A 57,671-nucleotide genomic window follows, 5' to 3' on the forward strand; every position below is an offset into this window, starting at 1 on the left:
GATTACATCGAAATGTTTTATAACAGTAAGCGTCGGCATGGTTCGAGCGATAAGATGCCACCGACAGAATATGAAAACCGATATTACCGACGACTCGAAAGTGTCTAGATTATCCGTGGCAACTCACAGTGAACTACACGCCATCGTCCTGAAACCATGCCCACAGACTTCCGTTTTGGTGTCATAGCCCATAACTCGCAAAGCCTTGTTCACCGTGTTCTCACTCATGGGTTTACGCGGATCATGATCACCAACAAAGATCAGCTCTCGATTTCCATTCATGCTTTTAATCTTTTCCAGAATAGTTAAGGCTTGCCGCGACAAAGGAACAAGATGAGGAGTCCGCATCTTTGAACCACGCTGAGAATGTTTAACACCTTCCAGTGGTTCATGCTCACCTAGAATCGTCCACATGGCCGTTTCAAAATCCACTTCTGACCAACGGGCAAAACGCAGTTCGCTTGAACGGATGAAAACTAACAACGTGAGTTCAACAGCCAGTCGAGTTAACGGCCTGCCAGAGTAATGATCAATGCGGTGTAGTAATTCAGGGATGCGGTTAAGCTCCAGAGCCGCACGATGCTGTCTTTTCGCCGTAGCAACCGCACCAGCAATCTCTTGCGCGGGGTTGTAATCGATTAAGCCACTCTGCACAGCAAAGCGCATAATCGCGGTAGTACGCTGCTGTAAACGGGCGGCGACTTCGAGACGCCCTGATGACTCTACGGCTTTGATGGGTACAAGTAGGTCTCGCGTTTTCAGTTCTGCAATGTTCCGCTTACCGATGGCAGAAAAGAGATTATCTTCGAGGCTTTTCAAAACACGAGCGCTATGCGATGCAGACCATTTCTGATTGCTGGCATGCCAGTCTCTGGCGACCACTTCAAACGTTATCGCCTCTTGCTCTTGCTCTACCTTAACGGCTTTCCTGTTCTCACTTGGATCGACACCATTAGCTAACAGCTTACGGGCTTCATCCCGGCGTGCCCTGGCATCCGCCAACGATACCTCAGGGTATTTCCCCAACGCCAGCATCTTTTCTTTGCCGCCAAAGCGATAACGCAGTCGCCAATATTTGGAACCGTTAGGGTGAACCAGCAAAACCATGCCTTCACCGTCAGCTAGTTTATAGGCTTTTGCTTCAGGCTTAGCCGAACGAACCTTCACATCACTCAGAGCCATGATGAGTATCCTTTCAAGGGTTCTGTGTGGGTACAAACATAATCGAACCGGGATATACCCGCAGTTGTACCCGCATCAGTAAGTTGATGTTGATTGAATCAGGCTGACTTAGGTAGAGTGAAAAAGCGAGGAAAGCCTTGCGGATACTGGATTTCAGGCACAAAAAAAGACGTCCGTTGACGTCTATTGATGTTCCGATGGTGCGGAGGCAGGACTCGCACACACATTTAACCTATTGTAAAAATTGAAATTTAATTATAATTAATTCAATTATGCCCCTTTTTGTGCCCCCACCATTCTCTGTTCACATTTTGATTTTTGTTGATTATTTATCCAAAAATCATCAGAGAAATAGTCAATCTAGTTAGGTTCCGTTAAACGGATCCAAACCGGGACTTGACTCTACAAAAAATACTTTTTTTTCGCAAAACCATGCACACTATTCACCCTGTCATTTTTAACTTATATATCAATTGGTTATGTGTTAACAGCTAGGTGAAGAGTGAACAGCTATCTCTACATTTGTGCGTTTCCAATAAGAAGCCCGGCATCAGCCGGGTTAGTTAATCGTTATTTTAATATTGGCTCATCACACTTGGGCAGCCAGTCTGCATTACTCTCCTCTTTCAAAGTGAGGTTAGTTTGCATTCCCTGATTAGTTCGCCGTTTCTCATAATGTAGCCCGTACTCCTTCAGCATGACTGGCAACCCTTTGCCAAACATCGTAAGACTCAGGGTGTTTTTATAGCCATTAGCCTCCATGTATACGAGGTAGGCATGGTAAAGGTATGTACGTGGCTGGCGTGGGACAATATTGGCGTTCCCCATAAACATACCGTTGGTGTCAGGTAATGCCTCAAGGTAGCCACAAAAATCAAATGCTGGATCAGCATCACGCTTGATGGTGAGAGCCTCATCAGAATTCTGCTGCGACTGAAGCAATGTTCTGGCGCTCATCGGATCGCTGAAACGCTGCATGAGCTGACGAACAATCACAGCCAGTTCTCGTGCAATTTTATCTTTCAACTGCGGATCGCGTTCTTCCGGTGCTATCTGCTCAGGAAAATGCAGAATAACTCTCCTGCGGGACACACCACCACTGCGATCAGTGAAGCGCATAGGATTATTATTTACGGCCAAGATAACCGCCGGAATATGTGTTGAATAAGCATTCTGATATTTGGGGTCCACAGATACTGCATCGCCACCAGTTATAGCCTTAAGCCCGGCGCCGTCGCCGCTCCACTTCTCCTGATCAGGCAGGCGAATAAGAGAAAAACCTATCAGAGCCGCACGTTCTCGCGGGGACTCCAGCGTTTCAATGGTCGCAGAGGTGGCGTTATCCTCTCCAGCAAGCATGGTCGCAATTTCAGCCAGAATACTTTTGCCACTTCCACCAGGGCCAGTCACTTCCAGAAAGAGCTGCCAGTCATAGCGGTTCGCCAGCACCATAAATAACGCTGCAAGAATAATGTCGCGTTTTGCTGGCTTGTGTCCGGCGGCCCGGTCCAGCCAACGCCAGAATGCCGGGGCATGAGTTTCAAGCGTTTCCCCCTTTACCGGTGGCGTGAAATCGACTTCACACAGGGTACGCAGCCAGTTCTCTTTACAGTGCGGACTAAAAAGCCCTGTTCGCGTATCGAGAACGCCATTACGAAAACCAATCAGATGACGTGACGGATTTTGCTGCTGCGGAACAATTAACTTTAATGTTTCCACCAGTGAGGCAATTTTTCCTGAGGAAAACGGTGCCCCGAGGCGCTGGAAAAGGGCTGCGACATCTCGGGCAAAATCTGACTGAGAAATAACTTTCCACGCTCCAGACTCGTAGCGGGATAAAAGCTGCCCGTTCGGATCAACCGCCAGTGCATCCCTGTAATGCTCCCGAACCCTCTGAGCTTTTTCGCTGACACTCATCGCTGTGAATTCTGCTTCACTCATTGTGTCGAAAGGACTGGCGTTATGTGGCTTCAAAGCCTCAAGAATTGCCTTCCGGGTGGATTCCTCTCCGTATTGGGTAAGCGCATCATTCCAGTCACCAAAAACCGGTGGCAGCACAATGTCACACTGACTCGCTTTTGCAGCAGTTTCAGCCCTGTTCTGGCCTGAACCATTCAGATCGCGGTCCGCTGCAATAATTAACTGATATCCCGGATACTTATTATGGGCAACGCTGCTCAGAGAAAGAAAGTTGACCGACGAAAATGCCACCATGACGGCTTCTCCTGTCAAATAATGAATGGTAAGCGCCGTGGCGTAACCTTCCGCAATCCAAATCCTTCTTACAGAACTCCCGCCCCCTTCTATCAGATGATAGGCCTCCTTAACCTGACCTCCTTTAAGAAAACACTTGCTACCATTGCCACTGATAAGCTGAATATTCACCAGCTCCCCGTCAGCGTTATAGAGTGGGACGATCAAATCACCGGGGCGGAACATCACACCACCGGCCTTATGAGCTGAAGTCAGCTCATGGCAAATATGCTCCGGGAAACCTTTATGTGTAAGATAAGTGTTTCCGGCAGATTCACGCGAGGCTTGCAGCAGTCGCGCGGCAAGTGCTGCCGCTGCATCTTTCCCGCTATCGGTATCGGCGGTTAACGTCCTGACCTCGGAATTAACTATAGACAGATCATGTGTCAGTCCATGTATCCTGTCAGCTGCTTCACTGATATCCACATTCAGTGCCCTGGTGACAAGCGCTAAACCATCCCCGGCTCCGCACTGATTGCATAACCATGTTCCGCGTTCTTCCTGATCGTCGAAGCGAAAACGATCTTTACCGCCACAGACCGGGCAAGGCTGATGGCGATTTTTCAATATATTCACGCCCAGCGCTGGCAGAATCTGAGCCCAGTGACCGCGGGCAGCCTTCACGGCCTGACTGACTTTCATTCCTGACATGACGCAGTTCTCCCTCAGTGTAAAACCGGCTTTTTGATGTGACGGACGCATAACTCATCCATTACGGCTATTCCGAGCTGGGAGAGTGCGGGACAGGACATTAGAGGGCCGTATTCCATCAGGTCTGAAAGCAGGGCGCAGGCGATTTCCATGCCTTTTGTTTGCCCGTGCTGTCGCAGATAAAATCCTTCAAGCTCACGGGCAATAGCGGTTTCAATTTCATCCAGAGTGAGCTGCAGATGGCGGTTTTGCTGATAGCAGGCACTCAACCAGGCGCAGGCTACCGCGCGGCGATACAACGCTACCCGAAGTGAAAGGGAAAGAGTGCGTGATTTCATTGCACCACCTCCATGTTCATGAGGTCATCCTGGCAACGCTGTACCACGCCATCAAGCTGCTCTGTCATCAGATAAATCAGGGAAACCAGTTGTTCACATTGAGCACTGGCAGGTTTTTCGTAGCAATCCTGAAGAACAGCCATTCCAGTGACAAACTCTCCCACGTTACGAAGATGCTTCAGGCGGAGAATATCGTCATAAGAGATTGCGGCGTGATTCATTAGATCACCTCCCGGACAGGCAGGCGAGCAGCAAGACAAAGCACATACTCATGGACTAGTGAAAGACGTGCATGATGCTCATTGCTGGCGATGATACGCAGCATACTGATACGTGGTTTACGTTCTGCACGACGAACGGCGGCAAAAACAAATATAAATTGAGGATGTGACGGGGCGAGGATCGTAGCCATAAGGGCAACCTCCAATAAGTAGCGGTAAATGCCACCACCGGAGTTCCTACGCTCATGGGTGGTGACCCGAACGGGGGTAGGAATACCGGCCTTATTGGAAACCGGCCAGCCCGAAGGCTGCCCCGCCCGGACCACCATTATCTGAAAGGGGCTAAGGTATAAGCACCGCAGCCCGAAAAATGGGTGTGCCTGAGCAACGACGTAAAAAAAGACGCACGGCGCGTCTGGTGTCGCCAATAAGTAACTCGGGTTCCTACGCCCGGCAGCCGATTTTGCGGCAGCGGGAAAACTATACCTGGAAAAGATATCAGGACGCAAGCCAGAAAAAAGGAGATGAGACTGCAAAGCAAGTTTCACGCATGGCCTCCTTGCTCGCGGGCAGCAATTCGCGCCGCCATCCATGCACTGACCTCCGACTGTACCCAGGCCACATTTTTTCCACCCAGGGATATCTGCTGCGGGAAGGCATCGCGGCTGATAAGGTCGTAGATGGTTGAACGGGATAGCCCGCAAAGGTGCATCACTTCAGGTAATCGTATGAAGCGCTCCTGCTGAGCCGGAACCGGGAGCACCGGAGCAGCTGGTGCCGGGGTGGAAACGGAAATACTATTCATCTGGCTACCTCTCTAATATGTTTACAACAGTCCGGGCAATTCCATGCGGATTCAGGTAGATCCTTATTATGTTTATATAAGCGGCTCGCGCATGCTTTATTTATTTTGTGTGAAATGTTGATTTCTCAAAAAATAAAACAGCTAAAAACCGTATGAAACGAACAAAAACAAACAATTCCTTTATGGAATATAATAAGGAGCATCAATAATAAAAAAGTCTATTACACTAGGCAGGATCACAGCTCAAATCTGAACCAGCCCATATCATTCAGGGCGTTACATCATAAGCACTAAGACAACACCTGATTAATAAAAGAGCCAAAACGGCTAAAAATAAACAGCTCACCATATGTATCAATAAATCCGATGATTAAAGAAATTAAATTACCATCTTACTTCCGCATGTATCCGGATGTGTTTAATGAACATCAGACAAATTCATTTTTATGAATATTTTCCTGAAATACAACTGAGTGCAGGGAGGTTGAATGTTTAATTATTAAACAGACATAAGACATCTTTTATTCTTTACATAGAATATGTATTGAATACTGGTGAATATTGGTGAGGAGAAAAGATCCAGTAATAAACTGAAATAAATATCGCGACTTATATGAAAAAGAAATATATGTTTAATTTTATCTCTGTGAACAGTCATGAACAGTAGATGATCACTTTAATTAAAACACTACACCACTTAACCACATGTATTTACTATATTTTTATTGAAGTGAACAGTAGTGAATAGTATGTATTAAAGGAAGCGTGTAGATCAGACATGACACCTTTCTCTGGCTAGCCAGAACAAGGTCATTGTTCAGTCACTGACACAATCCTCCTCGGTAGTGCGCTTGTATGGACCCCGGCACAATTGACACAGCAACAAAACACTACCGGAGCAGTCATGACTACTGTTAACCAGATCCCTGATGCAAACATTACACCCTCCCTCCCACCGAAAATTCGCGAAGCGGTGGATAAAGTTAAGGCAGCAAAAGCTGTCTGGCAGGAAGAACGGCGAAAACAAACTGAAGCTGCTGCAATGATTGAAACTATCCGTAAACGTCAGGAAGATACAAAAACGGAAACGCAGGCGCTTAATGATGAATGGCGAAACCTGTTTCGTGAGAATCAGGGAAATATGACGCCACGCATGAAAAAACTGCGGGCAGAAATCGCCCTCGGACGCGAAACACTGGATGAGTTCGAAGATTTGCTGGCAGCTCAGGCGGCAGAAAATGAATTCCTGCCCTGGAAAACTGCGGATGCTGCAAACCACTACATCAGCGAACATAATCGCCTGATTGAAACTCATGCAGTGTGGCTCTGGAATGAGTTTATGAAGGAACACGGTCAGAAACTTATTCAGATCCTTGGACTGCTGAAAATGACTCTGGGCCGAAGCGCTTCTGCTGTTATCGGTGTAGTTCATACCGTAAACGACCCCGAAAGTGTGCTGAAGCAATTTATCAGCGAGCAACTCACCACTCCGGCACTGTCCTGTAACGTATCTTCAACCGATGATATTACCCTGCCGGGGATCAGCATTTATGCGGACGATAAAGCCATCCAGGATGCCAGACAATCCCCCAGCCCTGCAGCGCGTTCACGGATGCTTAAACAGCGTGACATGGTTAAAGGGGGCGAGAAGAAATGAATGCCGGAACCATTACTCAGGAAGCACTCAACGATTACCGCTCGGCGATAAAAAGCTGGCTGACACTACGTAATACGCAAAGTACCTACCAGCTTCGTCTGGCGGCTCTGCTGGATACTGAAGAAAAACCGGCAGCATATGCCAGCCAGCTTGAGGATCTTCGTGAGCGTCTTGCAGTCCTCGAATGGCAGATTAACTGTGCTGCACGGGATGGTCTTTATGCTCATCAGATTGTGCTGGAGAGTTGTGTTACAAGCGCAACGGAAAACTTCATGAGCGAGCATGGTGATGCACTCACTGACGCTCTGGCTCCTTTTCTTTGCGCTCCATACGGGCTTGAGGCGGCAATGAAAATATTACGAACCGCTGTAGCCCGACAAACGGAAATGCGTACTCCGGTAATTTCAGCAGCATATAAGAGCATTATCGACGAAACCGGATTAACGGTGGATGCATCAATGCGCGCTGATGCTTCAGCCAGTTTCACCCCGGCACAACATAAAGTTTTCCTGGCCCGCCTTAACCGACTTAATGAAAAAGGAGTGTGCTGATATGGCCCTGAAGTGTCCTGAATGTGGCGCGGTCGCTCACGCCAGAACCAGCGCCTATGAAGCTCCGTCGGTTAAACGCTCATGGTATCAGTGCCAGAATCTGGAATGTTCCTGCACATTTACCGCACTGGAAAGCGTGGATACGATAATTATGAAGCCTCGGTGCAATGAACAGGAATCAGACAAAGCAAAAATACCGGAAAAACAACAGCAAACTCTCAATCGCTATGGCTCCGCGTCAAAGCTGTCAAACCGTCAGCAAATTCCTGTCTGATTAGCAAAATACGACCACGAAGTCCCGGTCCAGTACCGGGATTTTTTACGCCTTTTCCCTGGCTGGCCTGAGAGCGTATGAGTGCATATCTATGGCGCATGAAAACGCATGAGTCTCATGCGCCATTTTTGACGCGAAAGCCCTTGTGTGGTGGCTTCTGAGACGATTTACGGGGTGCATGAAAACCAGTCTGTTAAGCGAAGCGGGCAGGCGGGCGGGGCTGCTCGCGCTAAGGGAGAAAATAGCAAACTCAGCCGCGCAGGCGGTGACAATGATTGACGAGATACTGGCTGGCAGTTGCTGAAATCTCCGCAATGATTCAAGAACTGCAGTGTATCGATGCAGCACACGTAAACTGAGCGGCGCTACGGGTAATATTTATAGATTTGTCATCCTTAGTGAGCATGGTTCTCACTCTTGTAACCTCTACCTGTACAAGATATCGTAAGACCTCAGATCAAACATGCACGTGTATTAAAGGTGGGCAAGCGTGGCGGGAAGATAATTGTGCGCACTGTAGTCAAAGATAGTGATTGTGATTACTTTTTCTTCCAGCCGTGGTGTAGTAAATTATTGGGAACAAACTCTTAATGACATCAATGGATAATGATTATGACTACAAATCCGGACGGATACATCTCATTTTTAAAACCCGGTAGTAACGACTGGAAAGCATTAGATAGTAAATCGTTTATTTATTGGCGAGACTACATAACGAATGAAAGTTTAGAAGAGTCAGGAGATTCTATTTCTCCAGCACAATCTCTTACTGATGGTGAAAAGAAGGAGTTGAAAGACAATCAGGCATATATAAACGAACTATTACTAAAATCATTACAATTCCCAAATCTTGCATTCTTCGCTGGGAGTGGTACTTCGCTTGGGGACGTTGGAGGACCAAGCATGTGGGATCTCTGGAAGTGTGCAATGTGGAGTGAATCTTCTATAAACGAGGATGGTCAATTAAAACCTGATGCTCAAATTGTTTGTGATAAAGTAAAATATAAAGAGCGAGAGTATCCTAACATAGAGCACTTTCTTTCTAATTGTGAAGCATATTTAGCATTTCATGATGATGAAGAAGTGTTGAATTTTTTAAATAAAGTTAAAACAATTATTTTAGACAAATGTCGCTCATTTATTGATGATGGCAACTGTGATCTTTCAGCTTACATCAATTTATTACAAAAAATGGGGAGGAGGAGAGTCAGAGATCCTAGACTAAAAGTTTTCACAACTAACTATGATTTAGCCTTTGAAACAGCTGCTTCTGAATTAGGAATGATGGTAGTTGATGGTCTTTCATATACAGGAGTTCGCAGATTCGATGGTAAATATTTTAACTACGATGTTGTTAAAAGAGATGAAAACGAGCATGAGTTTGTAGAGGGTGTATTCCAGTTATTTAAACTCCACGGTTCTGTAAGTTGGATAAGAAAGGATGGGCAAATATATGAATCCAGCCAACCAACAGCAACAAACGCATGTCTAATATATCCAGCGAAAGGTAAATATCAGCAAGCCTTTATTCAACCTCACTTAGAATTACTTTCAAGATTGTTAGATTTCTTGAGAAAAAGAAATAACTGTTTAGTTATATCTGGATTTGGTTTCAATGATGACCATCTTTCTGAACCAATTTACTCAGCAATAAAATCCAATCCAAGCATGAGGTTGATTATAGTAGATTTCAAATGTGCAACTCATATTCGGAATAAAGGGGGGGACGGTTCTAGTAAATATTGGGATTTACTAAAACAACTCTCACTATCAGGTTATGACATTCACTTCATAAATGCATCTTTCAGTGATTTTGTTAAATTAGTTCCCAATCTTAAAGCATTAACCCCAGCAGAACAGTTGGCTAAGGTAATAAAACAAGTAGGAGTTAACAATCAATTATGATTAATACAACACTACAGCTTGGTATTTTGAGGGGCGACCTTAAGGTTGGAGTAGTCTCATCAATTTTTGCTCAAACAGTTAGAGCAAATTTAATCTATGCAGGGGAACTCAGCGGAACATATATAGAAGGTTGTAGATATGGAAAAGGAGAAGTTGGTGAAATATTATTAATAGAAGGACAACAATCTATTGTTCTTGGCCGTTTAATAGAGGTTAAATTACCAGAGCGAGATAGAGGTGAAATATCTGTCGGGTCTCAAGGAAACTTCAAAGTTGATGCTATCGGCATTATACAACTTCTTGGAACTATTGATCCTTCAAATTTTAGAATTGATTCAGGAATCAAATCATATCCTCGATTAGGAGATCGAGTTTATTCTGCTCCCTTAGATTTTATTTCTTTAATACCAGAATTAATTAATAAAGGAATTAAAGATAACGAGGAAGAAAGAATAGGTATTGTATTAGGCATTATATCTGGAGGGGCAACAAGTATAGTAACTGTTGAACCTGATAAACTCTTCGGTCGTCATTGTGCTATCTTAGGTGCTACAGGCGGTGGAAAAAGTTGGACAACTTCCAAGTTAATTGAAGAGTGTTCGAATTACGAAAACTCTAAAACTATAATAATTGATGCAACCAGTGAGTATAGATCGTTTAAATCTGATTATTGTCTACATTACCATTTAGGTGCCCCAATAAATAAAAACATAAATTCTTTAGAATTTAGAATTCCACCTACCGACTTTGTTGAGTCAGACTTTATTGCCATGTTCGATCCTTCTGGAAAAGTACAGGGTCCTAAGCTAAAAGAAGCGATAAAAAGCCTTAGATTAGTAGCTTTAGAACCTAGGATAGCAACCGATGGTATTTTAAAAAAAATCAATCAACCTAAAACAGATTATCGACGCGCAATGAATACTGGAGACAACTCTAAACTTGTTGATAATCCATCACAACCATTTGATATAACAAAACTTATAAAACAGATTGTACAAGAGTGTTGTTACGATAATGGAGATAATGCTTGGGGAAACGCTGCAACTCAAGACTTAAGCTATTGCTCATCTTTGTTAACCAGAATTCAAGCAGTAACGTATGCCAACTCGTTAAGGTCTGTTTTTAATAGTAACGAGGATATATCCACACTAGGTGAAATATTAGAAACTTTTTTACAATCTGATAAACGAGTCCTAAGGTTATGCCTAAGTGATGTTAGCTATGAGTTTTATGCTAGAGAAATTTTAGCCAATGTAATCGGCAGAAAACTTTTAACTTTAGCTAGGCTTGAAAAATTCAGAACAAGACCTCTGTTAGTTATTGTTGATGAAGCCCATAACTTCCTTGGCAAACGGGTTGGTTCTGAAGATCATGCAATTAAACTTGACGCTTTTGAGATGATTGCAAAAGAAGGCAGGAAATATGGCCTTAATATATGCTTAACAACTCAAAGACCCAGAGATATCACTGAAGGTGTGCTTAGTCAAATTGGAACCTTATTGGTTCATCGCTTAACAAACGACCGAGATCGAGAAGTCGTTGAGCGTGCATGCGGTGAAATTGATAAATCTGCAGCATCTTTTCTACCAAGTCTCAAACAAGGTGAAGTTGCTCTTGTAGGGGTTGACTTCCCTATTCCTATGACCATCCAGATAGATAAGCCAATATATCCACCAGAATCTGATTCTCCAGGCTATTGCAATATATGGAAAAAATAATTAGTAGGGTCTTTGACCCTACTTTAAAATTTTTAAAGCTAGATAGTTTTTTTTGCAAAGTCGTAGGGGGTTATATATTCCTGAGTGTTAGCATCAAGATAATCGGCCCACCACTGAACCATTAAACGACGCTCATCCAAATGCTCTGAAGTATGAATATAAGCAGCCCTAACGCTATTACGCTCAGAGTGGCTTAGCTGACGTTCTATCGCGTCATCACTCCACAACCCTGATTCGCCCAAAGCACCGCGCGCCATAGTTCTGAATCCATGCCCGCAAACTTCGGTTTTTGTGTCATACCCCATTGTGCGCAAAGCACTGTTAACCGTGTTTTCACTCATAACTTTAGTTGCGTCATGATCTCCCGGAAACAGTAGCTCTTTATCACCACTAATCTGCTTAAGCTGCTCTAACAAAATCATCGCCTGCCGATTAAGCGGAACGATATGCTCCTCTTTCATCTTCATCCCACGGTACGAGTAACGGACACCTTTAATTTCTTCTCGTTTTGCCGGTATACGCCAAAGAGATTTATCGAAGTCGAATTCATCCCAGCGAGCGAAACGCAACTCACTGGAACGCACAAAAGTTAGTAAGGAAAGCTCGACTGCAATCCGTGTCATTAAACGGCCACGATATGCAGCAAGACGTGCAAGAAACTCAGGGAAACGGTTAGAGGGTAAAGCTGGATAGTGTCGTGCTTTGGTTGTCGATAACGCACCGGCCATGTCACTTGCTGGATTTGAGTCGATGTAATCGTTCTGTACCGCATACCGCATAATGGCCGTGACGCGCTGTTGTAGGCGCTGAGCGACGTCGTGTTTACCACTGGCATCAACTTTTTTAATCGGGGCTAATAGGTGGCTGGTTTTGAGCTGGCGAATGTCGGACGAACCGATATGAGGGAAGATATAAAGCTCAAGATAGCGAAGAACGCGCGATCGATGGTCTTCACTCCATCGCTTGTTACTGGCATGCCATTCACGAGCAATGGTTTCGAAAGTATATGCCCCTGAATTCTCGGCCTGAGCTTCTTTCTGTTCGGCTTTTGGATCAATGCCCTGCACTAAAAGCTTTTTAGCTTCGTCGCGCTTTGCTCTTGCCTGAGCAAGCGTCACAGTAGGCCAAACACCAAAAGCGAGGCGATCCTCTTTTTTGTCTGAGGGGCGTCTGTATTTCATGCGCCAGTATTTAGAACCCTTGGCCGAAACCTCAAGATACAGACCTCCGCCATCGGCCATTTTATAGGTTTTGTCTTTTGGCTTTGCGGTCTCGACCTGTCTGGCGTTGAGCTTCATTTGGGGGCACATTCCTAATCGAAGTTAAGATGCCCCCAATTATGCCCCCAATGACATCCGGATTTCAACGGACTATCTCGGACGACTCAGGACGTAAAAATCGCTGCAAGCATTGATTTTAAAAGGATAATTGGACTTTTTCGGATGGTCTTGGAAGTACTAATGGTGCCGAAGGCCGGACTCGAACCGGCACGTATTTCTACGGTTGATTTTGAATCAACTGCGTCTACCGATTTCGCCACTTCGGCACTGAAGAGGTATGCGGAAAACGTTGTGGATTATACCTGTCATACGCCGCCATGCAAGCACGAGCATACACCTGTATCGCTAAGTGCTGAAAATTTCAGCAGCGTTGAGTATTAAATAGAATAATCAGGCTACTTCCGGCCTTCTCCAGCAGATTAACGTCGGGCGTCCCTTGCCTCCATGCTCTACACTTTTCAGTTCAACACCACATTAAGGGAAACACAATGACGATAATAAAAAGCTACGCCGCCAAAGAGGCGGGCGGCGAGCTCGAACTCTATGAATATGACGCGGGAGAACTCCAACCGGAAGATGTCGAGGTACGGGTCGACTACTGCGGGATCTGCCATTCCGATCTGTCGATGATCGACAATGAATGGGGGTTCTCTCAATACCCTCTGGTTGCCGGACATGAGGTCATCGGTCGGGTGGCCGCACTCGGCAGCGCGGCACAGGATAAGGGGCTAAAAGTCGGCCAGCGCGTTGGAATCGGCTGGACGGCGCGCAGCTGCGGACACTGCGATGCCTGTATCAGCGGCAATCAAATTAACTGCCAGGAAGGCGCAGTGCCCACTATCCTCAATCGTGGCGGTTTTGCCGAGAAGCTTCGCGCAGGCTGGCAGTGGGTAATTCCTCTTCCGGAGAATATAGATATGGCGTCCGCAGGCCCGCTGTTATGTGGCGGCATTACGGTCTTTAAACCGCTATTGATGCACCATATTACTGCTACCAGCCGCGTTGGCGTCATCGGTATCGGCGGGCTGGGGCATATCGCCATAAAGCTGTTACACGCAATGGGCTGCGAAGTCACCGCGTTCAGCTCAAATCCATCGAAAGAGCAGGAAGTGCTGGCGATGGGGGCCAATAACGTGGTGAACAGCCGCGATCCGGAAGCGTTAAAAGCACTGGCGGGCCAGTTCGATCTCATTATTAACACGGTCAACGTCGATCTCGACTGGCAACCCTACTTCGAAGCGCTGACCTATGGCGGCAACTTCCATACCGTTGGGGCCGTATTGAAGCCGCTGCCCGTACCGGCGTTTACATTAATTGCCGGCGATCGCAGTATCTCAGGCTCGGCAACCGGAACGCCATATGAACTTCGCAAACTGATGAAATTCGCCGGTCGCAGCAAAGTCGCGCCCACCACGGAACTGTTCGCAATGTCACAAATCAACGAGGCTATTCAGCACGTTCGCGACGGCAAAGCCCGCTATCGTGTAGTGCTAAAAGCTGACTTCTGACCGCCTGACTCAGCGCTTTGACAATGATCAGGAAGCGCTGAGTGCCTGACGAAAAGCCTGTACAGCCAGTCGGCACTGCTCCGTCACGTGCTCGATGTCATGATTAACATCGATACGCGCAATATCATGTTCATCGGCACACGGTCGCTCCAGCGCGTCAAACTGACTTTGCAGCAGGTCTGGCGGCATAAAATGCCCGGCACGACGCTGCATTCGCTGCAGAATGGTAGCGTAATCGCCGTCCAGCCACAGGAAATGTACGTTAGGGCTGCTCTTACGTAAAATATCGCGGTACTGTTTTTTTAATGATGAGCAGACAATAAATCCCGTCTCATTTTTTTTATAAAGACTGTATGAAGCGTCATTTAATCGTTCCAGCCAGGGTAAGCGGTCTTCATCAGTTAACGGTATTCCCTGAGACATTTTATCAATGTTTTTCGCCGGATGGAGATCATCGCCGTCAATAAACTTCGCAGAAAATAATGTTGCAATTTTGCTGCCTATTAAAGACTTACCACTACCTGAAACACCCATTAAAATATAGCTTTCCCCGGCCATTTAAATACCTCTGAGTCATATTCCACTCCACAATATTACGCCTCTACGTTCGACAATTTCACGTTTTTTAATTTCCATAGAGAAGAACTCTAAGGCACATCACGTTATGCGTAACATTGTAGTGTAACAATTTTCCAGCGTGACATAAGTCACAAATAGTGACAAATAAAACCGCTTAAATGCGTTCAGGGTAACTACCTGACCAGTGAGGAATTTATGGAAGTAAAAACTCAATCCTGCGTTGTTGCGGGTAAGCGTGCTGTTGCCGTTACGGAACAAAATATTGAATGGAATAATAAAGGAACACTCGTACAAATTACCCGAGGCGGCATTTGTGGGTCTGACTTACATTATTATCAGGAAGGCAAAGTCGGCAATTTTACAGTAAAAGCGCCAATGATTTTAGGTCATGAAGTGATTGGCAAAATCGTTCATAGCGACTCAGATTTATTACGTGAAGGACAACCGGTAGCAATTAATCCATCGAAGCCTTGCGGTCATTGCAAATACTGTCTGCAGCATGAAGAAAACCACTGTACTGAAATGCGTTTCTTTGGCAGCGCCATGTATTTTCCGCATGTCGATGGCGGTTTTACCCGATTTAAAGCTGTCGATACCGCTCAGTGCATTCCCTGGCCGGAACAGGCGGACGAAAAAGCCATGGCCTTTGCCGAGCCGCTGGCGGTTGCCATTCATGCGGCTCATGAGGCGGGCGATCTGCAGGGCAAACGCGTCTTTATCTCCGGCGTTGGCCCTATCGGCTGCCTGATTGTTAGCGCGGTAAAAACGCTGGGCGCGGCGGAAGTGGTATGTGCCGATATCAGTACCCGTTCTCTCTCGCTGGCCCGGCAGATGGGCGCGGATACGCTGGTGAACCCACAGCATGATTCTCTCGATGACTGGAAAGCAGAAAAAGGGTATTTCGATATCAGTTTTGAAGTCTCTGGGCATCCTTCCTCTATCTCAACGTGTCTGGAAGTCACACGGGCCAAAGGCATGATGGTGCAGGTTGGCATGGGCGGCGCAGTCCCCAACTTCCCGATGATGATGCTAATAAGCAAAGAGATCTCGCTGAAAGGCTCTTTCCGCTTTACTACCGAATTTAATACTGCGGTTTCCTGGCTTGCCAACCGCGTTATCAATCCGCTGCCGTTACTGAGCGCGGAATATCCATTTACCGACCTGGAAGCAGCGCTGATCTTTGCCGGAGACAAAACACAGGCGGCAAAAGTTCAGCTCGTTTTCTGAGAAAGTAAAATAAGGGACACTATCATGAACGATCTTTTTTCACTGGCAGGTAAAAATATCCTTATCACCGGAGCCGCTCAGGGAATTGGTTATTTGCTGGCGACCGGTCTTGGTCGCTATGGCGCGCGCATTATTGTTAACGATATCACCCCGGAGCGCGCCGAAACAGCCGTGACGAAACTTCAGCAGGAAGGGATAAAAGCTATTGCCGCTCCCTTTAATGTCACTCATAAACAGGATATTGAAGCTGCGGTTGAACATATCGAAAAAGATATCGGCGTCATTGACGTCCTGATAAATAACGCCGGTATCCAGCGCCGTCATCCGTTTACTGAGTTTCCCGAACAGGAGTGGAATGACGTCATCGCCGTAAATCAAACCGCGGTTTTTCTCGTCTCTCAGGCCGTTACGCGCCGTATGGTGGCGCGTCAGGCAGGAAAAGTGATCAACATCTGTTCGATGCAAAGCGAGCTGGGCCGCGACACGATTACGCCATACGCCGCGTCGAAGGGTGCCGTGAAGATGCTGACTCGCGGCATGTGCGTGGAGCTGGCGCGTCATAATATCCAGGTCAACGGTATTGCGCCGGGATACTTCAAAACGGAGATGACCAAAGCGCTGGTTGAAGATGAAGCCTTCACCTCCTGGCTATGCAAACGTACGCCTGCCGCACGCTGGGGCGATCCCCAGGAGCTTATTGGCGCAGCGGTGTTTCTCTCGTCAAAAGCTTCCGACTTTGTTAACGGACATCTGCTGTTTGTCGATGGCGGTATGCTGGTTGCCGTCTGAGCAGGAAAATACGACGCAGCGCGTAAGCGCTGCTATTTTGGCGCTAATAAGAGAGACGAATATGCCATTAATAATTATTGCGGCAGGCGTTGCGCTGCTGTTGGTCTTAATGATTGGCTTTAAAGTTAACGGCTTTATCGCCCTTGTTCTGGTTGCCGCCGTAGTGGGATTTGCTGAAGGGATGGGCGCGCAAGACGTCCTGCACTCCATACAAAACGGAATTGGCGGTACTCTGGGCGGACTCGCCATGATCCTCGGTTTTGGCGCGATGCTGGGAAGATTAATTTCCGATACCGGCGCCGCGCAGCGCATTGCGACGACGCTCATTAATACGTTCGGCAAAAAACGCGTGCAATGGGCGCTGGTGATCACCGGGCTTATCGTCGGCCTGGCAATGTTTTTTGAAGTCGGATTCGTACTGCTGTTGCCGCTCGTTTTTACGATTGTGGCCTCATCGGGACTGCCATTGCTGTATGTCGGGGTTCCAATGGTCGCCGCCTTATCCGTTACGCACTGCTTCCTGCCGCCGCATCCCGGCCCTACCGCTATTGCGACAATTTTTGAGGCAAATCTCGGTACGACCCTGCTGTATGGGTTAATCATTACCATACCGACCGTGATTGTTGCCGGCCCTCTGTTTTCAAAATTGCTGGCGCGCTTTGAGAAAGCGCCGCCTGAAGGATTATTTAATCCTCATCTATTCAGTGAAGAAGAGATGCCGTCATTCTGGAACAGTATTTTTGCCGCCGTGATCCCGGTCATTCTGATGGCCATCGCAGCGGTATGTGAAATCACGCTGCCAAAAACGAATGCCGTGCGGGTTTTCTTCGAATTTATCGGTAATCCAGCAGTGGCGTTGTTTATTGCCATTATCATCGCCATTTTTACGCTGGGCCGACGCAACGGACGTACGGTTGAGCAGGTGATGGATATCGTCGGCGAGTCCATTGGCGCTATTGCGATGATTGTTTTTATCATCGCGGGCGGCGGCGCGTTTAAGCAAGTGCTGGTGGATAGCGGCGTGGGTCAATATATCTCGCAATTAATGACCGGCACCTCGCTATCTCCGTTATTAATGTGCTGGACGGTAGCCGCCGTGCTGCGTATTGCGTTAGGTTCCGCGACCGTGGCTGCGATAACCACAGCGGGCGTCGTATTGCCGATTATTAACGTAACCCACGCCGATCCGGCGTTAATGGTACTGGCGACAGGCGCGGGAAGCGTTATTGCATCACATGTTAACGATCCCGGTTTTTGGCTGTTTAAAGGGTATTTTAATCTTAGCGTCGGGGAAACCCTACGCACCTGGACCGTTATGGAAACATTGATTTCTGTCATGGGGTTGCTGGGCGTACTGGCGCTGAATGCGGTTCTGCATTAATTCATCATCCGCAGCCCAATTAACCATGGGGGCGACGTTCCCGCCCCCGGTACTGGAGAAAACATGAGGAATCACAGAATTTCTTTGCAGGATATCGCTACGCTTGCTGGCGTGACAAAAATGACGGTGAGCCGTTACATCCGCTCGCCGAAAAAAGTCGCCAGGGAAACCGGCGAGCGTATTGCGCAGATCATGGAGGAAATTAACTACATACCAAATCGCGCGCCAGCTATGCTGTTAAACGCGCAAAGTTACACTCTGGGCGTGCTGATCCCCTCTTTCCAGAACCAGTTGTTTGCCGACATTCTTGCCGGGATTGAATCCGTAACGTCGGGTCATAACTACCAAACTCTCATTGCGAATTACAATTACAATCGCGATTCGGAAGAAGAGTCCGTTATCAATTTACTGTCTTACAATATCGACGGCATTATTCTTTCAGAAAAATATCATACCCTCAGAACCGTCAAATTCCTGCGCTCAGCTACCCTTCCGATTGTAGAACTCATGGACATCCAGGGTGATCGCTTAGATATGGAGGTGGGGTTTGATAACCGTCAGGCCGCCTTTGATATGGTCAGCACCATGCTGGATAAACGCCAGCGGCGAAAAATCCTCTATCTGGGTTCAAAAGACGATATCCGAGATGAGCAGCGTTATCACGGCTACTGCGATGCGATGACGCGCCGGGGGCTGGCGCCGTTGCGCATCAATCCACGCGCTATCTCCTCTATCCATCTGGGGATACAGCTAATGCGTGATGCGCTTACTGCGCACCCGGACGTGGATGGCGTCTTTTGTACAAATGACGATATCGCAATGGGCGCTCTACTGTGGTGCCGCGAGCGTCAACTGGCCGTACCGGAGCAGATCTCCATCGCCGGCTTCCACGGTCTGGAGATGGGCAGACAAATGATACCGAGCCTCGCCAGCGTAATTACCCCTCGTTTTGAGATCGGGCGCAGAGCCGCGCAGATGTTGCTCAACAAAATTAAAAATAACGATCTCAACCATAATACGATTGATTTGGGTTATCAGATTTAACACGGCAGCACGTTATAAATTTTTTGATCTACTTTTTCCCGCAGCTTGCCTGAGCTTAACGCGTAGCCAAAAGCGCCACGCGTCAGGTTACGCACTACATCATTCGAGGAATACCAGGCGGTCTGCCGGATGGCGGCGGAAAGGACTTATCAGGCCTACGGGTCATGGTAGGCCTGATAAGCGCAGCGCCATCAGGCCTACGATTACTGTGATTACGACTTACGCAGCATTAGCCACAGGCTAATCAGGAAGAAAGACGCGCTCGGCAGCAGCGCGCCGACAATCGGCGGAATGCCATATACCAGCGTCAGCGGGCCAAAAATCTGGTCGAGGACGTAGAAGACGAAGCCGAAGCTAATCCCCGTCACCACGCGCACGCCCATCGGCACACTACGCAGCGGGCCAAAGATAAACGACAGCGCCATCAGCATCATCACCGCCACGGAGAGCGGCTGGAAGATTTTACTCCACATATTGAGCTGATAACGTCCGGCGTCCTGTCCGCTCGACTTCAGATATTTAACGTAGTTATGCAGACCGCTGATGGAAAGCGCATCCGGGTCCAGCGCCACCACGCCTAACTTATCCGGCGTCAGATTCGTTTTCCAGGTGCCGCTCACCGTCTGCGAACCGGTGATCTGTTTCGGGTTTTGCAGATCGGACTCATCCACCTGCGACAAACGCCAGACCTTATGCTCCGGATCGAATTTTGCCGAAGCGGCGTAACGCACCGACTGCAAACGACGCTGATCGTTGAAAGCGTAAATACTAATACCGGCCAGCTCCTCGTCGCCCTTCACCCGTTCAATATAGACAAAGTTATTCCCGTCTTTCGCCCACAGACCTTGCTGGGTGGAAAGCAGCGAACCGCCATACATCGCCTGCGCACGATAGTTACGCGCCATCTGCTCGCCCTGCGGGGCGACCCATTCGCCGATCGCCATGGTTAACAGCACCAGGGGGATAGCCGTTTTCATCACCGACAGCGCCACCTGCATACGGGTGAAACCCGATGCCTGCATCACCACCAGTTCGCTACGCTGCGCCAGCATCCCCAGTCCCAGCAGCGCGCCAAGCAGCGCCGCCATAGGAAAGAAGATCTGGATATCCTTAGGTACGCTGAGCAGGGTGTACATACCCGCGCCCAGCGCGTCGTAGTTACCCTGCCCCGCTTTTTTCAGCTGATCGACAAACTTGATGATCCCGGAGAGCGACACCAGCATGAACAACGTCATCATGATGGTGGTAAAAATGGTTTTACCGATATAGCGGTCAAGTACACCAAATGGCTGCATTATACCGCTCCTTTACGCAGAAAACGGGCACGCAGGCGGCGGACCGGCACCGTATCCCACAGGTTTAAACCAATCGCCAACGCCAGATAGATCAGGTTGACCGCCCACATCCAGATAACCGGGTCCAGTTTGCCTTTACCGCCATTCGATTTAATGGAGGTCTGGATCAGGAAGAACAGCAGATAAAGCAGCATGGCGGGCAACATAGACAAGACGCGCCCCTGACGTGGATTCACCACGCTGAGCGGCACGACCATCAGCGCCATCATAAATACGGTAAAGACTAACGTGATACGCCAGTGCAGCTCGGCGCGAGCGCGATCGTTGTCGGTATTCCACAGCGTGCGCATGTCCATCTGGTCGGTATCGTTCGGGTCCAGCGCCACGGCCTGATGGCCAATAATCGCCTGATAGTTCTGGAAGTCGGTGATGCGAAAATCGCGTAGCAACGCCGTCCCTTCAAAACGCGTCCCTTTGTTTAAGGTGACAACCTGGGAACCATCGCGCAACTGAGTAAGGTGTCCGGAATCGGCCACTACCACAGAAGGACGAGCATTGCCCTTAGGACGAATTTGCGCCAGGAAAACATCGTGGAAGTCGCTGCCGTCAACGCTTTCGATAAACAGCACCGAGCTGCCGTTGGTCGCCTGCTGGAATTGCCCCTGCGCCAACGCCGCCATACCGGGGTTCGCTTTCGCCTCCGCCAGCACTTCATCCTGGTGTTTTGACGACCAGGGGCCGGCCCACATCACGTTAACCGCCGCAAGGATACCGGTAAATAACGCCAGTACCATGGCGGCCTTTACCAGCACGGCTTTGCTCAACCCACAGGCGTGCATGACCGTAATTTCACTTTCGGTATACAGTTTGCCCAGCGTCATCAGCAGCCCCAGGAACAGGCTTAAAGGCAGGATGAGCTGCGCCATTTCCGGTACGCCCAGCCCCAGAAGCGAGAGCACCAGATTTGCGGGAATATCGCCGTCAACCGCCGCGCCGAGAATCCTCACTAACTTTTGACAAAAGAAGATCAAAAGTAAGATGAAGAGTATCGCCAGCTGGCTTTTGAGCGTCTCCCGCACCAGATATCTTATGATTATCACTTTAAATACGCCCGTAAAAACCCATTTTTTTGCTGGAATTTAGCTTGTTTCATGGCTTAAACGTCATTTATTCTCTTGAGTCGTCGAAATCATCGCTAAGATCATTATACTCAGCGGATTCACCTCTCAGAACTTGTTCTGACGTGCCAATGCCGTAATAACGTTAAGATTAACACGAAGTCACCGCAACAGCGGACATGAGTTACGAAAGCTTTCAATTTCTATACTCTAATGGATTTCGAGTTGCAGGCAGGCGGCAGGACTGTGGAGCCCCGGAGCTTACATCAGGTAAGTGACAGGGGTGAGCAGGCGCAGCCAACGCATCTGCAACTTGAAAGACGACGAGTATAGCTGTAGCCACCACTGTTGTCTTTAAGATTCAGGAGCATAGTGCATGGAGTTCAGTGTAAAAAGCGGTAGCCCGGAGAAACAGCGGAGTGCCTGCATTGTCGTGGGCGTCTTTGAACCGCGTCGCCTTTCTCCGATTGCAGAACAGCTCGACAAAATTAGCGACGGATACATCAGCGCATTGCTGCGTCGCGGCGAACTGGAAGGAAAACCGGGGCAGACTCTGTTGCTGCACCATGTTCCTAACGTTCTTTCCGAGCGAATCCTCCTCATTGGTTGCGGCAAAGAGCGCGAGCTTGATGAACGTCAGTATAAGCAGGTTATTCAGAAAACGATAAATACTCTGAATGATACCGGCTCAATGGAAGCCGTCTGCTTCCTGACCGAACTGCACGTCAAAGGCCGCAACAACTACTGGAAAGTGCGTCAGGCCGTCGAAACGGCCAAAGAGACGCTTTATAGCTTTGATCAACTCAAGACCAACAAGAGCGAGCCGCGCCGCCCGCTACGTAAGATGGTCTTTAATGTGCCGACCCGCCGTGAGCTCACCAGCGGCGAACGCGCCATTCAGCACGGTCTGGCCATCGCCGCCGGGATTAAGGCTGCGAAAGATCTCGGCAACATGCCGCCCAATATCTGTAACGCCGCCTACCTGGCGTCACAGGCGCGCCAGTTGGCCGACAGCTACAGCAAAAATGTCATCACCCGCGTGATCGGCGAACAGCAAATGCGCGAACTGGGTATGAACGCTTATCTGGCGGTCGGCCACGGTTCGCAGAATGAATCGCTGATGTCGGTGATTGAGTACAAGGGCAATCCGTCCGAAGACGCGCGTCCGATCGTGCTGGTGGGTAAGGGCCTGACCTTCGACTCCGGCGGCATCTCCATCAAGCCATCTGAAGGGATGGACGAGATGAAGTACGACATGTGCGGCGCGGCGGCGGTTTACGGCGTGATGCGTATGGTCGCCGAGCTTCAGCTTCCGATTAACGTTATCGGCGTACTGGCGGGCTGTGAAAACATGCCGGGCGGACGCGCGTATCGTCCGGGCGACGTACTGACCACCATGTCTGGTCAAACGGTTGAAGTGCTGAATACCGATGCCGAAGGCCGTCTGGTTTTGTGCGACGTGCTGACCTACGTTGAGCGCTTCGAACCGGAAGCCGTCATTGACGTCGCGACGCTAACTGGCGCCTGCGTGATTGCGCTGGGCCATCACATTACCGGTCTGATGTCGAACCACAACCCGCTGGCACATGAACTGATCGGCGCGTCCGAACAAGCGGGCGACCGCGCGTGGCGTCTGCCGCTGGGCGATGAGTTCCAGGAACAACTGGAGTCCAACTTTGCGGATATGGCGAACATTGGTGGTCGTCCTGGCGGCGCTATCACCGCGGGCTGCTTCCTGTCGCGCTTTACCCGTAAGTACAACTGGGCGCACCTGGATATCGCTGGTACCGCCTGGCGTTCCGGCAAAGCGAAAGGCGCGACGGGTCGTCCGGTAGCGCTGCTGTCGCAGTTCCTGCTCAATCGTGCGGGCTTTAACGGCGAAGAGTAAGTTTGAGATTACCCCGTAGGCCTGATAAGGCGCATTAGCGCCGCCATCAGGCGTTTTGCCGGATGGCGCCACGCTTATCCGGCCTACGGGGTGCATCATGGCAACGCATTTAAATCCACCACAAGAAGCCTCATATATGAAGAATGCGACGTTCTATCTTCTGGACAATGACACCACCGTCAACGGTTTAAGCGCCGTTGAACAACTGGTGTGTGAAATTGCCGCAGAACGTTGGCGCGCTGGCAAGCGCGTGCTGATCGCCTGCGAAGATGAGAAGCAGGCCATTCGGCTGGATGAAGCGCTGTGGGCAAGACCGGCGGAAAGTTTTGTCCCGCACAATCTGGCAGGCGAAGGCCCACGCGGCGGCGCGCCGGTTGAAATCGCCTGGCCGCAAAAACGCAACAGCAGCCCGCGCGATATTTTAATCAGCCTGCGTACAAGCTTTGCAGATTTTGCCACCGCTTTCACAGAAGTGGTAGACTTCGTCCCTTACGAAGAAACTTTGAAACAACTGGCGCGCGAACGCTACAAAGCCTACCGCGTGGCTGGTTTTAACCTGAATACGGCAACCTGGAAATAATGGAAAAGACATATAACCCCCAAGATATCGAACAGCCGCTTTACGAGCACTGGGAAAAGCAGGGCTATTTCAAGCCTAACGGCGACGAAAGCAAAGAGTCCTTCTGCATCATGATCCCGCCGCCGAACGTCACCGGCAGTTTGCATATGGGACATGCTTTCCAGCAAACCATCATGGACACCATGATTCGTTACCAGCGTATGCAGGGTAAAAACACCCTGTGGCAGGTCGGCACCGACCACGCCGGGATCGCCACCCAGATGGTGGTTGAGCGCAAGATTGCCGCTGAAGAAGGTAAAACCCGTCACGACTACGGCCGCGATGCGTTTATCGACAAAATCTGGCAGTGGAAAGCGGAATCCGGCGGCACCATTACCCGTCAGATGCGCCGTCTCGGCAACTCCGTTGACTGGGAGCGCGAGCGCTTCACCATGGACGAAGGCCTTTCCAATGCCGTGAAAGAAGTCTTTGTTCGCCTGTACAAAGAAGACCTGATTTACCGTGGCAAACGCCTGGTGAACTGGGACCCGAAGCTGCGCACCGCCATCTCTGACCTGGAAGTGGAAAACCGCGAGTCCAAAGGCTCCATGTGGCACATCCGCTATCCGCTTGCCGACGGCGCGAAAACCGCAGACGGTAAAAATTACCTGGTTGTCGCCACCACCCGTCCGGAAACCGTACTGGGCGATACCGGCGTGGCCGTGAACCCGGAAGATCCGCGTTATAAAGATTTGATTGGCAAATTCGTTATTCTGCCGCTGGTTAACCGCCGCATTCCGATTGTGGGCGACGAACACGCCGATATGGAAAAAGGCACCGGCTGCGTGAAGATCACCCCGGCGCACGACTTTAACGACTATGAAGTCGGGAAACGTCACGCCCTGCCGATGATCAACATCCTGACCTTTGATGGCGACATTCGCGAAAGCGCGGAAGTGTTCGATACCAAAGGTGAAGAGTCTGACGTTTATTCCAGCGAGATTCCGGCTGAGTTCCAGAAGCTGGAACGCTTTGCTGCCCGTAAGGCCATCGTTGCTGCCGTTGACGCGCTCGGCCTGCTGGAAGAAATTAAACCGCACGATCTGACCGTCCCTTACGGCGACCGTGGCGGTGTAGTTATCGAACCGATGCTCACCGACCAGTGGTATGTGCGTGCAGACGTGCTGGCGAAACCGGCGGTTGAAGCGGTTGAGAACGGCGACATTCAGTTCGTGCCGAAGCAGTACGAAAACATGTACTTCTCCTGGATGCGCGATATTCAGGACTGGTGTATCTCTCGTCAGCTGTGGTGGGGTCACCGTATCCCGGCATGGTATGACAACGACGGCAACGTCTACGTTGGCCGTACCGAAGACGAAGTGCGTCAGGAAAATAACCTCGGCGCCGACGTTCAGCTTCGTCAGGACGAAGACGTTCTTGATACCTGGTTCTCCTCCGCGCTGTGGACTTTCTCTACCCTCGGCTGGCCGGAAAACACCGACGCGCTGCGTCAGTTCCACCCGACCAGCGTGATGGTTTCCGGCTTCGACATCATCTTCTTCTGGATTGCCCGCATGATCATGATGACCATGCACTTCATCAAAGATGAAAACGGCAAGCCGCAGGTGCCGTTCCATACCGTCTACATGACCGGTCTGATTCGCGACGACGAAGGCCAGAAGATGTCCAAATCCAAGGGTAACGTTATCGACCCGCTGGATATGGTGGACGGCATCTCCCTGCCGGAACTGCTGGAAAAACGCACCGGCAACATGATGCAGCCGCAGATGGCGGAGAAAATCCGCAAGCGTACCGAGAAGCAGTTCCCGAACGGCATTGAGCCGCACGGCACCGACGCCCTGCGCTTTACCCTGGCGGCGCTAGCCTCGACCGGCCGCGATATCAACTGGGATATGAAGCGTCTGGAAGGTTATCGTAACTTCTGTAACAAGCTGTGGAACGCCAGCCGCTTTGTGCTGATGAACACCGAAGAGCAGGATTGCGGCTTCAACGGCGGCGAAATGACGCTGTCGCTGGCGGACCGCTGGATCCTGGCGGAATTCAACCAGACCGTTAAAGCCTACCGCGACGCGCTGGACAGCTTCCGCTTCGATATCGCCGCGGGCATTCTGTATGAATTCACCTGGAACCAGTTCTGCGACTGGTATCTGGAGCTGACCAAGCCGGTAATGACCGGGGGTTCCGAGTCTGAACTGCGCGGCACCCGCCATACGCTGGTCACCGTACTGGAAGGTCTGCTGCGCCTGGCGCACCCGATCATCCCGTTCATCACCGAAACCATCTGGCAGCGCGTGAAGGTCATTTGCGGTATTACCGCCGACACCATCATGCTGCAGCCGTTCCCGGAATATAACGCCGCACAGGTGGATGAAGCCGCGTTGGCCGATACCGAGTGGCTGAAGCAGGCGATCGTCGCAGTACGTAACATTCGTGCGGAAATGAACATCGCCCCGGGCAAACCGCTGGAACTGCTGCTGCGCGGCTGTAGTGAAGAAGCCGTTCGTCGTGTTAACGACAACCGTAGCTTCCTGCAAACCCTGGCGCGTCTGGAAAGCATCACCGTGCTGCCAGCCGATGACAAAGGCCCGGTTTCCGTGACCAAAATCATCGACGGCGCCGAACTGCTGATCCCGATGGCAGGCCTCATCAACAAAGACGATGAGCTGGCGCGTCTGGCGAAAGAAGTGGCGAAAATCGAAGGCGAGATTGCCCGTATCGAAGGCAAACTGTCCAACGAAGGTTTCGTCGCCCGTGCGCCGGAAGCGGTGATTGCCAAAGAGCGTGAGAAGCTGGACGGTTACGCAGAAGCCAAAGCGAAACTGATTGAGCAGCAGGCGGTTATTAGCGCGCTGTAATCTGAAAGCCTGATGGCGCTTCGCTTACCAGGCCTACACGTTCGCTTATTGACATGGCGCGATCGGTAGGCCGGATAAGGCATTCACGCCGCCATCCGACAACATGAATTATGGGCCGACGTAAACGTCGGCCTTTTTACATCAGATAAACGGGAAGTAAGGCATGATGCCACGAGAAATCCACATTAGCAGGCTGTTTTCCAGCGGCTTCTCATCATTGGTTAACTCAAGCGAATCCAGATCGCCCTGGACCTGTGTATTCTGCGCCAGCCAGCTCACCAGCCAAATTTTCAACCACGGATAAGCCAGCCCTAAGGTCACGCCGGAAATCACAAACACCACCAGTAACCGCCACAGCATACCGTGTGCAGTGACAGAGGAATGAAAACGAATCGAATCGTTCGCCAGTGACAAATTGTTTAAAAACAGGTTGCGTAACGCCACATATAAGTAACTGGTTACCACAATAATCGCGAGAAAATAGAGGAAATAACATGCCATTATCTGGCCATAATATTGCAGAATAAGCGCCCCTCCTGCCTGCGCATTCCCCATCATACTCAAAAGAATCATGTCGGTGAACACCGGCGCGATTAGATAACCAATCACGACAGCAAAAGGGAAAAGGGTCAACATTGCCAACACGCACCCTCTGATGCACGTTTTAACATTAACCTGAATCGAGAAACGATGAATGCCAAAGTTTGCGCCATTGCCAAACAAGGTCATCCATTTGCTGTAGGTAATACCGTTAATGACCCCTATCCCAATAATAGCCAGCAAACCGAGAAAAACGATATTGAACACTAAACCGCCGACGGCGATGGTTACCAGTGAGATAATATAAAGAACAATATAAAGCGCCACCATCAGGAGTACCGGGAGAGCGAACATGTACCACCAGGCGCGCCGCATGGAACACTGAAATCCAAAATGTACGCCATTAAGCGAAGTCATCATCGCCTGATACTGTAATCCTTTCACCGCCATAAAAGGAATAATCGCAATTAATAAGCCGAATAGCGTAAAACCGAGACCGGGATGACCGTGTTCAATAAGAGAGAGGCTAACAATATAAATAATAAAAACTAACAACACACTAATAAATAATGCGCCGCCCGTGGCTTTGTAAGCAAAAGGCTGATTGTTTAGCGTCATATTAGTATAAATATAACGTCGACATTTCACCATCACCCACGGCGCATAGATTCCCAACGTGATACACGTCAACAAGAAATTCACAAGGCAAATAACAAAATACTTTCCGCCCTTGCCTGTAAACACCAACGTGTGATTATGGTTATCTTTACTACTGATAACGTTATTCATGAATCATATCCCTGAATTACAATCTATTAGAATTAATAATAAAAACCAGTAAATTGTTACTGATTTGACTACGATACTATTTTTGTTTAATTTTTCCGCCTTTTATTTTGTCTGATTCAGGATCTCCTTGCGCGTAACTCAAGACGGTGGTATTAAAGTAATCTATAAATAAATTTTAAAAATTGAGCCATATTATGAATAATGTCGCCTCGCCAACGCTCACGGTGCGCCGAATCACTACCGCCGACAATGCCGCTATTGCCCGTGTCATCCGTCAGGTTTCAGCGGAATACGGACTTACCGCCGATAAAGGTTATACCGTTGCCGACCCCAATCTGGATGAACTGTATCAGGTTTATAGCCAACCGGGCGCGGCCTACTGGGTGGTAGAGCAAAACGGTTGTGTGGTGGGCGGCGGCGGCGTGGCGCCGTTATCCTGTAGCGAACCAGACATTTGTGAACTGCAAAAAATGTATTTTTTACCGGTGATTCGTGGTCAGGGGCTGGCGAAAAAGCTGGCGCTGATGGCGCTGGATCATGCCCGTGAACAGGGTTTTAAACGCTGCTATCTGGAAACAACGGCTTTTTTACGCGAGGCGATTGCGCTATACGAACGTTTAGGATTTGAACATATTAGCGAACCGCTCGGCTGCACCGGACATGTCGATTGCGAAGTGAGGATGTTAAAGGATCTCTGAAAACCAGGCGTTTATTTATCCTCGCCAGGTATTATTTTTGCTGATATAAGTAATCCCGGAAACATCCTGTTATCCGGGAATCACTTATTATTCAAGGAAGTTATAAATGAAACGCCTATTATCAGCAATTGTTTTCCCCGCTATGTTTATTAGTATCTCTAATGTATATGCATTAGATATACAGCCCGGCGAATGGAAAATGGAAAATATAGAAATGCGCACCATCAATCCAGATACAAAAGAAGTATTAATGGATGAAAAAAAATTCGGGCATAGCGACGCTTATGTGTTATACCCCTAAAATGTCTGAAGATTCTAAAAAAATGGTGAAGGGGTTTTCTACCAGTGCAGGCGGTTGCACGACAACATTTGTAGAAAGTACGGATACCAAACTGATCAATGAGACTGTCTGTAATAATCCTGATGTCAAATCGCACTCTATTGTAGAAACGACGAAAATAAGCGATACAGAATTTGCGATGACCATGAAATCGGATGTCGATGCAGGAGGTAATAAAACAACCTCCATCAACAAAATTAAACAAACCTTTGTTGGCAAGACCTGCTCTGAAGCGTCAAAAGGCGTGAAACAGTAACTATTTCAACACAAGAACCCGTAGTGATGATGCAAAAATGGCATTGTTCACGGTCACCTTTCGGGAATATAACACTGAGTGAGTTCTTTTTGCCTGCCGCAGGGCAGGCTTTACTCAGGACAGAATATCATGAAAATGACTTTTCCTGCTCGCCAGCAGTTTGATGCCGGGCGGATGACCACGCAGGTGGCGACAGCGTAAAAGATAAAAACGCTAATCTTTAATTTTACCCTTTATCCGGCGGCTGGCACGCCGCTATGAAAACGAAACTCGCGGTCTGGCGACAAGATAAGGTCAGCTTCCACCTCGCCAAAATAGCGCACGCGCGCAGAAATGTCCTCGGCGGAAATCTGCTGCGCCAGCGCCAGGTAATCCTGATAATGCCGCGCTTCGGAGCGCAGAAGCGAGAGATAAAACGTCTGTAAATCCTCATCCAGCCAGGGCGCCAGAGCGGCAAAACGTTCGCAGGAGCGGGCTTCGATATACGCCCCGCAAATCAGCTTATCAATTAAGGTGAGCGGTTCGTGCGTGCGTACCGCTTTCAACATTCCTTTCGCGTAGCGGCTGGCGGTGATTTTCACATAAGGAATGTTTCTGGCCTGCATGACCTCGCGTACCTGCCAAAAATGGTGCAACTCCTCTTTAATCAATAACACCATACGGTCGATAAGCTGACGACCCCAGGGGTCATCAGTTTGCGGCATGGCGCTTTTGCTAATCTGTCTATGCAGGGCAACAAAATCCGGCTCCGGCCCCTGACGAAACGCGAACGCCTCGTAAGGTTGCAGCCAGGCGAGCAGCGCGTCGGCGCCCGATTTATCGGCGACATATTTACGCACCAACAGCAACGCGGTTTGCGCAGCCTTCAGTTCGCAGATCAAGTGATCGGTAAGCAGAAGAGGAAGATTTTGCGGATCGCGGGCCTGGACAATCCACGCCTGCGGCGTCGGGCAATGCAGGAAATTAAGCACCGGAGAGAGTATTTGCGGGTAATTCATACGTAACCTGTAAAAAAATACGACAGCAGACGCTGCCGTACCGTCATACTATGCAGCTTTAGTGACGCACGCCGTCGTCATCTTCATCGACATAATCGTCGTCATCACCCTCTTCGCCATTAGGGTCTTCAAAATAGGTTCCCCAGCCGTCGTATTCAACATCATATTTTTCCGCCAGGTTCATCAGTTGCTCAACCTGAGCGTCGATGAGTTCGGCGTTCAACGCGCACTCGCTGAGGATGTCGCAACAAATAACCGTATCGCCCTCTTCCACTTCCAGCTCTTCCGGCTCCGTCACTTCATAGCCGAGTTTAAAGGCTTCTACCGCGGCTTTTTCCAACGTTTCGAAATCGTCAGCGGAAAGGTGATGCTCGATAGTGTACAGCGCATCCGGATCGCTGCCGTCCTCAAGTAACTCTTCAATAATTAACCGCGTTTCTTCACGCTGCTCTTCCAGTAATTCCGGGTTTGCCATAGCTCGTTCCTCATAGATATCCTGCCGATACTCTTATTGTCACATACCGCCGACGTTGCCTCCACCTTATCGAGAAAAGTTTTATCAAACAGGGTTGCAAACGAATAATCATCCATATAAAGTGAATTTTAATTCAATAAGAGGCCTAAGCCATGTGAGGGAAGTATGTCTACGTTTTACCAAAAACCTTTTTTAAAGTTACTTGATTTCACCGCCAGCGAACTCACTGCTTTGTTGCAGCTTGCCGCCAAACTGAAAGCCGATAAGAAAAACGGTAAAGAAGAACAAAAGCTGGTGGGTAAGAATATTGCGCTCATCTTCGAAAAAGACTCGACCCGGACACGATGCTCTTTCGAAGTTGCCGCATACGATCAGGGGGCGCGCGTGACGTACCTGGGTTCCAGCGGGAGCCAGATCGGCCATAAAGAGTCCATCAAAGATACTGCCCGCGTCCTGGGCCGGATGTTTGACGGTATTCAGTATCGAGGATATGGCCAGGAGATCGTCGAAACGCTGGCTGAATATTCCGGTGTGCCGGTATGGAACGGTTTAACCGATGAGTATCACCCAACGCAATTACTGGCGGATCTGCTCACCATGCAGGAACATCTGCCGGGTAAAGCCTTTAACGAGATGACGTTGGTCTATGCCGGAGACGCGCGTAATAACATGGGTAACTCCATGCTGGAAGCCGCCGCGTTAACAGGATTGGATCTCCGTCTGGTCGCGCCAAAAGCCTGCTGGCCGCAAGCCGCGTTAGTGGCGGAGTGCAGCGCCATGGCGAAAAAGAACGGCGGCGCCATCACCCTGACCGAAGATATCGCCTCAGGCGTAAAAGGCGCGGATTTTATCTATACCGATGTTTGGGTCTCTATGGGCGAACCCAAAGAGAAATGGGCGGAGCGTATTGCCCTGCTGCGTGATTATCAGGTCAACAGCCAGATGATGGCGTTAACCGGCAATCCGCAGGTTAAGTTCCTGCATTGTCTGCCTGCGTTCCATGATGACGAAACCACGCTCGGCAAAAAAATGGCCGAAGAGTACGGTTTACATGGCGGGATGGAGGTGACCGACGAGGTTTTTGAGTCTGCGGCCAGCATTGTCTTTGATGAAGCGGAAAACCGAATGCATACCATCAAAGCAGTAATGGTAGCGACGCTGTCTAAATAATGTCGTGATGATGCCGGATGGCGGTTGGCCTACAAGATCGCAACGTGCAGGCGCCGCCATCCGGCACAAAATATTACGCCATCAGCATTTTCACAACCGCTTTACGTACCCGCGCCGGTTCTCCCACCGCGCACAGGGGCTTATGCACTTCGCCGGGATAAAACACCACAAAGTCGCCTTCGTTCAGGACGACGGTTTTCTCGTCGACGCTCGTCGGTAAAAATGCAATGTCTTTATCCGCCAGCCAGTCCGTGTGCGGCGTTCCCGCAGGCTGGGTGCTGAATGCCATCCCTTCCTGACCTTGTAGCACAATCTGAATATCAAGATAACGGGCGTGATACTCTGCGCTGCGCGATTCGCCCGGCTCCGTCATATTTTCAGAAATCATATAAAACAGCCTATCGCCGTCAATGTCATACTTACCTGGCGCGGTCGTTGCCGTGACATGCGCATTGACGTGCTCAATCGCCTGCCGTAACGCCGTCGGCAGCCAGGCCTCCAGATGTTCAATATTGCCAATAATCATCGCATCCCCTTAGTTAAAACAGCGTTTTATTTTTCTCTTTATACGAGAAAAATGGCTGCCATACTACCCTTACTCTCATCGATTTTGCGCCAGCGCATGTTTATCGCCAGCGGTGTTTATATATTGTTAATAGTTCGCCCAACTTTATGAAGTACCTATGCATAAACCCCAGCGGCGCCAAATTGCCATCACTAACAACGCTTTGATATTAAAGGCGTTAACATAAAAACGTTTTAGCGATCACAATTCGCTCTCCCTGCATAAATGACTTCTCTATCCATAGTTATTTTTAAATTATTTAAATATCCCCGATAATAAAACCCCCCTCACGCATAGTTATGCAACCATTAAAAATAATTATTTTATTTTCAATGAGTTAAGATTTAAATATCATTCAATACAACAAACAAATAATTAACAATAAAAAAATAACAAACCATATAGCTGCGTAGTAATTCATTTAATGCCTTATTGTTTTTTGAATTTCTCTGACCCGGCTCATATATTAAGTAAGAAAAATAGCACTCCTTGATTGATGTGAATCTCATCACATTAACAACCCAAATAAAATTCAATCATTGCTCCCGAATTTAACTGAAACGCCGCGACTGCAAGCACGCTAAATATTTGCAGCCACTCCTTCTTTATTCTTGAAATTATGTAAAAGGTATAATGATGGAAAAGCATTTTGTCGGTTCTGAAATCGGTCAATTACGCAGCGTAATGTTGCATCGGCCCAATCTCAGCCTAAAAAGACTTACCCCTTCAAATTGTCAGGAATTACTTTTTGACGATGTATTATCCGTAGAGCGCGCTGGCGAAGAGCATGACATTTTTGCCAACACGCTGCGCCAGCAAGGGATAGAAGTGTTGCTGTTAACCGACCTGCTCACCCAAACGCTGGATGTGGCTGACGCTAAAGCCTGGCTACTGGACACGCAAATTTCCGATTATCGCCTTGGGCCCACCTTTGCCGCAGATATTCGCGCCTGGCTGGCGGATATGCCGCACCGTGAACTGGCTCGCCATTTAAGCGGCGGTTTAACTTACGGCGAAATCCCCGCCTCCATAAAAAATATGGTGGTCGATACTCACGATATTAATGACTTTATTATGAAGCCATTACCGAATCACCTATTTACCCGTGACACGTCCTGCTGGATATATAACGGCGTCTCAATTAACCCCATGGCGAAACCTGCACGCCAACGTGAAACAAATAATTTACGTGCTATTTATCGCTGGCATCCTCAATTCGCAGGCGGTGATTTCATTAAATATTTCGGCGACGAGGACATTAATTACGACCACGCCACTTTAGAGGGCGGCGATGTGCTGGTGATTGGCCGCGGCGCGGTGTTGATCGGTATGTCTGAACGTACTACGCCGCAGGGCGTCGAGTTCCTGGCGCAGGCATTGTTTAAACATCGTCAGGCGGAACGCGTCATTGCCGTTGAACTGCCAAAACATCGCTCCTGTATGCACCTTGACACCGTCATGACCCACATTGATATCGACACCTTCTCCGTCTATCCGGAAGTCGTTCGCCCGGACGTTCAGTGCTGGACGCTGACGCCAGACGGACGCGGCGGTCTGAAACGAACCCAGGAGAGCACGCTGGTTCATGCTCTTGAAACAGCGCTTGGCATCGATCAGGTGCGCTTAATCACCACTGGCGGCGACGCATTTGAAGCTGAGCGCGAACAGTGGAATGACGCCAATAACGTGCTCACCCTGCGTCCCGGCGTGGTGGTGGGCTATGAGCGCAACATCTGGACCAACGAAAAATACGACAAAGCCGGCATTACCGTCCTTCCCATTCCCGGCGATGAACTGGGTCGCGGGCGCGGGGGCGCACGCTGCATGAGCTGTCCACTGGAACGCGATGGTATTTAAAGGAGACGTTATGGAAAACAAACGCACACTGGTCGTCGCGCTGGGCGGCAATGCGCTGCTCAAACGCGGCGAACCGCTGGAGGCTGATATTCAGCGTAAAAATATCGAACTGGCGGCCAGAACCATCGCCCAGCTTACGCGGCAATGGCGCGTGGTGTTAGTGCACGGCAACGGCCCACAGGTAGGACTGCTGGCGCTACAAAATAGCGCCTACGCTAACGTTACGCCCTACCCGCTCGATATTCTCGGTGCGGAAAGCCAGGGCATGATTGGCTACATGCTGCAACAGGCGCTGAAGAATCATCTGCCGGAGCGTGAAATCAGCGTCCTGCTCACCCAGGTCGAAGTCGATGCCAACGACCCGGCATTCCTCAATCCAACCAAATATATCGGACCGATTTACGACGAAGCGCAAGCCCGTGCGTTACAGGCAGAAAAGGGCTGGGTATTCAAAGCCGACGGTAACGCCTTCCGCCGCGTTGTGCCCTCCCCGCAGCCGAAACGCATTGTGGAAAACGATGCCATCCGCGCGCTGATTAGCCGCGATCACCTGGTTATCTGTAACGGCGGCGGCGGCGTGCCGGTCGTGGAAAAAGCCGATGGCTACCACGGTATCGAGGCGGTGATCGACAAAGATCTGTCCGCCGCCCTGCTTGCCAGCCAAATTCACGCCGACGCGCTGCTCATTCTGACCGATGCCGACGCGGTGTATCTCGACTGGGGCAAGCCCACCCAACGCCCGCTGGCGCAGGTTACGCCGGAGCTGCTTCGTGAAATGCAGTTCGACGCCGGTTCGATGGGCCCGAAAGTGACCGCCTGCGCTGAGTTTGTCAGCCATTGCCGCGGCATTGCCGGAATCGGCTCGCTGGCGGATGGGCAAGCCATTCTCGCGGGCGAGAAAGGTACTTTGATTCGGTGTGAAACCGCCGACGTTGACGCATAAGGCTTTTTACCGGATGGCGGCTTCCGCCTTATTCGGCCTACAGAGCGCGCATAACCGTGGGCCGGATAAGCGCAGCGCCATCAGGCAATTCATTTTAACAAGGATATTGTAATGGTTATTTCACTGAAAAATCGTAACTTTTTGAAGCTGCTTGACTACACCCCGGCGGAAATCCAACACCTCATCGATCTGGCTATTGAGCTGAAAGCCGCAAAAAAAGCCGGATGCGAAAAGCAAACACTGATCGGCAAAAACATCGCGCTGATTTTTGAAAAAACCTCTACCCGCACCCGATGCGCGTTTGAAGTCGCCGCGTTCGACCAGGGCGCGCAGGTGACTTATCTCGGCCCAAGCGGCTCGCAGATCGGCCATAAAGAGTCCATGAAAGATACTGCTCGCGTCCTGGGGCGGATGTATGACGGCATCGAATATCGCGGTTTTGGTCAACACATTGTGGAAGAACTAGGGGAATACGCGGGCGTTCCCGTCTGGAACGGCCTGACCGATGAATTTCACCCCACACAGATCCTGGCCGATCTGATGACCATGCTGGAACACGCGCCGGGTAAAACGCTGCCGGAACTGAGCTTCGCCTACCTGGGCGACGCGCGCAACAACATGGGCAACTCGCTGATGGTGGGCGCGGCGAAGATGGGCATGGATATCCGCCTGATAGCGCCAAAGTCCTTCTGGCCTGATGCCGCGCTGGTCGCGCAGTGCCGGGAAATCGCCAGCGTTACCGGCGCTCGTATCACCTTAACGGAGAGCGTTGAAGATGGCGTTCACGGTGTGGATTTCCTCTATACCGACGTCTGGGTCTCGATGGGAGAGCCCAAAGAAGCCTGGGCGGAGCGCGTCAGTCTGATGACGCCATATCAGGTCAACCAGCAGGTGGTAAACGCTACCGGTAATCCTGATGTGAAGTTTATGCACTGCCTGCCCGCCTTCCATAACGAGCACACCAAAGTGGGACGCGAAATCGAAATGGCTTACGGCCTGAAAGGACTGGAGGTCACGGAAGAGGTGTTCGAGTCCGCAGGCTCGATAGTCTTCGATGAAGCGGAAAACCGGATGCACACCATCAAAGCAGTCATGGTGGCGACGCTCGGCGACTAATCCCACAGGATATGCGCCCTCGCGGCGCATATCCGTGATATCAGGAGAGAACATCATGGGTAAATTTAAATTTCCCACCGCTTATACCATCCTGTTTATTCTTATTGCCCTGGTCGCGGTGATGACCTGGATTGTGCCGGCGGGAAAATACCAAATGGCGATGAACGCCACGCTGGGAAAAGAGGTGCCGGTGGCGGGAACGTATGCCCCTGTGGACGCGCATCCGCAAGGGATTACCGCTGTTTTACTGGCGCCGATTGACGGCCTCTATAACCACGAAACCTACACCGCTGGCGCCATTGACGTCGCGCTGTTTGTCTTGATTATCGGCGGCTTTCTGGGAGTGGTGAATAAAACGGGGGCGATTGATGCCGGTATTGAACGGGTAACAGCCAAACTCAACGGCAAAGATGAGTGGATGATCCCCATTCTGATGGCGCTGTTCGCCGCAGGCGGCACTATCTATGGCATGGCGGAGGAGTCGTTGCCCTTCTACACGCTGCTGGTGCCGGTTATGATGGCGGCCCGCTTCGATCCGTTAGTGGCCGCGGCAACCGTACTGCTCGGCGCGGGGATAGGCACGCTCGGTTCGACCATTAACCCTTTCGCCACGGTCATTGCCGCCAACGCCGCCGGCATCCCTTTTACTCAGGGAATGCTGATGCGCGTACTGCTGTTAATTGTCGGCTACGTACTGTGCGTGTTTTGGGTAATGCGCTATGCGCGCAAAGTCCGCGCCCATCCTGAGCTTTCTATCGTGGCGGATAAAATGGCGGAAAATCGCGCCCATTTTCTCGGCAATCGCGCCAATACTCTGCTGGACTTTACGGCTACCCGGAAATGGGTGCTGCTGATCTTCGCCGCCTCTTTCGCGGTGATGATTTACGGCGTGGCGGTTCTCGGCTGGTGGATGGCGGAAATCTCCGGCGTTTTTCTGGCGGCGGCGATTATCGTTGGCGTGATAACGCGGATGGGTGAGGAAGCGTTCACCAGTACCTTTATTGACGGCGCGCGGGATTTGCTCGGCGTGGCGCTAATTATTGGTATCGCGCGCGGCATTGTGGTGGTCATGGATAACGGTATGATTACCCACACCATTTTGCACAGCGCGGAAAGTCTGGTTTCCGGCCTCTCTACCACTATTTTCATAAACGTAACCTACTGGCTGGAAGTATTGCTCTCCTTCCTGGTGCCCTCCTCTTCCGGTCTTGCCGTATTGACAATGCCCATTATGGCGCCGTTAGCGGATTTTGCCCACGTACAGCGGGATTTGGTCGTAACCGCCTACCAGTCGGCCTCCGGGATTGTGAATCTGGTTACTCCCACCTCCGCCGTGGTCATGGGCGGTCTGGCAATCGCGCGGGTTCCCTATGTCCGCTATCTGAAATGGGTCGCGCCGCTGTTGCTGATCCTGACATTGCTGAATATGGCGGTACTGAGCATCGGAGCGATGATGTAACGAGCCAGATGGCGACGCGTCTTATCCGACAGGACTGATAAGCACAGCGCCATCAGGCACGCCGTCACCTTTTTTGATCGGCTTCTCATTTTCCTGCAAAACCGCCCGATTGATCCGCAATCGATGTGACAAATGTGATGAATTTCGCCAGTCCGTTGATATTAATAATAAAGATAAGGTGCATTTATGAAGGAATACGATGATTACTCCGCCAAAGAACAACAGCAACTGGCGGTTTGTCAGCGCCTGATTAGTGAAAAAAGTTACCTGTCCCAGGAGGAGATTCGCCGCGATTTACAAAATGAGGGATTTGAAGGTATCAGCCAGTCTACGGTTTCGCGCCTGCTCAAGCTGCTGGGCGCAATAAAAATCAGAAATACGAAGGGACAAAAGATTTATTCCGTAAATCCCCAGCGGCGACCTTCGCCGGATGCCGGACGTTCAATAGCCGAAATGGTCGTGAGCGTTGAACATAATAGCGAATTTATCCTTATCCATACGGCGGCAGGTTATGGTCGCGCCGTCGCGAGAATTCTGGATTACCACGCATTGCCGGAAATTCTCGGCGTCGTTGCCGGTAGCAGTATTGTCTGGGTCGCACCGCGGGTCGTTCAGCGTACGGCGCTGGTACACAAACAAATTAATTATTTGCTTAAAATGAATTTAAATTCATAAGAACCGTTTGCGATGAGTAAATCATGCATTAATTCGCTTGATCCCAAAACAGAGCTGAGTATAATCGCGGACAATTTGCCGGGAGGAAGCATGGTTCAGTGTGTACGACATTCTGTCTTACCGCGTCTGGAAAAAGACGCAGGCCTGCCGTTTTTCTTTCCGTTGAAAACCAATACCAAGCCCCTCAATTGAGGGGCTTTTTTTTGCCCAGGCGTCAGGAGATAAACATGGCTAACCCGCTATATCAAAAACATATCATTTCCATAAACGACCTCAGCCGCGACGATCTTAATCTGGTACTGGCGACGGCGGCGAAATTAAAAGCCAACCCGCAGCCGGAGCTTTTGAAACATAAAGTGATCGCCAGCTGCTTTTTCGAAGCCTCCACGCGTACCCGCCTGTCGTTTGAAACTTCAATGCATCGCCTGGGCGCCAGCGTAGTGGGCTTCTCCGACAGCGCCAACACGTCGCTGGGGAAAAAAGGAGAAACGTTAGCCGACACGATCTCAGTGATTAGCACTTACGTGGACGCGATTGTGATGCGCCATCCGCAAGAAGGCGCGGCACGTCTGGCGACGGAGTTTTCCGGTCAGGTGCCGGTGCTCAATGCGGGCGACGGTTCGAACCAGCATCCGACACAGACCCTGTTGGATCTGTTCACCATCCAGGAAACGCAGGGCCGTCTGGATAACCTGCATATCGCGATGGTCGGCGATCTGAAATATGGCCGCACCGTGCATTCGCTAACCCAGGCGCTGGCGAAATTTAGCGGCAACCGTTTTTATTTTATCGCGCCGGACGCGCTGGCGATGCCGCAGTACATTCTGGATATGCTTGATGAAAAAGGGATGGCCTGGAGCCTGCATGGTTCTATTGAAGAGGTCATGGCCGACGTCGACATCCTCTATATGACTCGCGTACAGAAAGAGCGTCTCGACCCGTCGGAGTACGCCAATGTGAAGGCGCAGTTTGTTCTGCGCGCCAGCGACCTGAACGGCGCGCGTGAAAATATGAAAGTGCTGCACCCGCTGCCGCGGATTGATGAAATCACCACGGATGTGGATAAAACGCCACACGCCTGGTACTTCCAACAGGCGGGCAACGGTATTTTCGCTCGCCAGGCGTTACTGGCGTTGGTACTGAATAGCGAACTGAGTCTGTAAGGGAGAAAAGCGATGACACACGATAACAAACTGCAGGTTGAAGCCATTAAATGCGGCACCGTGATTGACCATATCCCTGCGCAGGTAGGCTTTAAACTGCTGAGTCTGTTTAAATTGACCGAGACCGATCAGCGAATCACTATCGGTCTGAATCTCCCGTCTGGCGAGATGGGGCGTAAAGACTTAATCAAAATAGAAAACACCTTTCTCACCGATGAGCAGGTTAACCAACTTGCTCTGTACGCGCCGCAGGCCACCGTTAACCGCATCGACAACTACGACGTAGTCGGGAAATCACGCCCCAGCCTGCCAGAGCGTATTAATAATGTGCTGGTTTGCCCGAACAGCAACTGCATCAGCCACGCGGAACCGGTATCCTCCAGCTTTGCAGTGAAAAAACGCGCCAATGATATCGCCCTCAAATGCAAATACTGTGAAAAAGAGTTTTCGCATAATGTGGTGCTGGCCAACTAATGGGGGTTGGTTATGAGATCCCGGCTCCCTATAATGAGCGGGGACATTCTATTACCGCTGTAATTCAGGAGAAATCATGAGCAAAACTATTGCGACGGAAAATGCACCAGCAGCAATCGGCCCTTACGTACAGGGCGTAGACCTGGGTAGCATGGTAATCACTTCCGGTCAGATCCCGGTCGATCCGAAAACCGGTGCCGTAGCGGAAGACGTATCCGCTCAGGCACGTCAGTCGCTGGAAAACGTTAAAGCTATCGTGGAAGCCGCTGGCCTGAAAGTAGGCGACATTGTGAAAACGACCGTATTCGTGAAAGACCTGAACGATTTCGCGACCGTCAACGCCACCTACGAAGCCTTCTTCACCGAGCACAACGCCACCTTCCCGGCGCGTTCCTGCGTGGAAGTTGCCCGCCTGCCGAAAGACGTGAAAATTGAGATTGAAGCGATCGCTGTTCGTCGCTAAGCGCCGGACGTCATCCCCGCCGGGCGGCGCAAGTTTGCCCGGTTCGGGGTACCAACAGCCATGGAGAGGCGGCAATGGTAAGAGCGCGTTTTACCGAGGAGCAAATCGCCGATTTTCTGCAACAGTCTAAAAACGGCGTGCCGAATAAGGCGTTATGCGAAGAATATGGATTTAGCAACAGCACGCTCCGTCGCTGGCAGGAGAAACATGCTGAAAGCATACGCCAGGAATTAAAACAGATAGAATCTACCGCGAAGATAGTCTTTTTATGCTTCATTGTCGCAGCCATATTGCTTACCCTTATGTTTCCTAAACCCACTGCCGCCTTAGCGATTCCTCCTTACTTAGTTTATTGCATTAGCTATATTCGCCGCTTTCGTCGCATATCCGCAAAACATATCCGGCGGTGGGACATCTCCTCCTCTCGTTCTGGCTCGGGAGCAGAGAATGTATTTTACAAACTTAGCTGGACATTTCTCTTTTTTATTCCTGCATATAGCATTCTACAGCTGCTTGAATAAGCCCTGAAATTTAAATATAAAGCCGATCGCGTAAAACTTGTCGAGCTTTACGGGCATCTGGCCTGGTTAGCGATATCGGGGATTAAGCACGCTGGCGAATCCCCGACGAAAGTGTTTACTGCCAGCCATAACGTCTGCTGTAAAACCCTTTCACCAACTGGGTTAACGTCATATAGCCCGCCAGAATAGCAATCAGCCACGGGAAATAGCTTAACGGCAGCGCCTGCAACTGCAGGTAAGACGCCAGGGGCGAAAACGGCAACGAAACTCCCACCACCATCACCAACAATGTCATCGCCATCAGCGGCCAGGCGGCGCGACTTTGAATAAACGGCAGACGACGGGTACGGATCATATGCACAATCAGCGTTTGCGACAGTAATCCCACCACAAACCAGCCGGACTGGAACAAAGTTTGCGTTTCTGGCGTATTCGCATGAAATACCCACCACATCAGACAAAAGGTCAAAATGTCGAAAATCGAGCTGATCGGACCGAAAAAGACCATAAAGCGCCCCAAATCCGCCGGATTCCAGCGCTGCGGCTTTTGAATTTGTTCTTCATCGACATTATCAAACGGAATCGCCACCTGGGATACATCGTACAGTAGGTTTTGAATCAGCAAGTGCAGCGGCAGCATTGGCAGGAACGGCAAAAAGGCGCTCGCTACCAGCACGCTAAACACGTTACCGAAATTTGAGCTGGCCGTCATCTTGATATATTTCAACATATTAGAAAAAGTACGACGACCTTCAATGACGCCTTCTTCCAGCACCATCAGGCTCTTTTCCAGCAGAATAATATCGGCGGCTTCACGGGCGATGTCCACCGCGCCATCTACCGAGATACCAATATCCGCCGCCCGCAACGCCGGGGCATCATTAATCCCGTCGCCCATAAAACCGACCACATGCCCCTCGCGTTTGAGCAAAGTGACGATGCGCTCTTTATGCATCGGCGTCAGACGCGCAAACAACGTCGTACGGGCGGCCAGCGCCGCCAGCGCGTCGTCGCTTAACCCTTCAATATCACTGCCAATAACGACATCACCCGCATCCAGCCCAACCTCATGGCAAACTTTCGCCGCTACCAGCTCGCTGTCGCCGGTGAGAATTTTCACCGTAATTCCGCTCGCCTTCAGCGCTTTCAGCGCCGGCGCGGTGGTCTCTTTCGGCGGATCGAGAAAAGCAATATACCCTTCCAGGATCAGGTCAGATTCATCGATACGCTGGTAATCGCCCTCACGTGCAGGCAAGTATTTGGTCGCGACGGCGACCACGCGTAGCCCCTGACGGTTCAGCGTGTCGGTAACGCGTTTCACCCGGCGCAGCATATTGTCGTCCAGCGGCACAATATCGCCGTTGTGGCGCACCTGAGTACACACGTTCAGGATCTCCTGTAACGCGCCTTTGCAGACCAGTTGATGCACGCTCGAATCTTCGGCCACCACCACCACCACCGACATCCGGCGACGCTCAAAATCAAACGGAATCTCATCGATTTTCTGCCAGCGTCCGGAGAGCTGACGCGCGGCGGTTTCGTCTACTCCCTCCAGGACTGCCGTATCCAGTAAATTTTTTAGACCGGTCTGATAATGGCTGTTCAGCCAGGCGCAATGCAGTACATGCTCGCTGGGCTTACCAGAGATATCCGTATGATTCTCCAGCACAATTTTATCCTGCGTCAGTGTGCCGGTTTTATCGGTGCACAGAATATCCATCGCGCCGAAGTTCTGAATCGCATCAAGGTGCTTCACGATAACTTTCTGTTTCGAGAGCTTCACCGCCCCGCGCGCGAGGGTGGAGGTGACGATCATCGGCAACATTTCCGGGGTGAGTCCTACCGCGACCGAGAGCGCAAATAACGCCGCTTCCCACCAGTCACCTTTCGTGTAACCATTAATAATCAGTACTACCGGCGCCATGACCAGCATAAAACGGATCAGCAACATACTGACGCGGCTAATTCCTTTCTGGAAAGCGTTCTGCTCGTTATCTTGCTCCGACACGCGCCCCGCCAATTGACCAAACCAGGTGTCGGCGCCGGTCGCCATCACCACGGCCTGCGCCGTTCCGCTCACGACGTTCGTCCCCATAAAGCACAGCGTGTCGCACTCAAGCGGGTTATTTTGCCGGGGCTCACGCGTCGCGGCGACTTTCTCGACTGGCAGAGATTCGCCGGTCAGCGACGCCTGGGCGACAAACAGATCGCGCGCCTGGATAATCCGTAAATCCGCCGGGATCATATCCCCCGCCGCCAGCTTAATAATATCGCCGGGCACCAGTTGATCGATGGGCAATTCCAGCCAGGCGTTTTCGCCATTTTCATTAATAACCCGCAGTACGGTAGCGGTATTGCTCACCATCGCTTTTAGCGCGTCCGCCGCTTTTGTCGAGCGCGCTTCCTGCACAAAATTCAGCAGCGTTGAGATACCGACCATCAGGGCGATAACGCCTGCGGCAAACAGATCCTCCGTGGCATAAGAAATGCCGCCAAGAATCGTGAGTAAGATGTTGAAAGGATTGCGATAACATACCCACAGATGCACCCACCACGGCGAGGGTTTCTGTGCCGGAAGGCGGTTTTCGCCATGCTTTTCACGCGCGCGCGTCACCTCGGCAGCGTTTAATCCCTCCGGGTGCGTATCAAAAACGCGCCAGAGAGTCTCCTGCTCCATTGCCGCGACTTTCAGACAGCGCTCGCTCAGCGAAGGCGGGATAGTCGCATTTACCGCGGTCTGCGCGCCGGGCAGCGGATCGCGGTGAACCAGACGATAAGGCAAATGACGATTAAGCCGGGCAAAAAGCTGGCGGGTAATGGTTTTTAGCATAGGTAATCCCTCCGCGCCGAAGTCAGGCGCAGAAAATTCTTCAGGCACGGCAAAGCCTTGCCCGATGAGCAATGTTTAAATAAAAACAGGGACGTTATCGTGTCACTGTCTTACACACCGGTAAGACAGCAGAGGCAGGCTTACCGGAAAAGGAAAATTCTCCATCGCGGGAGAGGGGTGGGTTCAGGGTCCATGTCGCCTCCGGTAAGTAAATAATTCGCGCCGCGGATTATACGCATAAATCCATAAGTTTTGTGGCAATTATGGCGGTATCATACCGTTACGTAATTAAACCAACGATAAACCAGACTTTGCCCATTGCCCTTCGCTTGAGTAAAGTTACTCTTTTTATCACCATCAGCGTCACGCCACGGGAAAACAGGATGCAAAACCGGCTCACTATCAAAGACATCGCCCGCCTGAGCGGCGTAGGGAAATCAACCGTTTCCCGCGTGCTTAACAATGAAAGCGGCGTAAGCGAACGTACCCGCGAGCGTGTCGAAGCGGTGATGAATCAACACGGTTTCTCTCCGTCCCGCTCCGCCCGCGCGATGCGAGGACAAAGCGATAAAGTGGTCGCTATTATCGTCACTCGCCTTGATTCGTTGTCTGAAAACCTCGCGGTTCAGACCATGCTGCCTGCGTTTTACGAACAGGGCTACGACCCTATTATGATGGAAAGTCAGTTCTCGCCGACGCTGGTAATGGAACATCTGGGCATGCTCAGACGACGTAACATTGATGGCGTGGTGCTGTTTGGCTTTACCGGCATCACAGAAGAGTTGATCGCCCCTTGGAAAGCCTCGCTGGTGCTGCTGGCAAGAGATGCGCAAGGTTTTGCCTCCGTCTGTTACGACGACGAGGGCGCGATTCATATCCTTATGCAGCGGCTGTATGAGCAAGGACACCGCAACATTAGCTTTCTGGGCGTTCCCCATAGCGATATTACCACCGGCAAACGTCGGCATGACGCATACCTGGCGTTTTGCAAAAAACATAAACTTCATCCCGTCGCCGCCCTGCCCGGTCTTGCCATGAAGCAGGGTTATGAGCATACGGCAAGCGTCATCATGCCGGATACCACCGCGTTAGTCTGCGCTACCGATACGCTGGCGTTGGGCGCCAGCAAGTATTTACAGGAGCAACGTATTGAAACGCTGCAACTGGCAAGCGTCGGGAACACGCCGCTGATAAAATTCCTGCACCCGGAGATCGTCACTGTCGATCCTGGCTATGCTGAAGCCGGACGGCAGGCGGCTTCGCAGCTGATCGAACAGATCAATGGCCGCTGCGATCCGCGCCGGATCGTCATTCCTTCTACCCTCGCCTGAGTGACTGATTAAACGAAATACCACGAGTAATTTGTGATCGTCGCTGCGTTTCGGGAACGTTCCCATTTTTAAACCAACGTTGAAGAGATACTCTTGCGCCAACCCATAACATACCTCCTCTGCCATGAGGCTTTACGATGAGCAAAGTAAAACAAGCCGATATCGACCGGCTGATTGACCTGGTCGGCGGGCGCGACAACATCGCCACGGTGAGCCACTGCATTACTCGCCTGCGCTTTGTGCTCCACCAGCCCGCGAACGCCAGGCCAAAAGAGATCGAACAATTACCGATGGTTAAAGGCTGTTTCACCAACGCCGGGCAGTTTCAGGTGGTGATTGGCACCGACGTTGGCGATTACTATAACGCGCTGCTGGAGACCACCGGCAAAGCGTATGCTGATAAAGAGCAGGCCAAAAAAGCCGCTCGCCAGAACATGAAGTGGCATGAGCAGTTAATTTCCCACTTTGCGGAGATCTTCTTTCCGCTACTACCGGCGTTGATCAGCGGCGGTTTGATCTTAGGCTTTCGTAACGTGATCGGTGATGTGCCGATGAGCAACGGCCAAACGCTGGCGCAGATGCATCCGGCGCTAAAAACGCTTTATGATTTTTTATGGTTGATCGGCGAAGCGATCTTTTTCTATCTGCCGGTGGGGATCTGCTGGTCGGCGGTGAAAAAAATGGGCGGCACGCCGATTCTTGGTATCGTGCTCGGCGTGACGCTGGTGTCGCCGCAGTTGATGAATGCGTATCTGCTGGGCCAGCAAACGCCGGACGTCTGGAACTTCGGCTTATTTAGCATTGAGAAAGTGGGCTACCAGGCGCAGGTTATCCCGGCGCTACTGGCAGGGCTGGCGCTTGGATTTATTGAAACGCGGTTGAAACGCATCGTGCCGGATTATCTCTACCTGGTCGTCGTCCCGGTGTGTTCGTTGATACTGGCCGTCTTTCTCGCCCACACCTTTATCGGCCCCTTTGGTCGTATGATCGGCGACGGCGTGGCCTTTGCGGTACGTTATCTGATGACCGGCAGTTTCGCCCCGATAGGCGCGGCGCTGTTCGGCTTCCTGTATGCCCCGTTGGTCATTACCGGCGTCCACCAGACAACGCTCGCTATCGATATGCAGATGATCCAGAGCATGGGCGGTACGCCAGTCTGGCCGCTGATTGCGCTGTCGAATATCGCGCAGGCCTCCGCCGTGGTGGGCATCATCATCTCCAGCCGTAAACACAATGAACGCGAGATCTCCGTTCCTGCCGCCATTTCCGCTTACCTTGGGGTAACCGAACCGGCGATGTACGGTATCAACCTGAAGTATCGTTTTCCGATGCTGTGCGCGATGATCGGCTCTGGTCTGGCGGGACTGCTCTGCGGTCTGAACGGCGTCATCGCCAACGGTATCGGCGTGGGCGGCCTGCCGGGCATCCTGTCTATACCGCCGCGCTACTGGCAGGTGTACGGCATGGCGATGGTTATCGCGATCGTTATCCCGGTGATTCTGACCACCTTTATCTATCAGCGTAAGCATCGTCAGGGCACATTACAAATTGTCTAATTCTTCTTCGGGGCGCAGCTGCGTCCCGACGCACTTGCAGGAAACAACAATGACTATTCCCCTCTGGTGGCAAAACGGCGTTATTTATCAGATCTACCCGAAAAGTTTTCAGGACACGACCGGCAGCGGCACCGGCGATTTACGCGGCGTCACGCAGCGCCTTGACTATCTACAGCGACTCGGCGTAGATGCCATCTGGCTCACGCCGTTTTATATCTCGCCGCAGGTGGATAACGGTTATGACGTCGCAAATTATACGGCTATCGACCCGACCTACGGCACGCTGGATGATTTTGACGAGCTGGTCGCGCAGGCGAAAGCACGCGGTATTCGTATCATCCTGGATATGGTGTTTAACCATACTTCTACCCAGCACGCCTGGTTTCGCGAAGCGCTGAACAAAGAGAGTCCATACCGTCAGTTTTATATCTGGCGCGATGGCACGCCGGATGTCTGCCCGAATAACTGGCAATCCAAATTTGGCGGCAGCGCCTGGCGCTGGCATAGCCAGAGCGAACAATATTATTTACACCTTTTCGCGCCTGAACAGGCCGACCTGAACTGGGAAAACCCCGCCGTGCGCGCCGAGCTGAAAAAGGTCTGCGAATTCTGGGCCGATCGCGGCGTGGATGGCCTGCGTCTGGACGTGGTGAACCTGATCGCCAAAGATCAGGATTTTCCTGACGATCCGACGGGCGACGGACGCCGCTTTTATACCGACGGACCGCGCGCGCATACGTTTTTACGCGAAATGAACCGTGACGTTTTTACGCCGCGTAATCTGATGACGGTAGGCGAAATGTCCTCTACCACGCTGGAAAACTGCCAGCAATATGCCGCGCTTAGCGGCGACGAACTCTCGATGACCTTCAATTTTCATCATCTGAAGGTGGATTACCCCAATGGCGAAAAGTGGACGCTGGCAAAACCTGATTATGTGGCGCTGAAAGCGTTGTTCCGCCACTGGCAACAGGGGATGCATAACGTCGCCTGGAACGCGTTATTCTGGTGTAATCACGATCAGCCGCGCATCGTTTCCCGCTTTGGCGACGAGGGGGAATACCGGATTCCAGCCGCGAAAATGTTGGCGATGGCGCTGCACGGTATGCAAGGGACGCCTTATATCTATCAGGGCGAAGAAATCGGCATGACCAACCCACACTTTACCCGCATCACCGATTATCGCGACGTGGAAAGCCATAACATGTTTGCCGCGCTACGCGCCGCCGGACGCGACCCCGACGAACTACTGGCTATCCTGGCCAGTAAATCCCGCGACAACAGCCGCACGCCGATGCAGTGGGACAACGGTAAAAACGCCGGTTTCACCCAGGGCGAGCCGTGGATAAGCCTGTGCGATAACTATACGGAGGTTAATGTCGCGGCGGCATTACGCGATGAAAACTCGGTGTTTTACACCTATCAAAAGCTGATTGCGCTACGTAAAACCCAGCCTGTACTGATCTGGGGCGATTATCAGGATCTCCTCCCGGATAGCCCATCAGTATGGTGTTATCGCCGCCAGTGGCAGGGGCAAATCCTGCTGGTTGTCGCCAATCTGAGTAACCAGTGTCAGGAGTGGCATCCACCGCATATCAAAGGACAGTGGCAGGCGCTACTGCACAATTATGGCGAGGTCACCAGCCAGCCAGCCGCGATGACGCTCCGCCCATTTGAAGCCATCTGGTGGTTACAACGCTAACGCGACGTCCTTATACGGATAAACGCCACAAACCTATTGACACGGGCTGTGGCGTTGCTCCAGGTTACTGTCTGTTTTTGTTGAATAATTAATCAGATTTTTCTTGCTATCTTTTACAAACGCTACAGCGCCCGCCATCTGTACGCTCTGATTTTTACCTTGTTCTACATCAATAAAATTGCAAACATCCTTGATGCAAATCACTACATATAGACTTTAAAATGCACGCCGACCCAATATGTTGTATTAATTGACTACAATTGCTACAACATCCGTTCACTCGACACAAGGTGAATTGTGGATAACCTGGGTCAGGATTGCGGGAAGTCGTTGGAAAAGAGATGAATAAACCTGTTATGGCTTCCCCGGCCTCTGTGGATAACCTGTTCTTACAAATATGGAGTGATCATGACACCGCATGTGATGAAACGAGATGGCTGTAAAGTGCCATTCAAATCAGAGCGCATTAAGGAAGCCATTCTACGTGCAGCTAAAGCAGCGGGAGTCGATGACGCAGATTACTGTGCCACCGTCGCAGAAGTCGTTAGCAGCCAAATGAACGCACGCAGTCAGGTGGATATTAACGAGATCCAAACTGCGGTTGAAAACCAACTGATGTCCGGCCCGTACAAACAGCTTGCCCGCGCCTACATCGAATACCGTCACGATCGCGACATTCAGCGTGAAAAGCGTGGTCGTCTGAACCAGGAAATTCGCGGCCTGGTAGAGCAAACTAACTCCGCGTTGCTCAATGAAAACGCCAACAAAGACAGTAAAGTCATTCCCACCCAGCGCGATTTGCTGGCCGGGATTGTCGCCAAACACTATGCCCGCCAGCACCTGTTGCCGCGTGACGTAGTACAAGCGCATGAGCGCGGCGATATCCACTATCACGATCTCGACTATTCGCCGTTCTTCCCGATGTTCAACTGTATGTTGATCGACCTGAAAGGCATGTTGACCCAGGGCTTTAAGATGGGTAACGCCGAGATCGAACCGCCGAAATCAATCTCTACCGCCACTGCCGTTACCGCGCAGATTATCGCTCAGGTCGCCAGCCATATTTATGGCGGCACCACCATTAACCGTATCGACGAAGTGCTGGCGCCGTTTGTCACCGAAAGCTACAACAAGCACCGCAAAACCGCCGATGAGTGGCAGATCCCGGATGCCGAAGGGTATGCGCGTTCTCGCACCGAAAAAGAGTGCTACGACGCCTTCCAGTCGCTGGAATACGAAGTTAACACGCTGCACACCGCTAACGGCCAGACGCCTTTCGTGACCTTTGGTTTTGGCCTCGGCACCAGTTGGGAGTCGCGTCTGATCCAGGCGTCTATTTTGCGTAACCGTATCGCCGGTCTGGGTAAAAATCGCAAAACCGCCGTGTTCCCGAAACTGGTCTTCGCTATCCGCGATGGTTTGAACCACAAGTTTGGCGATCCGAACTACGACATTAAACAACTGGCGCTGGAGTGCGCGAGCAAGCGCATGTATCCGGACATCCTCAACTACGATCAGGTGGTCAAAGTCACCGGTTCGTTCAAAACGCCAATGGGCTGCCGCAGCTTCCTCGGCGTGTGGGAGAACGAAAACGGCGAGCAGCTCCACGACGGGCGTAACAACCTGGGCGTGATTAGCCTTAACCTGCCGCGCATCGCGCTGGAAGCAAAAGGCGACGAAACCGCATTCTGGAAACTGCTGGATGAACGTCTGGCGCTGGCGCGGAAGGCGCTGATGACCCGTATCGCCCGCCTTGAAGGCGTGAAAGCCCGCGTCGCGCCTATCCTGTATATGGAAGGCGCCTGCGGCGTGCGGCTGAAAGCGGACGACGACGTGTCTGAAATCTTTAAAAATGGTCGTGCGTCCATCTCTCTGGGCTACATTGGTATCCATGAAACCATTAACGCGCTGTTCGGCGGCGAACACCTGTACGACAGCGAGCAACTTCGCGCTAAAGGCATCGCGGTTGTGGAGCGTCTGCGCCAGGCCGTGGATCAGTGGAAAAACGAGACCGGCTACGGCTTTAGCCTGTACAGCACGCCAAGTGAAAACCTCTGTGACCGCTTCTGCCGTCTGGATACCGCCGAGTTCGGCGTGGTGCCGGGCGTAACCGATAAAGGTTACTACACCAACAGCTTCCACCTCGACGTGGAGAAGAAGGTCAACCCGTACGACAAAATCGATTTCGAAGCGCCGTATCCGCCGCTGGCGAACGGGGGTTTCATTTGCTACGGCGAATACCCGAACATTCAGCACAACCTGAAAGCGCTGGAAGATGTCTGGGATTACAGCTATCAGCATGTACCGTATTACGGCACCAACACGCCGATCGATGAATGCTACGAGTGCGGCTTTACCGGGGAGTTCGAATGTACCAGTAAAGGTTTCACCTGCCCGAAATGCGGCAACCACGATGCCGCGCGCGTCTCGGTCACCCGCCGCGTGTGCGGTTATTTAGGCAGCCCGGACGCACGCCCGTTTAACGCCGGTAAGCAGGAAGAAGTGAAGCGCCGCGTGAAGCATTTAGGCAACGGGCAGATAGGTTAATCCTCCGTTTGCAATGCGTAAATGCCGGATGGCGGTGTAAACACCTTATCCGGCCTACAACCGCTGGCTATAGTTCCAATTTCATGAGTTTCCTCTAAGCAGTTGGTGTTGTAGCAAGGCGGCAAACGAACGAATCCCAGGGAGCTTACATAAGTAAGTGACCTGGGTAAGTGAGAGCGGCCAACGCCGCTACAGCGCCAAATGCAACGAGGAAACATGAACTTTCACCAATACTACCCCGTAGACATCGTTAACGGCCCCGGCACCCGCTGCACCCTGTTTGTGTCAGGGTGCGTGCACGAATGCCCTGGCTGCTATAACAAAAGCACCTGGCGGCTCAATTCCGGCCAGCCGTTTACCAAAGAGATGGAAGATAAGATCATTGCCGATCTGAACGACACGCGCATTCACCGTCAGGGGATCTCGCTGTCGGGCGGCGATCCGCTGCATCCGCAAAACGTACCGGATATACTGGCACTGGTACAACGCATCCACGCGGAGTGCCCGGGGAAAGATATCTGGGTGTGGACCGGCTACAAGCTCGATGAACTCAACGCCGCACAGATGCAGGTGGTCAATCTCATCAACGTGCTGGTCGATGGCAAATTTGTGCAGGATCTGAAAGACCCGGCGCTTATCTGGCGCGGTAGCAGCAACCAGGTAGTGCATCATTTGCGTTGATCGCTAAAGCCGTTTGTTTGCATCGTGATAGACGGCTGAATGTTCTCGCTTGCCGACCGCAACAACAAACACAATCACAACGTCATCCCGAACCTGGTACACCAGACGATAACCGGACGATTTAAGCTTAATTTTATAGCAGTCAGGAAGACCGTTTAAACGGGCAGAGTCGATTCTGGGGTTCAATAGCACATCAGCCAACTTTTTCTTAAGCTGAGCCTTCACCGTATCGCCCAGCTTATGCCACTCTTTTAAGGCCCTCGGGTCGAATTCCAGTTCATAAGTCATCCAGACTAACCTTGATTCCCTTTTGCGGACTAGACAGCCTCTCCCGAACTGTCTGAATCAGTGCATCTTCACTGTCGCTAAGAGTGACGGTTTTCACTGGCATGCGCCCCGTTTCCGCGACGTACTGGAACAGTAATCGCACGGCTTCCGTTGGAGTAATGTTCAGTTTTTCCAGCACGGCATAAGCCTCATTTTTGAGTTTGTCATCCAGACGGACGTTCAGCGTGGCCATTATGCCTCCAGGAGAATCGAATGTGTAATGCAGTTTAGCATTACATTCGCATTACATCGAATTCTGGATAACGCCTCTCAAAAACGACTCACGCACTCCATCGCGACCGTTTTAAATTGCGTAAAATTCTGACATGCGCAGAGGCGCGTCATGGCGCGTTCGCGCAGGAAAGTGACGAAAATATCGTAGATGGCCATCGCCTCTTCATATTCACTTTTGCTGATGGCGAGTAAAAAAATAACGTGCGCCGTTTCATCACCCCAGGCAATCCCCTGTGGCGCGAGCACCGTATAAACCACCGTTTTCTTCGCCAGCAGCCCCAGCGCGTGTGGCAAGGCAATCCCGTCGCCTAATAACGTACTGACGATAGCTTCACGTTCAATAACCGAATCGAGAAACGCCGCATCAACAAAGCCTTCCTCATGCAACTGATCGCACAGCGTTTTAAACAGCGTCTGTTGATCTATTTCCCCTTCCACAATGCGAAAATGCGAGGCATCGAAATATTTATCCAGCATCCACGGACGGGTTCTGTCCACCAGCACCAGCTTACCGATCTGCTCCAATTGATAGTCGGTAGGAAAGGGCGCGATCATGATGACCGGCTTATCTTTTTCGCCGATCCGCGCTGTGGAAATCACAAAATCCTCCACAATACTGTCCCGCGCCTCATAGTCGCGTAGCGTCAGAGTGCGGGCAATCTCAATCTGCGGGTATTTCCGCGCCAGTACCGCTTCAATCATCCGCACCATCGCATTACCAGCATCGCACACCAGCAGTACCTGTGGCTGCCGCTGGTAGCCAATGTTGTAACTACGTTCCAGCCCAACGCCAATATGCAGCACCAGAAAACCGATTTCGTTTTCGCTAATGGTATACGGCGTGTATTTCCCCCAACTCGATATCGCCGCCAACGTCATATCCCACGCCATCGGATAGTGCTGCTTAATATTTTCCAGTAGTGGGTTGGGGATCATGATCTGGTAGCGCACGCGGGTGATCATCGTTTTGATGTGGGTCAGCAAGTCCGCGTGAAGCTGCTTATCATTCAACAGGTTATAGTTGTACTGGGTATTAATAAAATTGAGGATATAGCGCACCAGCGCCTCTTCATCATCGGCATTAATGGCGCTGGGGGCAATCTCCTGTACCTGGCGGGCGGTAATATGCACCTTCAGCCAGCTTACTTCCGGCTCCGACAGCGGCTTGTCGGCAAGCTGTTGTAGTAGCTCCGCAATCTCATGCGCCGCATGGCGCACTTTTTCATCGACCTCCTCTGCCACGCATTCCGATAACGGATACCCCTCGCGAATACGCCGTACCGCCACCGCGCAGTACAAACGCAGAAACAGCTCGCCCTCATCGGTCAGGCGGATTTGACAATGAGAGAAAATATCCGGCAAAAGAGACTGCAGCCGTTGAGACACCTCGGTGTTCAGCGTGGTACTAACGATTAACGGATGGGAGGGCTCCTGCTGCGCCAGCGTCCATAAAAGGTCGGTCAGACAGGCGCGAATCGCCATCTCTCCGCCAAACAATTTCATGCCATGACGCGGACGCGTTTCCAGCGTCAGATGATAACGCAGCAAATGCTCGCGTACGTCCGCCATATCGTTCTGCAACGTCGCACGGCTGACAAACCATTCATCTGCTAAATCCTCCAGCTTCAGCGAGAAGGCGGAGGTTAAAAAACGCGCCAGCAAATAGTGTATCCGCTCCTGGCTGGTGCGCGGACCGCGCGCCAGCGTGGGAGATTGCTGCGTTTGCAGGGATTGATAACGTGCCGGATCATCAATTTTGAGCTGATACCCGTTGCCGCGGCTGAGAGTAAATTGCGCGCCATGCGGCGTCAGCAACATGTTCAGCGCGGCGATATCCGCCCGAACGGTACGCGTGGAGACCGACAACCGCTGCGCCAGTTCGTCCTGCGGCAGCGTCTCGTTTTGCAGCATCGCAAATAGCTGCGCTAAACGTTGGTTGGGGAATCGCACGTATCTCTCCTCATGATTAGCCGACACGCGACCGGACGATAGCAAGTAACTGACGCACATCGTCCGCACGAGTGTTGCCGCTCACCTTATCAATAATCGAACTATAAATGTGAGGAATGATTTTGCTTACACCTGCATCAAGGGCGATGTGCAGAATCTCGGCGAAGTTTTCCAGATCGATGCCGCCCGTCGGTTCCAGCCAGAAATCATGACGGGCGCAGGCCTCAGCCACCGCTTTATACTCGTCGCGACAGGTGAGCCCTCCCATCGGAAAGTATTTAATGGAGCTGCCGCCCATGTCTTTGAGTAGCGCAATCGCCGTTTCTATGGGTACGATGCCGTCCGGCGCGCGGCTGCTTAGCGGGCCGGTGGAAATTTTCACCAGCCCCGGCGTGCCGGTCGGCGAGACAAGACCGTTCACCACCGTCTCGTTTTGCCCCAGCAGCGCCCGGCTGGCCCCTACGCCGGTAAACACCTGGTTGACATGCTGCGGCTGTACCTGACGCGAGATTTCGCTCACCATCGCCGACTGGTTAGGATCGCCTGCCCCCAGTCCGACGGAGAGCGCATTGTCGATAAGCGCCGCATATTCACGCATATCCGCGACTGCGCTTGCCACATCCGGATAGTTTTTGGAGAGCACGCCAACCAGCACATGACCTTCCGCCGCCGCGTAGATTTCCCGGGCGTTATCTTTCGAACCGGCCAGTACGTTCAGGCAAACGCGATCGCGGTAAAAGTTAGGGGTCAGTTTCATGCTTGTTTCTCCTGATTAATCACCTCGCCAATACGACGCGCCACAATCGCTAACTGCGCGCGATCGACGCTGCGGACATCCGCTTCAATAATCCCTTCGTTGGCTTTGTATCCGCGAAAGTAAATCGCGTATTCCCCTTGCTTCAGCGCGTCGACCAGTTCGCCTGTGGCGATGCCGGTAACGGCTTCATCAAACTTAATTTCCGTGCGCGCGATATCGCGTCCGGCGCTGTCCCACACTACGCGGGCGCTGACGCCGTTAAACGTGTTCAACGTGTCGATAAAGGGCGCCATTTTTTCTACCATCTCCGCGCCGCTCTCTTTTTGCGCCCGCAGGTAGAGTTCAATGGCGCAGGTCAGGCCAACAATTCCCTCCTTGCCCACCTTCATCGCCCGGCCAATGCCCGCTGACTGACGTTTTACCCACTCAACATACTGCGTTTTGCCAATCACCAGCCCGCTGGTCGGCCCTTCAATCGCTTTTGCGCCGCTATAGATAACGAGATCTGCGCCCACGTGGTAGTAGCACTGCAAATCTTCTTCCGCCGCCGCGTCCACAATCAGCGGGAGATTATGCGTGCGCGCCACCACCGCAGCCTGCTCCACGCTGAGCATACTTTTCTGCACGCAGTGGTGAGATTTGATATACAGAATAGCCGCCGTGCGCGGCGTAATGGCCGCCGCCAACTGCGCGGCGGAACATTCGTTGGCGTAACCGGCTTCCACCAGTTTGCCGCCGCCCAGCGCCACCATCGTTCCCACCGGCGCGCCAAAGTTGACGTTGTGGCCCTTTGGCAGGACGATTTCGTTATTTTCAATCGGTGTAACGTGCAGGTTTTCCAGCAGCCAGTCGCTGTCCTGAACCAGTACCGCGGCAACCGACTGGGCAAGACCCGCACTGGCGCAGGAGACTACCGTCGCCCCTTCCACCTCCAGCAATTTCGCAATGTACTCGCCGGTTTTATTCACCAGATCTTTCATCTCGAAATACTGATTCATTCCGGCCATCGCCGCGTCTATCACTTCCGGGCGCGGCGTAGAGACGCCGAGCGCCGTCATACGTCCGGAGGCGTTAATCACCTGTTTTAATTGATACTTCTCAAAAATCGAAGGCATGTTCCGCGCTCCCTTGTTCGGTCATATAGCCCTTGCCTGCGCGTATCGCGGCAAGCGGCGTCAGCAATTCTTCAGCCTGTAAGCTGTCGTTTTCCGCGTCTACCAACACGGTGGGCTGGCGTTTAAGCATAAAGAGGGTCAGGTCGGCATCCAGACCAGGCTGAAGACGCCCTTTGGTTTTCAGATTCAGGCTATCGGCGGCATTGGCCGTCACGCACGCAATGACCTGCGGCAGCGACATGCCGATGGCGAGGAATTTCGACATCACATTAGCCAGCGAATGCACCGGGCCATTGATGCGGTTACGGCAGTAGATATCGGAACTGATGGTATGCGGTAAAATCCCCAGGCTAATAGCGCGTTTCGCCACTGCAAAGCTCAGGCTGGCGGTACCATGTCCAACGTCCAGACGCACGCCGCGCGCCAGCGCTCGTGTCACCGAGGCGCGCAGCTCGCCTTCCGGCGTCAGGATACGGTTCGGCTTACCGTTGTAACAGTGGGTAATGATATCGCCCGCCGTCAGACGCTCCGCGATTTCGTCCAGATCCGGTGGGTTATTGCCAATATGTACCATCAGTGGCAGGTTGCCGTTTTCTTGCTGCATGGCTTTAGCGCGTTCCAGCGGCGTGATGCCGTTAACGCCTACCACGCTGCTGCTCATCCGCGCCTTGAGGCCGACGATAAAATCCGGGTGGCGTTTTACCGCCTGCCGGACCGCATCGGCGTCAATATTGGCCATGTTAGCCAGCTCGTTTTGGGCAATAAGCCCAACGCGTGAAACATTCAGCAGCGCATAAACGTCGGTGGTCGCCTGACGCGTCAGAGCATAGAAATCATCAATGTCGTCTGCGCCAGTGCTCCCGGCATCCACCACTGTGGTAACGCCAGTGGCAATACCCACGCTGTCCGGTTCGTCGTGATAAATCGGTGATGTCGGGTAGCAGTGAACGTGAGAATCAATCCAACCCGCACTAACGTAACACTCGCCGCGCAGGTCAATGGTTTTCAGCGCCGGACCATCAACGTCACCCAACGCCGCG

Annotated in this window: 53 protein-coding genes, 1 tRNA gene and 4 pseudogenes (1 of these 58 running past the window's edge); 33 read left to right on the top strand and 25 right to left on the bottom strand. The window is 51.3% G+C overall.

Annotated features, from left to right (window positions below):
- Positions 1-126: 126 nt before the first annotated feature.
- From J4728_RS09785 to J4728_RS09810, 6 genes and pseudogenes are all read right to left on the bottom strand, one after another.
- A pseudogene (locus J4728_RS09785) lies at positions 127-1,182 on the bottom strand (tyrosine-type recombinase/integrase); the annotation flags it as partial.
- Between the two features lie 570 nt (positions 1,183-1,752).
- Positions 1,753-4,086: a primase-helicase zinc-binding domain-containing protein gene (locus tag J4728_RS09790; RefSeq protein ID WP_208211685.1), complete on the bottom strand. Its 2,334-nt coding sequence runs from the start codon at positions 4,084-4,086 to the stop codon at positions 1,753-1,755.
- A gap of 14 nt (positions 4,087-4,100) precedes the next feature.
- Positions 4,101-4,424, bottom strand: a complete 324-nt coding sequence (locus J4728_RS09795; protein WP_000842358.1) for a DUF5375 family protein — start codon at positions 4,422-4,424, stop codon at positions 4,101-4,103.
- Complete coding sequence (locus J4728_RS09800) at positions 4,421-4,645, bottom strand: hypothetical protein (protein WP_001014979.1); 225 nt, start codon at positions 4,643-4,645, stop codon at positions 4,421-4,423. Before J4728_RS09800 ends, J4728_RS09795 begins: the two co-directional genes overlap by 4 nt.
- A complete protein-coding gene (locus J4728_RS09805; RefSeq protein WP_000761643.1) occupies positions 4,645-5,193 on the bottom strand; it encodes a host cell division inhibitor Icd-like protein in 549 nt (182 codons plus the stop codon). The genes J4728_RS09800 and J4728_RS09805 overlap by 1 nt, the downstream gene beginning before the upstream one ends.
- Entirely contained in the window at positions 5,190-5,450 is a 261-nt protein-coding gene (locus tag J4728_RS09810; RefSeq protein ID WP_001084853.1) for a helix-turn-helix transcriptional regulator, read from the bottom strand. The genes J4728_RS09805 and J4728_RS09810 overlap by 4 nt, the downstream gene beginning before the upstream one ends.
- A 904-nt stretch (positions 5,451-6,354) precedes the next feature.
- On the opposite strand from J4728_RS09810, the gene J4728_RS09815 reads away from it, so the two are divergent.
- The 6 genes from J4728_RS09815 to J4728_RS09835 all read left to right on the top strand — a co-directional run bounded on the left by J4728_RS09815 (position 6,355) and on the right by J4728_RS09835 (position 11,555).
- On the top strand, positions 6,355-7,107 hold the full coding sequence (locus J4728_RS09815) for a hypothetical protein (RefSeq protein WP_000214377.1): 753 nt from the start codon (positions 6,355-6,357) through the stop codon (positions 7,105-7,107).
- Positions 7,104-7,658: a phage polarity suppression protein gene (locus J4728_RS09820; protein WP_000991130.1), complete on the top strand. Its 555-nt coding sequence runs from the start codon at positions 7,104-7,106 to the stop codon at positions 7,656-7,658. The genes J4728_RS09815 and J4728_RS09820 overlap by 4 nt, the downstream gene beginning before the upstream one ends.
- 1 nt (position 7,659) lies before the next feature.
- Complete coding sequence (locus J4728_RS09825) at positions 7,660-7,932, top strand: ogr/Delta-like zinc finger family protein (protein ID WP_001185332.1); 273 nt, start codon at positions 7,660-7,662, stop codon at positions 7,930-7,932.
- Between the two features lie 178 nt (positions 7,933-8,110).
- Positions 8,111-8,236, top strand: coding sequence for a hypothetical protein (locus tag J4728_RS24095; RefSeq protein WP_001402809.1), 126 nt, complete (start codon positions 8,111-8,113; stop codon positions 8,234-8,236).
- Positions 8,237-8,544: 308 nt separating this feature from the next.
- Positions 8,545-9,837: an SIR2 family protein gene (locus J4728_RS09830; protein ID WP_001402808.1), complete on the top strand. Its 1,293-nt coding sequence runs from the start codon at positions 8,545-8,547 to the stop codon at positions 9,835-9,837.
- Positions 9,834-11,555 carry an ATP-binding protein gene (locus J4728_RS09835; protein WP_006822922.1) on the top strand — a complete coding sequence of 574 codons (1,722 nt, stop codon included), beginning with the start codon at positions 9,834-9,836 and terminating at the stop codon, positions 11,553-11,555. The genes J4728_RS09830 and J4728_RS09835 overlap by 4 nt, the downstream gene beginning before the upstream one ends.
- Positions 11,556-11,593: 38 nt before the next feature.
- Here J4728_RS09835 and J4728_RS09840 read toward each other — a convergent pair whose 3' ends face one another.
- Both J4728_RS09840 and J4728_RS09845 read right to left on the bottom strand, forming a co-directional pair.
- Positions 11,594-12,853: a tyrosine-type recombinase/integrase gene (locus tag J4728_RS09840; protein WP_208211686.1), complete on the bottom strand. Its 1,260-nt coding sequence runs from the start codon at positions 12,851-12,853 to the stop codon at positions 11,594-11,596.
- A 163-nt stretch (positions 12,854-13,016) separates the two neighbouring features.
- Positions 13,017-13,101 (bottom strand) — tRNA-Leu (locus J4728_RS09845).
- A 222-nt stretch (positions 13,102-13,323) separates the two neighbouring features.
- Here J4728_RS09845 and J4728_RS09850 point away from each other — a divergent pair.
- Positions 13,324-14,343: an NAD(P)-dependent alcohol dehydrogenase gene (locus tag J4728_RS09850; RefSeq protein ID WP_000152563.1), complete on the top strand. Its 1,020-nt coding sequence runs from the start codon at positions 13,324-13,326 to the stop codon at positions 14,341-14,343.
- Positions 14,344-14,370: 27 nt separating this feature from the next.
- Here the strand turns inward: J4728_RS09850 and idnK are convergent, their stop codons facing one another.
- A complete protein-coding gene (gene idnK, locus J4728_RS09855) occupies positions 14,371-14,901 on the bottom strand; it encodes a gluconokinase (protein WP_000896756.1) in 531 nt (176 codons plus the stop codon).
- Positions 14,902-15,117: 216 nt separating this feature from the next.
- Here idnK and idnD point away from each other — a divergent pair, with 216 nt between their 5' ends.
- From idnD to J4728_RS09875, 4 genes are all read left to right on the top strand, one after another.
- Complete coding sequence (idnD, locus tag J4728_RS09860; RefSeq protein ID WP_000453350.1) at positions 15,118-16,149, top strand: L-idonate 5-dehydrogenase; 1,032 nt, start codon at positions 15,118-15,120, stop codon at positions 16,147-16,149.
- 24 nt (positions 16,150-16,173) lie between these two features.
- Positions 16,174-16,938 (top strand): gluconate 5-dehydrogenase, encoded by a 765-nt coding sequence (idnO, locus tag J4728_RS09865; RefSeq protein ID WP_000998688.1) that lies wholly within the window; start codon positions 16,174-16,176, stop codon positions 16,936-16,938.
- A gap of 61 nt (positions 16,939-16,999) precedes the next feature.
- On the top strand, positions 17,000-18,319 hold the full coding sequence (gene idnT / locus J4728_RS09870; protein WP_001128356.1) for a gnt-II system L-idonate transporter: 1,320 nt from the start codon (positions 17,000-17,002) through the stop codon (positions 18,317-18,319).
- A gap of 63 nt (positions 18,320-18,382) precedes the next feature.
- Positions 18,383-19,363: a LacI family DNA-binding transcriptional regulator gene (locus tag J4728_RS09875; RefSeq protein ID WP_208211687.1), complete on the top strand. Its 981-nt coding sequence runs from the start codon at positions 18,383-18,385 to the stop codon at positions 19,361-19,363.
- A gap of 212 nt (positions 19,364-19,575) precedes the next feature.
- On the opposite strand, the gene lptG is transcribed toward J4728_RS09875, so the two are convergent.
- The 3 genes from lptG to J4728_RS23945 all read right to left on the bottom strand — a co-directional run bounded on the left by lptG (position 19,576) and on the right by J4728_RS23945 (position 21,872).
- Positions 19,576-20,658 (bottom strand): LPS export ABC transporter permease LptG, encoded by a 1,083-nt coding sequence (gene lptG, locus J4728_RS09880; RefSeq protein ID WP_001182242.1) that lies wholly within the window; start codon positions 20,656-20,658, stop codon positions 19,576-19,578.
- Positions 20,658-21,758 carry an LPS export ABC transporter permease LptF gene (lptF, locus tag J4728_RS09885; RefSeq protein WP_000584132.1) on the bottom strand — a complete coding sequence of 367 codons (1,101 nt, stop codon included), beginning with the start codon at positions 21,756-21,758 and terminating at the stop codon, positions 20,658-20,660. The genes lptG and lptF overlap by 1 nt, the downstream gene beginning before the upstream one ends.
- A gap of 63 nt (positions 21,759-21,821) precedes the next feature.
- Positions 21,822-21,872: a hypothetical protein gene (locus J4728_RS23945; protein WP_212724070.1), complete on the bottom strand. Its 51-nt coding sequence runs from the start codon at positions 21,870-21,872 to the stop codon at positions 21,822-21,824.
- 280 nt (positions 21,873-22,152) lie between these two features.
- Between J4728_RS23945 and pepA the strand changes: the two genes are divergently transcribed.
- From pepA to J4728_RS09900, 3 genes are all read left to right on the top strand, one after another.
- Positions 22,153-23,664: a leucyl aminopeptidase gene (gene pepA / locus J4728_RS09890; RefSeq protein ID WP_000397158.1), complete on the top strand. Its 1,512-nt coding sequence runs from the start codon at positions 22,153-22,155 to the stop codon at positions 23,662-23,664.
- A 136-nt stretch (positions 23,665-23,800) separates the two neighbouring features.
- Positions 23,801-24,244, top strand: a complete 444-nt coding sequence (holC, locus tag J4728_RS09895; RefSeq protein WP_001523689.1) for a DNA polymerase III subunit chi — start codon at positions 23,801-23,803, stop codon at positions 24,242-24,244.
- Positions 24,244-27,099 carry a valine--tRNA ligase gene (locus tag J4728_RS09900; protein ID WP_208211688.1) on the top strand — a complete coding sequence of 952 codons (2,856 nt, stop codon included), beginning with the start codon at positions 24,244-24,246 and terminating at the stop codon, positions 27,097-27,099. Before holC ends, J4728_RS09900 begins: the two co-directional genes overlap by 1 nt.
- A 141-nt stretch (positions 27,100-27,240) precedes the next feature.
- Here J4728_RS09900 and J4728_RS09905 read toward each other — a convergent pair whose 3' ends face one another.
- Positions 27,241-28,428 (bottom strand): YjgN family protein, encoded by a 1,188-nt coding sequence (locus J4728_RS09905; RefSeq protein ID WP_208211689.1) that lies wholly within the window; start codon positions 28,426-28,428, stop codon positions 27,241-27,243.
- Positions 28,429-28,622: 194 nt separating this feature from the next.
- Between J4728_RS09905 and J4728_RS09910 the strand changes: the two genes are divergently transcribed.
- Together J4728_RS09910 and J4728_RS09915 are read left to right on the top strand one after the other, a co-directional pair.
- Positions 28,623-29,126 carry a GNAT family N-acetyltransferase gene (locus J4728_RS09910; protein WP_001519079.1) on the top strand — a complete coding sequence of 168 codons (504 nt, stop codon included), beginning with the start codon at positions 28,623-28,625 and terminating at the stop codon, positions 29,124-29,126.
- 106 nt (positions 29,127-29,232) lie between these two features.
- A pseudogene (locus tag J4728_RS09915) lies at positions 29,233-29,722 on the top strand (DUF3617 domain-containing protein).
- 233 nt (positions 29,723-29,955) lie between these two features.
- Here the strand turns inward: J4728_RS09915 and miaE are convergent.
- A pseudogene (gene miaE, locus J4728_RS09920) lies at positions 29,956-30,767 on the bottom strand (tRNA isopentenyl-2-thiomethyl-A-37 hydroxylase MiaE).
- Positions 30,768-30,778: 11 nt separating this feature from the next.
- Complete coding sequence (rraB, locus tag J4728_RS09925; RefSeq protein ID WP_000002940.1) at positions 30,779-31,195, bottom strand: ribonuclease E inhibitor RraB; 417 nt, start codon at positions 31,193-31,195, stop codon at positions 30,779-30,781.
- A gap of 121 nt (positions 31,196-31,316) precedes the next feature.
- Between rraB and J4728_RS24290 the strand changes: the two genes are divergently transcribed.
- Positions 31,317-31,391 carry a hypothetical protein gene (locus J4728_RS24290; RefSeq protein WP_409587750.1) on the top strand — a complete coding sequence of 25 codons (75 nt, stop codon included), beginning with the start codon at positions 31,317-31,319 and terminating at the stop codon, positions 31,389-31,391.
- On the top strand, positions 31,361-32,365 hold the full coding sequence (gene argF, locus J4728_RS09930; protein ID WP_000103041.1) for an ornithine carbamoyltransferase: 1,005 nt from the start codon (positions 31,361-31,363) through the stop codon (positions 32,363-32,365). Before J4728_RS24290 ends, argF (J4728_RS09930) begins: the two co-directional genes overlap by 31 nt.
- Positions 32,366-32,438: 73 nt before the next feature.
- On the opposite strand, the gene J4728_RS09935 is transcribed toward argF (J4728_RS09930), so the two are convergent.
- On the bottom strand, positions 32,439-32,891 hold the full coding sequence (locus J4728_RS09935; RefSeq protein WP_000583451.1) for a YhcH/YjgK/YiaL family protein: 453 nt from the start codon (positions 32,889-32,891) through the stop codon (positions 32,439-32,441).
- 675 nt (positions 32,892-33,566) lie between these two features.
- Here J4728_RS09935 and arcA point away from each other — a divergent pair.
- The 5 genes from arcA (at position 33,567) to J4728_RS09960 (ending at position 38,980) form a co-directional block, all read left to right on the top strand.
- Positions 33,567-34,787: an arginine deiminase gene (gene arcA, locus J4728_RS09940; protein WP_000410846.1), complete on the top strand. Its 1,221-nt coding sequence runs from the start codon at positions 33,567-33,569 to the stop codon at positions 34,785-34,787.
- A 10-nt stretch (positions 34,788-34,797) separates the two neighbouring features.
- Positions 34,798-35,730, top strand: a complete 933-nt coding sequence (gene arcC / locus J4728_RS09945; protein ID WP_000428751.1) for a carbamate kinase — start codon at positions 34,798-34,800, stop codon at positions 35,728-35,730.
- A 111-nt stretch (positions 35,731-35,841) separates the two neighbouring features.
- A complete protein-coding gene (gene argF, locus J4728_RS09950; RefSeq protein WP_000237031.1) occupies positions 35,842-36,846 on the top strand; it encodes an ornithine carbamoyltransferase in 1,005 nt (334 codons plus the stop codon).
- Between the two features lie 55 nt (positions 36,847-36,901).
- Positions 36,902-38,305, top strand: coding sequence for a YfcC family protein (locus J4728_RS09955; protein WP_208211690.1), 1,404 nt, complete (start codon positions 36,902-36,904; stop codon positions 38,303-38,305).
- 186 nt (positions 38,306-38,491) lie between these two features.
- On the top strand, positions 38,492-38,980 hold the full coding sequence (locus J4728_RS09960; protein ID WP_000666051.1) for an arginine repressor: 489 nt from the start codon (positions 38,492-38,494) through the stop codon (positions 38,978-38,980).
- On the opposite strand, the pseudogene J4728_RS09965 reads toward J4728_RS09960, so the two are convergent.
- Positions 38,950-39,091, bottom strand: a pseudogene (locus J4728_RS09965) (hypothetical protein). The gene J4728_RS09960 and the pseudogene J4728_RS09965 overlap by 31 nt on opposite strands.
- Between J4728_RS09965 and pyrL the strand changes: the two are divergent.
- From pyrL to J4728_RS09990, 5 genes are all read left to right on the top strand, one after another.
- On the top strand, positions 39,071-39,172 hold the full coding sequence (pyrL, locus tag J4728_RS09970) for a pyr operon leader peptide (RefSeq protein ID WP_208211691.1): 102 nt from the start codon (positions 39,071-39,073) through the stop codon (positions 39,170-39,172). The pseudogene J4728_RS09965 and the gene pyrL overlap by 21 nt on opposite strands.
- Before the next feature lie 35 nt (positions 39,173-39,207).
- Entirely contained in the window at positions 39,208-40,143 is a 936-nt protein-coding gene (gene pyrB / locus J4728_RS09975; RefSeq protein WP_000013055.1) for an aspartate carbamoyltransferase, read from the top strand.
- A 12-nt stretch (positions 40,144-40,155) separates the two neighbouring features.
- Positions 40,156-40,617, top strand: coding sequence for an aspartate carbamoyltransferase regulatory subunit (gene pyrI, locus J4728_RS09980; protein ID WP_000148566.1), 462 nt, complete (start codon positions 40,156-40,158; stop codon positions 40,615-40,617).
- A gap of 76 nt (positions 40,618-40,693) precedes the next feature.
- A complete protein-coding gene (ridA, locus tag J4728_RS09985; RefSeq protein ID WP_000047544.1) occupies positions 40,694-41,080 on the top strand; it encodes a 2-iminobutanoate/2-iminopropanoate deaminase in 387 nt (128 codons plus the stop codon).
- A gap of 74 nt (positions 41,081-41,154) precedes the next feature.
- The gene (locus J4728_RS09990; RefSeq protein ID WP_000251086.1) at positions 41,155-41,601 is read left to right on the top strand and encodes a transposase; all 447 of its coding nucleotides are present in this window, start codon (positions 41,155-41,157) and stop codon (positions 41,599-41,601) included.
- Positions 41,602-41,716: 115 nt separating this feature from the next.
- On the opposite strand, the gene mgtA is transcribed toward J4728_RS09990, so the two are convergent.
- Positions 41,717-44,431, bottom strand: coding sequence for a magnesium-translocating P-type ATPase (mgtA, locus tag J4728_RS09995; RefSeq protein WP_208211692.1), 2,715 nt, complete (start codon positions 44,429-44,431; stop codon positions 41,717-41,719).
- 140 nt (positions 44,432-44,571) lie between these two features.
- Positions 44,572-44,670, bottom strand: a complete 99-nt coding sequence (mgtL, locus tag J4728_RS24295; RefSeq protein ID WP_105789234.1) for a mgtA regulatory leader peptide MgtL — start codon at positions 44,668-44,670, stop codon at positions 44,572-44,574.
- 144 nt (positions 44,671-44,814) lie between these two features.
- Between mgtL and treR the strand changes: the two genes are divergently transcribed.
- The 5 genes from treR to nrdG all read left to right on the top strand — a co-directional run bounded on the left by treR (position 44,815) and on the right by nrdG (position 52,248).
- Complete coding sequence (gene treR / locus J4728_RS10005) at positions 44,815-45,762, top strand: trehalose operon repressor TreR (protein WP_001181297.1); 948 nt, start codon at positions 44,815-44,817, stop codon at positions 45,760-45,762.
- 137 nt (positions 45,763-45,899) lie between these two features.
- Positions 45,900-47,318 (top strand): PTS trehalose transporter subunit IIBC, encoded by a 1,419-nt coding sequence (gene treB, locus J4728_RS10010; RefSeq protein ID WP_000048817.1) that lies wholly within the window; start codon positions 45,900-45,902, stop codon positions 47,316-47,318.
- Positions 47,319-47,367: 49 nt separating this feature from the next.
- On the top strand, positions 47,368-49,020 hold the full coding sequence (gene treC / locus J4728_RS10015) for an alpha,alpha-phosphotrehalase (protein WP_208211693.1): 1,653 nt from the start codon (positions 47,368-47,370) through the stop codon (positions 49,018-49,020).
- A 408-nt stretch (positions 49,021-49,428) separates the two neighbouring features.
- Positions 49,429-51,567, top strand: coding sequence for an anaerobic ribonucleoside-triphosphate reductase (gene nrdD, locus J4728_RS10020; protein ID WP_208211694.1), 2,139 nt, complete (start codon positions 49,429-49,431; stop codon positions 51,565-51,567).
- A 216-nt stretch (positions 51,568-51,783) separates the two neighbouring features.
- Complete coding sequence (gene nrdG / locus J4728_RS10025; RefSeq protein ID WP_001009174.1) at positions 51,784-52,248, top strand: anaerobic ribonucleoside-triphosphate reductase-activating protein; 465 nt, start codon at positions 51,784-51,786, stop codon at positions 52,246-52,248.
- Positions 52,249-52,251: 3 nt separating this feature from the next.
- Here nrdG and J4728_RS10030 read toward each other — a convergent pair whose 3' ends face one another.
- The 6 genes from J4728_RS10030 to J4728_RS10055 form a co-directional block, all read right to left on the bottom strand.
- The gene (locus J4728_RS10030; protein ID WP_000220578.1) at positions 52,252-52,536 is read right to left on the bottom strand and encodes a type II toxin-antitoxin system RelE family toxin; all 285 of its coding nucleotides are present in this window, start codon (positions 52,534-52,536) and stop codon (positions 52,252-52,254) included.
- Positions 52,526-52,768, bottom strand: a complete 243-nt coding sequence (locus J4728_RS10035; RefSeq protein ID WP_000212724.1) for a type II toxin-antitoxin system RelB/DinJ family antitoxin — start codon at positions 52,766-52,768, stop codon at positions 52,526-52,528. The genes J4728_RS10030 and J4728_RS10035 overlap by 11 nt, the downstream gene beginning before the upstream one ends.
- A 77-nt stretch (positions 52,769-52,845) precedes the next feature.
- Positions 52,846-54,759 carry a BglG family transcription antiterminator gene (locus J4728_RS10040; protein ID WP_208211695.1) on the bottom strand — a complete coding sequence of 638 codons (1,914 nt, stop codon included), beginning with the start codon at positions 54,757-54,759 and terminating at the stop codon, positions 52,846-52,848.
- A 16-nt stretch (positions 54,760-54,775) separates the two neighbouring features.
- Positions 54,776-55,516 (bottom strand): 2-dehydro-3-deoxy-phosphogluconate aldolase, encoded by a 741-nt coding sequence (gene dagF / locus J4728_RS10045; protein ID WP_064047084.1) that lies wholly within the window; start codon positions 55,514-55,516, stop codon positions 54,776-54,778.
- Positions 55,513-56,631 (bottom strand): DgaE family pyridoxal phosphate-dependent ammonia lyase, encoded by a 1,119-nt coding sequence (locus tag J4728_RS10050; protein ID WP_001139171.1) that lies wholly within the window; start codon positions 56,629-56,631, stop codon positions 55,513-55,515. The genes dagF and J4728_RS10050 overlap by 4 nt, the downstream gene beginning before the upstream one ends.
- Positions 56,615-57,671 carry the 3' portion of an amidohydrolase/deacetylase family metallohydrolase gene (locus J4728_RS10055; RefSeq protein WP_208211696.1) on the bottom strand. The gene runs 77 nt beyond the window's last position, so only the last 1,057 of its 1,134 coding nucleotides appear in the window; its start codon lies off the right edge, out of view; the stop codon is at positions 56,615-56,617. Before J4728_RS10055 ends, J4728_RS10050 begins: the two co-directional genes overlap by 17 nt.

Source organism: Salmonella sp. 32070601201500089SM, assembly GCF_017573605.1.
GTDB classification, from domain to species: domain Bacteria; phylum Pseudomonadota; class Gammaproteobacteria; order Enterobacterales; family Enterobacteriaceae; genus Salmonella; species Salmonella enterica.

Bases quoted from the DNA above. Each gene is read 5' to 3' on its own strand.
- J4728_RS09790 (WP_208211685.1), bottom strand. From the start codon at position 4,086: ATGTCAGGAATGAAAGTCAGTCAGGCCGTGAAGGCTGCCCGCGGTCAC.
- J4728_RS09795 (WP_000842358.1), bottom strand. From the start codon at position 4,424: ATGAAATCACGCACTCTTTCCCTTTCACTTCGGGTAGCGTTGTATCGC.
- J4728_RS09800 (WP_001014979.1), bottom strand. From the start codon at position 4,645: ATGAATCACGCCGCAATCTCTTATGACGATATTCTCCGCCTGAAGCAT.
- J4728_RS09810 (WP_001084853.1), bottom strand. From the start codon at position 5,450: ATGAATAGTATTTCCGTTTCCACCCCGGCACCAGCTGCTCCGGTGCTC.
- J4728_RS09815 (WP_000214377.1), top strand. From the start codon at position 6,355: ATGACTACTGTTAACCAGATCCCTGATGCAAACATTACACCCTCCCTC.
- J4728_RS09820 (WP_000991130.1), top strand. From the start codon at position 7,104: ATGAATGCCGGAACCATTACTCAGGAAGCACTCAACGATTACCGCTCG.
- J4728_RS09825 (WP_001185332.1), top strand. From the start codon at position 7,660: ATGGCCCTGAAGTGTCCTGAATGTGGCGCGGTCGCTCACGCCAGAACC.
- J4728_RS24095 (WP_001402809.1), top strand. From the start codon at position 8,111: ATGAAAACCAGTCTGTTAAGCGAAGCGGGCAGGCGGGCGGGGCTGCTC.
- J4728_RS09830 (WP_001402808.1), top strand. From the start codon at position 8,545: ATGACTACAAATCCGGACGGATACATCTCATTTTTAAAACCCGGTAGT.
- J4728_RS09835 (WP_006822922.1), top strand. From the start codon at position 9,834: ATGATTAATACAACACTACAGCTTGGTATTTTGAGGGGCGACCTTAAG.
- J4728_RS09840 (WP_208211686.1), bottom strand. From the start codon at position 12,853: ATGAAGCTCAACGCCAGACAGGTCGAGACCGCAAAGCCAAAAGACAAA.
- J4728_RS09850 (WP_000152563.1), top strand. From the start codon at position 13,324: ATGACGATAATAAAAAGCTACGCCGCCAAAGAGGCGGGCGGCGAGCTC.
- idnK (WP_000896756.1), bottom strand. From the start codon at position 14,901: ATGGCCGGGGAAAGCTATATTTTAATGGGTGTTTCAGGTAGTGGTAAG.
- idnD (WP_000453350.1), top strand. From the start codon at position 15,118: ATGGAAGTAAAAACTCAATCCTGCGTTGTTGCGGGTAAGCGTGCTGTT.
- idnO (WP_000998688.1), top strand. From the start codon at position 16,174: ATGAACGATCTTTTTTCACTGGCAGGTAAAAATATCCTTATCACCGGA.
- idnT (WP_001128356.1), top strand. From the start codon at position 17,000: ATGCCATTAATAATTATTGCGGCAGGCGTTGCGCTGCTGTTGGTCTTA.
- J4728_RS09875 (WP_208211687.1), top strand. From the start codon at position 18,383: ATGAGGAATCACAGAATTTCTTTGCAGGATATCGCTACGCTTGCTGGC.
- lptG (WP_001182242.1), bottom strand. From the start codon at position 20,658: ATGCAGCCATTTGGTGTACTTGACCGCTATATCGGTAAAACCATTTTT.
- pepA (WP_000397158.1), top strand. From the start codon at position 22,153: ATGGAGTTCAGTGTAAAAAGCGGTAGCCCGGAGAAACAGCGGAGTGCC.
- holC (WP_001523689.1), top strand. From the start codon at position 23,801: ATGAAGAATGCGACGTTCTATCTTCTGGACAATGACACCACCGTCAAC.
- J4728_RS09900 (WP_208211688.1), top strand. From the start codon at position 24,244: ATGGAAAAGACATATAACCCCCAAGATATCGAACAGCCGCTTTACGAG.
- J4728_RS09905 (WP_208211689.1), bottom strand. From the start codon at position 28,428: ATGAATAACGTTATCAGTAGTAAAGATAACCATAATCACACGTTGGTG.
- J4728_RS09910 (WP_001519079.1), top strand. From the start codon at position 28,623: ATGAATAATGTCGCCTCGCCAACGCTCACGGTGCGCCGAATCACTACC.
- rraB (WP_000002940.1), bottom strand. From the start codon at position 31,195: ATGGCAAACCCGGAATTACTGGAAGAGCAGCGTGAAGAAACGCGGTTA.
- argF (WP_000103041.1), top strand. From the start codon at position 31,361: ATGTCTACGTTTTACCAAAAACCTTTTTTAAAGTTACTTGATTTCACC.
- J4728_RS09935 (WP_000583451.1), bottom strand. From the start codon at position 32,891: ATGATTATTGGCAATATTGAACATCTGGAGGCCTGGCTGCCGACGGCG.
- arcA (WP_000410846.1), top strand. From the start codon at position 33,567: ATGGAAAAGCATTTTGTCGGTTCTGAAATCGGTCAATTACGCAGCGTA.
- arcC (WP_000428751.1), top strand. From the start codon at position 34,798: ATGGAAAACAAACGCACACTGGTCGTCGCGCTGGGCGGCAATGCGCTG.
- argF (WP_000237031.1), top strand. From the start codon at position 35,842: ATGGTTATTTCACTGAAAAATCGTAACTTTTTGAAGCTGCTTGACTAC.
- J4728_RS09955 (WP_208211690.1), top strand. From the start codon at position 36,902: ATGGGTAAATTTAAATTTCCCACCGCTTATACCATCCTGTTTATTCTT.
- J4728_RS09960 (WP_000666051.1), top strand. From the start codon at position 38,492: ATGAAGGAATACGATGATTACTCCGCCAAAGAACAACAGCAACTGGCG.
- pyrL (WP_208211691.1), top strand. From the start codon at position 39,071: ATGGTTCAGTGTGTACGACATTCTGTCTTACCGCGTCTGGAAAAAGAC.
- pyrB (WP_000013055.1), top strand. From the start codon at position 39,208: ATGGCTAACCCGCTATATCAAAAACATATCATTTCCATAAACGACCTC.
- pyrI (WP_000148566.1), top strand. From the start codon at position 40,156: ATGACACACGATAACAAACTGCAGGTTGAAGCCATTAAATGCGGCACC.
- ridA (WP_000047544.1), top strand. From the start codon at position 40,694: ATGAGCAAAACTATTGCGACGGAAAATGCACCAGCAGCAATCGGCCCT.
- J4728_RS09990 (WP_000251086.1), top strand. From the start codon at position 41,155: ATGGTAAGAGCGCGTTTTACCGAGGAGCAAATCGCCGATTTTCTGCAA.
- mgtA (WP_208211692.1), bottom strand. From the start codon at position 44,431: ATGCTAAAAACCATTACCCGCCAGCTTTTTGCCCGGCTTAATCGTCAT.
- mgtL (WP_105789234.1), bottom strand. From the start codon at position 44,670: ATGCGTATAATCCGCGGCGCGAATTATTTACTTACCGGAGGCGACATG.
- treR (WP_001181297.1), top strand. From the start codon at position 44,815: ATGCAAAACCGGCTCACTATCAAAGACATCGCCCGCCTGAGCGGCGTA.
- treB (WP_000048817.1), top strand. From the start codon at position 45,900: ATGAGCAAAGTAAAACAAGCCGATATCGACCGGCTGATTGACCTGGTC.
- treC (WP_208211693.1), top strand. From the start codon at position 47,368: ATGACTATTCCCCTCTGGTGGCAAAACGGCGTTATTTATCAGATCTAC.
- nrdD (WP_208211694.1), top strand. From the start codon at position 49,429: ATGACACCGCATGTGATGAAACGAGATGGCTGTAAAGTGCCATTCAAA.
- nrdG (WP_001009174.1), top strand. From the start codon at position 51,784: ATGAACTTTCACCAATACTACCCCGTAGACATCGTTAACGGCCCCGGC.
- J4728_RS10030 (WP_000220578.1), bottom strand. From the start codon at position 52,536: ATGACTTATGAACTGGAATTCGACCCGAGGGCCTTAAAAGAGTGGCAT.
- J4728_RS10035 (WP_000212724.1), bottom strand. From the start codon at position 52,768: ATGGCCACGCTGAACGTCCGTCTGGATGACAAACTCAAAAATGAGGCT.
- dagF (WP_064047084.1), bottom strand. From the start codon at position 55,516: ATGAAACTGACCCCTAACTTTTACCGCGATCGCGTTTGCCTGAACGTA.
- J4728_RS10050 (WP_001139171.1), bottom strand. From the start codon at position 56,631: ATGCCTTCGATTTTTGAGAAGTATCAATTAAAACAGGTGATTAACGCC.